Origin of the sequence: Aldersonia sp. NBC_00410, from assembly GCF_026342035.1 — a bacterium.
Taxonomy (GTDB): domain Bacteria; phylum Actinomycetota; class Actinomycetes; order Mycobacteriales; family Mycobacteriaceae; genus Aldersonia.
The window spans coordinates 227,272-274,193 of the sequence record NZ_JAPENM010000009.1 but is presented as its reverse complement, the minus strand read 5'-3'; the positions used below and the strand labels follow the sequence as shown (position 1 = coordinate 274,193).

46 protein-coding genes, 1 pseudogene and 1 riboswitch (1 of these 48 running past the window's edge) are annotated in these 46,922 nt (G+C 67.9%); of the genes and pseudogenes, 23 read left to right on the top strand and 24 right to left on the bottom strand.

Annotated features, from left to right (window positions below):
* The 3 genes from OG921_RS21370 to OG921_RS21360 form a co-directional block, all read right to left on the bottom strand.
* Positions 1-381: GntR family transcriptional regulator (locus tag OG921_RS21370; RefSeq protein WP_266114528.1), on the bottom strand; the 381-nt coding region annotated here is incomplete at its 3' end.
* A 132-nt stretch (positions 382-513) separates the two neighbouring features.
* Positions 514-1,752 carry an MFS transporter gene (locus OG921_RS21365; protein ID WP_266114527.1) on the bottom strand — a complete coding sequence of 413 codons (1,239 nt, stop codon included), beginning with the start codon at positions 1,750-1,752 and terminating at the stop codon, positions 514-516.
* Between the two features lie 127 nt (positions 1,753-1,879).
* Entirely contained in the window at positions 1,880-2,737 is an 858-nt protein-coding gene (locus OG921_RS21360; protein WP_266114526.1) for a phosphatase PAP2 family protein, read from the bottom strand.
* A gap of 82 nt (positions 2,738-2,819) precedes the next feature.
* Between OG921_RS21360 and OG921_RS21355 the strand changes: the two genes are divergently transcribed.
* Positions 2,820-3,494 (top strand): response regulator transcription factor, encoded by a 675-nt coding sequence (locus tag OG921_RS21355; protein ID WP_266114525.1) that lies wholly within the window; start codon positions 2,820-2,822, stop codon positions 3,492-3,494.
* A gap of 12 nt (positions 3,495-3,506) precedes the next feature.
* Here the strand turns inward: OG921_RS21355 and OG921_RS21350 are convergent, their stop codons facing one another.
* Together OG921_RS21350 and OG921_RS21345 are read right to left on the bottom strand one after the other, a co-directional pair.
* Positions 3,507-4,925 carry a cell wall metabolism sensor histidine kinase WalK gene (locus OG921_RS21350; protein ID WP_266114524.1) on the bottom strand — a complete coding sequence of 473 codons (1,419 nt, stop codon included), beginning with the start codon at positions 4,923-4,925 and terminating at the stop codon, positions 3,507-3,509.
* A gap of 17 nt (positions 4,926-4,942) precedes the next feature.
* The gene (locus tag OG921_RS21345; protein ID WP_266114523.1) at positions 4,943-5,161 is read right to left on the bottom strand and encodes a hypothetical protein; all 219 of its coding nucleotides are present in this window, start codon (positions 5,159-5,161) and stop codon (positions 4,943-4,945) included.
* Positions 5,162-5,284: 123 nt separating this feature from the next.
* On the opposite strand from OG921_RS21345, the gene OG921_RS21340 reads away from it, so the two are divergent.
* Positions 5,285-6,085, top strand: coding sequence for a hypothetical protein (locus tag OG921_RS21340; protein ID WP_266114522.1), 801 nt, complete (start codon positions 5,285-5,287; stop codon positions 6,083-6,085).
* Positions 6,086-6,196: 111 nt separating this feature from the next.
* Here OG921_RS21340 and OG921_RS21335 read toward each other — a convergent pair whose 3' ends face one another.
* From OG921_RS21335 to OG921_RS21325, 3 genes are all read right to left on the bottom strand, one after another.
* On the bottom strand, positions 6,197-6,862 hold the full coding sequence (locus OG921_RS21335; RefSeq protein WP_266114521.1) for a TetR/AcrR family transcriptional regulator: 666 nt from the start codon (positions 6,860-6,862) through the stop codon (positions 6,197-6,199).
* A gap of 72 nt (positions 6,863-6,934) precedes the next feature.
* Positions 6,935-9,721 carry a sacsin N-terminal ATP-binding-like domain-containing protein gene (locus OG921_RS21330; RefSeq protein WP_266114550.1) on the bottom strand — a complete coding sequence of 929 codons (2,787 nt, stop codon included), beginning with the start codon at positions 9,719-9,721 and terminating at the stop codon, positions 6,935-6,937.
* Positions 9,712-10,581 (bottom strand): DUF3027 domain-containing protein, encoded by an 870-nt coding sequence (locus tag OG921_RS21325; RefSeq protein ID WP_266114549.1) that lies wholly within the window; start codon positions 10,579-10,581, stop codon positions 9,712-9,714. Before OG921_RS21325 ends, OG921_RS21330 begins: the two co-directional genes overlap by 10 nt.
* A gap of 51 nt (positions 10,582-10,632) precedes the next feature.
* Here OG921_RS21325 and OG921_RS21320 point away from each other — a divergent pair, with 51 nt between their 5' ends.
* The 3 genes from OG921_RS21320 (at position 10,633) to OG921_RS21310 (ending at position 13,686) form a co-directional block, all read left to right on the top strand.
* Positions 10,633-11,436 carry a glutaminyl-peptide cyclotransferase gene (locus OG921_RS21320; protein WP_266114520.1) on the top strand — a complete coding sequence of 268 codons (804 nt, stop codon included), beginning with the start codon at positions 10,633-10,635 and terminating at the stop codon, positions 11,434-11,436.
* Between the two features lie 61 nt (positions 11,437-11,497).
* Positions 11,498-13,189, top strand: coding sequence for an MFS transporter (locus tag OG921_RS21315; protein ID WP_266114548.1), 1,692 nt, complete (start codon positions 11,498-11,500; stop codon positions 13,187-13,189).
* Positions 13,186-13,686, top strand: a complete 501-nt coding sequence (locus tag OG921_RS21310; RefSeq protein WP_266114519.1) for a DUF2771 domain-containing protein — start codon at positions 13,186-13,188, stop codon at positions 13,684-13,686. Before OG921_RS21315 ends, OG921_RS21310 begins: the two co-directional genes overlap by 4 nt.
* Positions 13,687-13,728: 42 nt before the next feature.
* On the opposite strand, the gene OG921_RS21305 is transcribed toward OG921_RS21310, so the two are convergent.
* Positions 13,729-14,142, bottom strand: coding sequence for a cold-shock protein (locus OG921_RS21305; RefSeq protein ID WP_266114547.1), 414 nt, complete (start codon positions 14,140-14,142; stop codon positions 13,729-13,731).
* Positions 14,143-14,264: 122 nt separating this feature from the next.
* Between OG921_RS21305 and OG921_RS21300 the strand changes: the two genes are divergently transcribed.
* Positions 14,265-14,483 (top strand): hypothetical protein, encoded by a 219-nt coding sequence (locus tag OG921_RS21300; protein WP_266114518.1) that lies wholly within the window; start codon positions 14,265-14,267, stop codon positions 14,481-14,483.
* 265 nt (positions 14,484-14,748) lie between these two features.
* Positions 14,749-14,933, top strand: a riboswitch (cyclic di-AMP (ydaO/yuaA leader).
* Between the two features lie 4 nt (positions 14,934-14,937).
* Complete coding sequence (locus OG921_RS21295) at positions 14,938-15,579, top strand: transglycosylase family protein (protein ID WP_266114517.1); 642 nt, start codon at positions 14,938-14,940, stop codon at positions 15,577-15,579.
* Positions 15,580-15,678: 99 nt separating this feature from the next.
* Here the strand turns inward: OG921_RS21295 and OG921_RS21290 are convergent, their stop codons facing one another.
* A complete protein-coding gene (locus tag OG921_RS21290) occupies positions 15,679-15,867 on the bottom strand; it encodes a hypothetical protein (protein WP_266114516.1) in 189 nt (62 codons plus the stop codon).
* 67 nt (positions 15,868-15,934) lie between these two features.
* Here OG921_RS21290 and OG921_RS21285 point away from each other — a divergent pair, with 67 nt between their 5' ends.
* Positions 15,935-18,226, top strand: a complete 2,292-nt coding sequence (locus OG921_RS21285) for a helicase-associated domain-containing protein (RefSeq protein WP_266114515.1) — start codon at positions 15,935-15,937, stop codon at positions 18,224-18,226.
* A 119-nt stretch (positions 18,227-18,345) separates the two neighbouring features.
* On the top strand, positions 18,346-20,016 hold the full coding sequence (locus OG921_RS21280; protein ID WP_266114546.1) for a DNA repair helicase XPB: 1,671 nt from the start codon (positions 18,346-18,348) through the stop codon (positions 20,014-20,016).
* Positions 20,017-20,030: 14 nt separating this feature from the next.
* On the opposite strand, the gene OG921_RS21275 is transcribed toward OG921_RS21280, so the two are convergent.
* The 3 genes from OG921_RS21275 to OG921_RS21265 are packed head-to-tail and all read right to left on the bottom strand — an operon-like array spanning position 20,031 to position 22,568.
* Positions 20,031-20,912 (bottom strand): hypothetical protein, encoded by an 882-nt coding sequence (locus OG921_RS21275; RefSeq protein ID WP_266114514.1) that lies wholly within the window; start codon positions 20,910-20,912, stop codon positions 20,031-20,033.
* 47 nt (positions 20,913-20,959) lie between these two features.
* Positions 20,960-21,553, bottom strand: coding sequence for a GNAT family N-acetyltransferase (locus OG921_RS21270; protein ID WP_266114513.1), 594 nt, complete (start codon positions 21,551-21,553; stop codon positions 20,960-20,962).
* A gap of 25 nt (positions 21,554-21,578) precedes the next feature.
* Complete coding sequence (locus OG921_RS21265; RefSeq protein WP_266114512.1) at positions 21,579-22,568, bottom strand: LLM class F420-dependent oxidoreductase; 990 nt, start codon at positions 22,566-22,568, stop codon at positions 21,579-21,581.
* 116 nt (positions 22,569-22,684) lie between these two features.
* Here OG921_RS21265 and serC point away from each other — a divergent pair, with 116 nt between their 5' ends.
* Together serC and sepH are read left to right on the top strand one after the other, a co-directional pair.
* Positions 22,685-23,806 (top strand): phosphoserine transaminase, encoded by a 1,122-nt coding sequence (serC, locus tag OG921_RS21260; RefSeq protein WP_266114511.1) that lies wholly within the window; start codon positions 22,685-22,687, stop codon positions 23,804-23,806.
* A gap of 145 nt (positions 23,807-23,951) precedes the next feature.
* Positions 23,952-24,842 (top strand): septation protein SepH, encoded by an 891-nt coding sequence (gene sepH, locus OG921_RS21255; protein ID WP_266114510.1) that lies wholly within the window; start codon positions 23,952-23,954, stop codon positions 24,840-24,842.
* Positions 24,843-24,869: 27 nt separating this feature from the next.
* On the opposite strand, the gene OG921_RS21250 is transcribed toward sepH, so the two are convergent.
* On the bottom strand, positions 24,870-25,175 hold the full coding sequence (locus OG921_RS21250; RefSeq protein WP_266114509.1) for a DUF2537 domain-containing protein: 306 nt from the start codon (positions 25,173-25,175) through the stop codon (positions 24,870-24,872).
* Positions 25,172-25,978 carry an RNA methyltransferase gene (locus tag OG921_RS21245; protein WP_266114508.1) on the bottom strand — a complete coding sequence of 269 codons (807 nt, stop codon included), beginning with the start codon at positions 25,976-25,978 and terminating at the stop codon, positions 25,172-25,174. Before OG921_RS21245 ends, OG921_RS21250 begins: the two co-directional genes overlap by 4 nt.
* Before the next feature lie 68 nt (positions 25,979-26,046).
* On the opposite strand from OG921_RS21245, the gene OG921_RS21240 reads away from it, so the two are divergent.
* Complete coding sequence (locus OG921_RS21240) at positions 26,047-26,478, top strand: YccF domain-containing protein (protein WP_266114545.1); 432 nt, start codon at positions 26,047-26,049, stop codon at positions 26,476-26,478.
* Here the strand turns inward: OG921_RS21240 and OG921_RS21235 are convergent.
* The 3 genes and pseudogenes from OG921_RS21235 to OG921_RS21225 all read right to left on the bottom strand — a co-directional run.
* A pseudogene (locus OG921_RS21235) lies at positions 26,476-27,663 on the bottom strand (MFS transporter); the annotation flags it as partial. The gene OG921_RS21240 and the pseudogene OG921_RS21235 overlap by 3 nt on opposite strands.
* Before the next feature lie 49 nt (positions 27,664-27,712).
* Positions 27,713-28,153 carry a MarR family winged helix-turn-helix transcriptional regulator gene (locus OG921_RS21230; RefSeq protein ID WP_266114507.1) on the bottom strand — a complete coding sequence of 147 codons (441 nt, stop codon included), beginning with the start codon at positions 28,151-28,153 and terminating at the stop codon, positions 27,713-27,715.
* 34 nt (positions 28,154-28,187) lie between these two features.
* Positions 28,188-29,642 carry an NCS2 family permease gene (locus tag OG921_RS21225; protein ID WP_266114506.1) on the bottom strand — a complete coding sequence of 485 codons (1,455 nt, stop codon included), beginning with the start codon at positions 29,640-29,642 and terminating at the stop codon, positions 28,188-28,190.
* Between the two features lie 128 nt (positions 29,643-29,770).
* Between OG921_RS21225 and OG921_RS21220 the strand changes: the two genes are divergently transcribed.
* Complete coding sequence (locus tag OG921_RS21220) at positions 29,771-30,019, top strand: DUF2530 domain-containing protein (RefSeq protein WP_266114505.1); 249 nt, start codon at positions 29,771-29,773, stop codon at positions 30,017-30,019.
* Between the two features lie 14 nt (positions 30,020-30,033).
* On the opposite strand, the gene OG921_RS21215 is transcribed toward OG921_RS21220, so the two are convergent.
* From OG921_RS21215 to OG921_RS21205, 3 genes are all read right to left on the bottom strand, one after another.
* Positions 30,034-30,666, bottom strand: coding sequence for an alpha-ketoglutarate-dependent dioxygenase AlkB (locus OG921_RS21215; protein ID WP_266114504.1), 633 nt, complete (start codon positions 30,664-30,666; stop codon positions 30,034-30,036).
* Positions 30,667-30,700: 34 nt separating this feature from the next.
* Positions 30,701-31,606, bottom strand: coding sequence for an ectoine hydroxylase (gene thpD, locus OG921_RS21210; protein ID WP_266114503.1), 906 nt, complete (start codon positions 31,604-31,606; stop codon positions 30,701-30,703).
* A gap of 123 nt (positions 31,607-31,729) precedes the next feature.
* Positions 31,730-32,911, bottom strand: a complete 1,182-nt coding sequence (locus OG921_RS21205) for a pyridoxal phosphate-dependent aminotransferase (protein ID WP_266114502.1) — start codon at positions 32,909-32,911, stop codon at positions 31,730-31,732.
* 97 nt (positions 32,912-33,008) lie between these two features.
* Between OG921_RS21205 and OG921_RS21200 the strand changes: the two genes are divergently transcribed.
* Positions 33,009-33,596, top strand: coding sequence for a carboxymuconolactone decarboxylase family protein (locus OG921_RS21200; protein WP_266114501.1), 588 nt, complete (start codon positions 33,009-33,011; stop codon positions 33,594-33,596).
* Positions 33,597-33,632: 36 nt separating this feature from the next.
* On the opposite strand, the gene OG921_RS21195 is transcribed toward OG921_RS21200, so the two are convergent.
* Entirely contained in the window at positions 33,633-34,559 is a 927-nt protein-coding gene (locus OG921_RS21195; protein ID WP_266114500.1) for a sigma-70 family RNA polymerase sigma factor, read from the bottom strand.
* A 234-nt stretch (positions 34,560-34,793) separates the two neighbouring features.
* On the opposite strand from OG921_RS21195, the gene OG921_RS21190 reads away from it, so the two are divergent.
* The 5 genes from OG921_RS21190 (at position 34,794) to OG921_RS21170 (ending at position 40,406) form a co-directional block, all read left to right on the top strand.
* Complete coding sequence (locus OG921_RS21190) at positions 34,794-35,885, top strand: ABC transporter substrate-binding protein (protein WP_266114499.1); 1,092 nt, start codon at positions 34,794-34,796, stop codon at positions 35,883-35,885.
* Positions 35,882-36,742, top strand: coding sequence for an ABC transporter ATP-binding protein (locus tag OG921_RS21185; RefSeq protein WP_266114498.1), 861 nt, complete (start codon positions 35,882-35,884; stop codon positions 36,740-36,742). The genes OG921_RS21190 and OG921_RS21185 overlap by 4 nt, the downstream gene beginning before the upstream one ends.
* The gene (locus OG921_RS21180; protein ID WP_266114497.1) at positions 36,735-37,604 is read left to right on the top strand and encodes an ABC transporter permease; all 870 of its coding nucleotides are present in this window, start codon (positions 36,735-36,737) and stop codon (positions 37,602-37,604) included. The genes OG921_RS21185 and OG921_RS21180 overlap by 8 nt, the downstream gene beginning before the upstream one ends.
* A gap of 17 nt (positions 37,605-37,621) precedes the next feature.
* Complete coding sequence (locus tag OG921_RS21175) at positions 37,622-38,971, top strand: LLM class flavin-dependent oxidoreductase (RefSeq protein WP_266114496.1); 1,350 nt, start codon at positions 37,622-37,624, stop codon at positions 38,969-38,971.
* Between the two features lie 94 nt (positions 38,972-39,065).
* Positions 39,066-40,406, top strand: a complete 1,341-nt coding sequence (locus OG921_RS21170) for an LLM class flavin-dependent oxidoreductase (protein WP_266114495.1) — start codon at positions 39,066-39,068, stop codon at positions 40,404-40,406.
* A gap of 68 nt (positions 40,407-40,474) precedes the next feature.
* On the opposite strand, the gene OG921_RS21165 is transcribed toward OG921_RS21170, so the two are convergent.
* The gene (locus tag OG921_RS21165; RefSeq protein ID WP_266114494.1) at positions 40,475-41,602 is read right to left on the bottom strand and encodes a citrate synthase 2; all 1,128 of its coding nucleotides are present in this window, start codon (positions 41,600-41,602) and stop codon (positions 40,475-40,477) included.
* A 192-nt stretch (positions 41,603-41,794) separates the two neighbouring features.
* On the opposite strand from OG921_RS21165, the gene pdxH reads away from it, so the two are divergent.
* Together pdxH and OG921_RS21155 are read left to right on the top strand one after the other, a co-directional pair.
* Positions 41,795-42,421: a pyridoxamine 5'-phosphate oxidase gene (gene pdxH / locus OG921_RS21160; protein ID WP_266114544.1), complete on the top strand. Its 627-nt coding sequence runs from the start codon at positions 41,795-41,797 to the stop codon at positions 42,419-42,421.
* Entirely contained in the window at positions 42,418-43,689 is a 1,272-nt protein-coding gene (locus OG921_RS21155; RefSeq protein WP_266114493.1) for an MFS transporter, read from the top strand. Before pdxH ends, OG921_RS21155 begins: the two co-directional genes overlap by 4 nt.
* A gap of 10 nt (positions 43,690-43,699) precedes the next feature.
* Here the strand turns inward: OG921_RS21155 and OG921_RS21150 are convergent, their stop codons facing one another.
* Positions 43,700-44,542: an SHOCT domain-containing protein gene (locus OG921_RS21150; RefSeq protein ID WP_266114492.1), complete on the bottom strand. Its 843-nt coding sequence runs from the start codon at positions 44,540-44,542 to the stop codon at positions 43,700-43,702.
* Between the two features lie 165 nt (positions 44,543-44,707).
* Here OG921_RS21150 and OG921_RS21145 point away from each other — a divergent pair, with 165 nt between their 5' ends.
* Together OG921_RS21145 and OG921_RS21140 are read left to right on the top strand one after the other, a co-directional pair.
* Positions 44,708-45,661 carry an aldose 1-epimerase family protein gene (locus tag OG921_RS21145; RefSeq protein WP_266114491.1) on the top strand — a complete coding sequence of 318 codons (954 nt, stop codon included), beginning with the start codon at positions 44,708-44,710 and terminating at the stop codon, positions 45,659-45,661.
* 152 nt (positions 45,662-45,813) lie between these two features.
* On the top strand, positions 45,814-46,922 hold the 5' portion of the coding sequence (locus OG921_RS21140) for a citrate synthase (RefSeq protein WP_266114490.1). It continues 187 nt past the right edge of the window; only the first 1,109 of its 1,296 coding nucleotides appear in the window; it begins with the start codon at positions 45,814-45,816; its stop codon lies beyond the right edge, outside the window.

The window sequence follows — 46,922 nt, the reverse complement described above, 5'->3', positions numbered from 1 at the left end:
TGCGGTATTGACGTCGATGATCTCTTGCCGGTCCGCATCGGTGGCGTTGCGAACCGCCGCAGTGAGTGAAGCCGTTTCGAGAGTCTCACGCACGAGGTACATTTCGGCGAGTTCGCTCGCGGTCAGTTGCGCGACCGCATAGCCACCGTTGTGCCGGTGGTCGACGAGGCCCTCACCGGCCAGCGTCTTGAGTGCCTCGCGCACCGGGATTCGGCTGACGCCGAACAGTTCCGCGACATCGCCGAGGGGAATCGGGGTGCCCGGTGGCACTTCGCCATCGAGCACCGCGCGCCGCAGTTCGTCGAGGATTTCCTGCTGGGTGGCGCCGAGCCGTCCCACGCGGAGCTTCGCAGGGAGCACGGAAGGTCGACGCGCGGCCATCCGGACCTCCTCCCGGTGCTGGCGAAGTTGAGGGAATGTCTACAACATCGACGTGACGAGGGCGTTACAGAGTGCTCCTACCGTCATGCCTGACCCGGCACTGCGCGCCGAGTCCCGCTGATGACATATCTCCTAACCGCCGAGATGTTTCACACGGGTGGTGGTGACGAGGAAGGTGACGGCGACGAACTGGGCGACGGTGACCGTCGTGATCAGTGCGGCGATTGAATTCTCGTACAAATAGCCGGTGAGGGCTCCACCGGCCGCGGTGGCGCAACCGAGCACGGCGGCGAAGAGTCCGTACGCGGTCGCGCGGCGATCGGGGGGCACCAGGTCGGCGACCACGGCACGTAGGGTCGATTCCTGAACACCGACCGCCGCGCCCCAGAGCAAAGCACCGATGACAACCCACCCGACGCTCGTGGTGAACGAAAGGACGGGGATGGCGATCGCAAGGACGGGTAGCACAATCAGCACCCGCGGCCCGGTCCGGTCGTAGGCCCAGCCGGTGGCCAGCGCGGCAGCGGCATCGGCGAGCATCACCACGGCGTAGATCACCGGTACCCACGCGGTCGGGATCAGCCCGCTCACGACCATGTGGAATGACAGCACGCCGAAGGTGGCGAATCCGAGCATGGTGGCACTGGTGAAGACGGCGTAGATCCAGAACTCCCGCGGCATCGCGGCCCAGCCGCGGTGGGTCGTCGCGCGCCGGCCGCCCTCGCCGGGGGCCGAACTGCTCGCCGGATCGGGTTCGGGGGTCGGTTCGTAGATCGAGGGCTCGGGGACCCGCATTCGCAACCACAGCAACAGCGCGAGCACCGCGACGCCGGGTGCGGCAAGAACCCCCAGCGCAGGGCCATACTGCCCACCGGTGAGTGCCAACATGCCGGCCACCACCAGCGGACCGATCAGGGCGCCGATCTGGTCGAGCGCTTCGTGGACGGCGAAGCCGCGGCCCCGCCCGGTTGACGCCGCGGCAAAGGAGAGCAGCGTGTCCTTGGCCGGGCTACGGACTGCCTTGCCGACCCGCTCGGCGATCACCAACGCGCACGCCACCCACAGCGTCGCGGTCAGCCCGAGCAGCGGAACGGTGACCACCGTCAGGGCGTATCCGGCGATCGTCCACGCCCAGAATTTCCGGGTGCGGTCGGCGAGTGGACCCGAGACGAGCCGGAGCAGCAGTGCGGCGGCCTCGCCGATTCCGGTCACCACGCCGACGACGAGGGCAGTTGCGCCCAACGTGGCAAGCAGGGGACCGGTGACCGAGCGGGCGCCCTCGTAGACGACGTCGGCGAGCAGGCTGACCGTGCCGAACGCGACGATGAAACGCCACGGATTCATCACCGCGACAGGGTCTTTCGTGTTCATTGCCGGTGCGACGAGTCGGCCGACCGGGTGTCGCGAATCCGTTCCGGTCCCTCGACCATTCGTCTCCATCCTGCGTCCGGTGCGCTGATCAGTGGGCGATCGGCAGGTCAAACTTCATGGCCAGTGTTCATGCCATTGTGACCGGCGCGTGGGGCTGAGTCGCTCCTTCGGCGTGACCCGGATCGTCGGTATTACGGGGCACGGGGGAACCGAAGAGCCGGAGCGCCGTGGTGGTCACCATGACGACAGCTATGGCGAGAACGGTTCCGGCGAGCACGTCGGTAAGCCAATGCACACCGAGGTACAAGCGACTCGTCGCGACCAGCAGCCACATCGCTATCGCCGCCGTCGCCGCGACGACCCCGACCCATCGGTGCGTGATCGGTGCGACGACAAGGACGACCCCGAGTAGGGCGACGGTGCCGGTGACGTGTCCGGATGGAAAGGAGAAGTCGGTTTCGGTGACCAGATGGAGTTCGGCCGGCGGCCGCGCTCGCGCGACGACGATCTTGGTGAGGCTACTCGCCGCGCCGGCGAGGGCCACGGTTGCGACGATTGTGACCGCGGGCAGGACGCTGCGATGCCGATACCCGATGATCACCGCCGCCGCGATTGCAATCGCGGCGATGACAACTGGGCTGCCGAGGTCGGTCACCGCCCGCGCGGCGCTGGTGAGAGTCGGCGAGCGATGAGCGACGAACCAGTTCGTGACGCCCATATCGGCGGAGGTGAGCCACCCGCCCAGATGTACCTGCACGGCCAACGCGATGAACAGGGTGAGCATCCCGCCGATTTGCAGCGCCGCGTTGCGGGCTTCGACGGTGCGGTCCGGCTGCTGCCGCGACCGGGCGCTGTGGGCGAGCACCGTGCCCACGACGATTGCGCAAGAGCCGACCGCGATCGCCCAGATCGCGACTTCTGCGGTGGCGATTTCGGTGGTGATCTCGGTGAGCAGGGTGTGCTCGGAGTGCATAAGGGCCGACATGGCATCAGTGTCGACGGCGGTCGCTGTGAGATCGCTGAGGACGGTGTCCGATCCCGCGTCCGCCGCGGTCTAATGGGAGGCGATGCGGATTCTGTTGGTCGAGGACGAGGTCCGGTTCGCCCGGACGTTGCATCGGGCGCTGAGCAGCGAGGGCTTCGTCGTCGACGTCGCCCACGATGGCGCGGACGGGCTCGAGCTGGCGACGACCGGTGACTTCGACGTCGTGATTCTCGACATCATGCTGCCGGGTATGCACGGCTACCGCGTTGTGGAGGAATTGCGGGCACGCTCGATCTGGACGCCTGTGTTGATGTTGTCGGCGAAGGACGGCGACTACGACCAGGCCGATGCGTTCGACCTTGGCGCGGATGACTACCTGACCAAGCCGTTTTCTTTCGTAGTCCTACTTGCCCGGTTACGAGCGCTGGTGCGCCGTGGAGCGCCCGAGCGGCCCGCGATCCTGTCGGCCGGCTCGCTGACCCTCGATCCGGCACGACGCCGCGTCGCCCGGGGCGAGACGGCGTTGACGCTGACCCCACGGGAATACGGCGTCTTGGAGTACCTGATCCGGCACAAGGACGACGTCGTGACCAAGGCCGAGATCCTGCGGGCGGTGTGGGACAGCAATTACGAGGGCGACGACAATGTGGTCGAGGTCTATATCGGGTACCTGCGGCGCAAGATTGACGCACCGTTCGATACCGATAGCATCGACACCATCCGCGGCGTCGGGTACCGGCTGCGCTGCGACGGTTAGGATCCCAGCCCGTCAGTACTGCTCGGATCGGGCGGAGTGATCCTCGTCGCTGGGCAACTCGACGGTGAACTCGGCACCGCCGCCCGCGCGGTCGCCGATGGCCACGGTCCCGTGGTGGGCTCGCACGATTTCCGCGACGATCGCAAGCCCCAGACCGGTTCCGCCGGAGGCTCGTGTACGGGTGGGATCGAGGCGCTCGAACCGTTCGAAGATCCGGTCGCGGTCGGCGACCGGAATGCCAGGACCGTCGTCCGAGATTGTGATCCGGACACCTGGCTTTTTCAACTTGGAGTCGAATCCAACTGTAGTGCAGCTAAATTCGACGACCGACTGGGAATGCTGCCCGGCATTATCGGCGAGGTTGCGGACCAGCCGCGACAGGGCCGAGGCGTCGCCGCGAACTCGGCACGCGGTGATCCGGGTCGCGACGCCGATTCCCGCCGCGCGTAGCCGCTTCGCCTCGGCGAGCAGCAGATCGTCGATATCGACGTCGCCGCGGTGGGTCGCGAGTGCGTTCTCGTCGGAGCGCGCCAATACCAGCAGATCCTCGACCAGCCGAGTCATCCGACGCGCTTCGGGCAGCAATGAGTCGTCGACCATTGCGGTATCGATCAGGTCGGGTCGCCCGTGTGCGAGTTCGAGCGCGGTGGTGATCGTGCTCAACGGACTGCGCAACTCGTGCGAGGCGTCGCTGACGAATCGACGCTGGGCCCGCTGGCCGGCCTGCAATCGGTCCAGCATCTCGTTCATCGTGCTGGCCAGCTGCGCGACCTCGTCGCCGGTCGCGGGCACCGCGACGCGTCGGTCCAAGTCGCTGCTGCTGATCGAGGACACGCGTCGCCGCAGCGACTCCACCGGCCGCAATGCGACGCCGACCAGCAGGTAGGTGCCGATCACAGTGAGCACGACCACCAGCGGTGCGCCCGCGAGCAGCAACGCACCGATCCTGCGCACCGTGGTCTCGATCGGCTCCCGGTCGGCCCCGACAATGATCGTCACCGGTTCGCCCGCGGCGACGGCGCCTCGTCCGATCAGCGAAAGGTCGAAGCTCTCGTCCTTGGCTTCCGCGCGCCCGAGGCCGACCTGCTGGCCCACCGGAACCACCTGACGCGACAGTGTCGCCGCGGGTGCCCCGTTCGAAGCGGCGACCACTCGGCCGTCGGAATCAATGAGTTGGATCGCGCCGATCTGAGCGTCCGTGGCCAATAGCGCCGGGTCCAGTTGCTCGACGCCGTCTCGGCCGGCCTCGTCGGCGATCTGTGCCGCGCGGGCCGCGGCGCCGGACTCGGCGGTTCGCGTCAGCGACCGGTTCAGCACGATCAACAACACTCCAACCGCGACCACCAGGCAAACCGAGACCACGACGGCGGCCGCAACCGCCGCCCTGGTCCGCACGCTCCATCGCCCGGGCGCCCATCGTTGCCAACGCACGAGGCCCAGTCTGGCCGCTACCCCCCGTCGATGTCGCCCGGACCGTCGGGCACGTCACCGGGTTCCGGCAGATCCACGCCCTGGTCGGGGGTATCCCCGGGCTCGGGTTGGTCGACGACCTGTCCGGGCGGCGACGCCTGCTCCGACCCGGGATGCGCCGCGGCGACCCCGCCGGCCGCACCCAACGCCACCGCGGCCGCTGCCGCGGCCAGTGCGATCTTCCGACGTCCGTCCATCACAAACACCTTCCCTTGCTTCTGCCATTCGGCTGTTCCGACTGTGCCACCGCGTCCCTGTGGAACCGCTGAGAGTCTGCGCTCTCAGCGTTTCCACAGCGCCGCGCTGCGAGAGTGTCCGGCATGACGATGACGACCCGGCAAATGGCCAGCAAGGTTCCCGAAGTCACGATCTTCTTCTGGATCATCAAAGTGCTGTCGACGACCGTGGGGGAATCGGCCGCGGACACACTCAATGCCGACTTCGGTCTCGGACTGACCGGCACCACCCTGGTGATGACCGCGGTGCTGGTCCTCGTCGCGATCCTGCAGTTCCGGGCCGACCGGTATGTCCCCTGGATCTACTGGCTGCTGGTCGTCCTGGTCAGCATTGTCGGCACCCTGATTACCGACATCCTCACAGACAATCTCGGGGTGCCGCTCGAGGTGACGACCGTGGTATTCGTGGTCGCATTGGGCGCCACCTTCGCGGTCTGGCGCGCCATGGAGGGGACGCTGTCGATCCGCAGCATCACCACTACCCGGCGTGAGGCGTTCTACTGGCTGGTCGTGCTGTTCACCTTCGCGCTCGGCACCGCCGCCGGCGACCTGGTCGCCGAGCAGTTCGGTCTCGGCTACCTGGCCACGGCCCTGATCGTGGGTGCGATCATCGCGGCCATCGCCGCGCTGCACTACGGCGTCGGACTCGACGGCGTCCTCACGTTCTGGCTGGTGTACATCCTCACCCGGCCGCTTGGCGCTTCACTTGGTGATCTGCTGTCGCAGGACCGCGACGCCGGCGGGCTGGGACTTGGCGCGACGGCGACCACCGCCCTGTTCACCGCCGTCATCGTCGCCCTGGTCGGCTACGTCACATACACCGGAGTGGATCGAATCGCATTGGTGGACAAAGTAGTTGGAGACGAGGCCGACGCGCTCGGCTAAACTCGACGGGGCCGTCATTGACGGTCCATACCCTTCTCAGGGCTGGCCGACGCGGTCGCCGAGTGTGAGCGCGGTGGTGCTGAACCGATGCGCGGTAACCCGTTCGGAGACTTAGCGCCACCCGTTGCCGTTGCCGGTCCCGCCGCCTCGGGCCGGTGCGGCGAGTCCGGCGACGATCGAGGCCATCCGGTCGAGCTGGTCGTGCGCGGCCTGGTTGTCCTCGTCGACCAGCCAGCGCAGCACGAGTCCGTCGAGCATCGCGAGGGACAGCCTGCTGAGCGAGGCGAGCGGCAACGTCCATTCGGTGTCGGTCGCCATCCGCAGCTTTTCCAGCAGGTCGGCCATGGTGTCGTCGTTGAACTCGTACTGTTCGCGCGCGATCCGGAGCTTGCCCGGAGTCTGTCCGCCCTCGCGCAGCGCGTAGGTCGTCGTCTCGTAGGTGAGCAGCTGCCGATCCCGCGAGGCTTCGACGTCGTGCCACAGCGCAGCGAGCGCGATCCGAAGCAGATCCTCGAGTGCGCCGACACCGGTGACCCCGGCGCGCAACTCGGTGGCCTGATCCGCCGAGTCGCGCAGTTCCATCGACAGCGCTTTGACCAGCTCGGTCATCATCGCGTCTTTGTTCTCGAAGCAGTAGTGCACGACGCCGAGCGACACCCCCGCCGCGCGTGCCACATCGCGCGTCGTCACGGCCGAGACGCCTTTGCTCTCGGCGAGTCCGATGGCGGCGCCGATCAACTGCGCCCGTCTCTGTTCGACACTGAGTCGCGTGGACACTATGTGAAGTCGCCCTTCCCCTGACCGGTGCGCCTGTTGTGCGCCCCGAACCGATACACACCGAATCCCAGGTTACGGCTGTTGCAGGTGCGTCGTGCCGTCTTCGGTCACCCACCACGGGACTCGTGCCGTGCCGGTGACCGCGCCGGTGAGCTTCACCGTGAGTTCGGCGTGCACCACCAGTGGCCCGGTATCGGGTCGCAGCGCCAGCGTCGCACGGACCAGCACACCGAGCGGATCATCCTCCCATGACGTCACGCGGCCGGTGCTGGTCACCGTTGCGTGCACCGCCTCGGAGGCCAGCCGGACATCGAGGAGGGCCGCGAGGTCCGCGGCACCGGCGAGGTCGCCGACGACGAGGCGATCGGCCGGAATCGCCGCGGCCAACCAGGGCCGATCGAGGACGAGCGCGTCGTCCGGGGCGATCAGGGCCCCGGACACCGCCCTTATCTGCTGCGGCAACGGGATCTCGCTCGGTTCGACGAGCCCATGCGCCAGCCCCTCGGCCAGGCGGCGGTGGGTGTCTGCGACGGTCGCCGGCGTCGGCCGGCGGTCCGGATCGGACAGCCGTTGCGCCAGCACCACGATCAGGTCGCCGTTCAGCGAATCGGGGTCGGCGAGCGATGCGGCGAATGCGTCCGCGTCGGGATGGTCGAGCGGGTCGAGCAGCCCGGCGAAGGCCGTTGCACCGGGGGCGAGCAGCATGCCGAGCAACTGCCCATGCACGCAGGCGTGCCGACGCAACCACCACGCCGTGTATCCGTTGCGGTCGCCGAGCAACCCTTGGATGCGCGGATCGTGGGCGAGCAATTCCAGCGCCGCAGGCCAGGCGTGCGCGGCGACGAGTTCGAGATCGCGCACGGCGACCAACTCCGCGGGATCCTCGGGAAGCCAATCCCACCAAGCGGATTCGTCATCCAGATCGTGATCCGGCCCGGTCGGATCGGACTCGCGCAGGACACCGAAGCTCCACACCGCGCCGATCGCGCGCAGCACGTCGACGCCGAAGCGCGCCACGACGGCCGGGTCGATCGTGCCGAACGGCGCATCGTCGTCGAGCAGGCCCGCCAGCGGCGCCCTCGGCAGCAGCAGTTCGTCCACCGGTCGCAGCTCGCCGTCCGCGTCGGGCAGCGGGAGCAGCCCGAGCCACGACGGAAGTTGCCCCGGATCGGCGACATCGGCGGCCAGCGCGAGCACCGCATCGGCGAGATCTCCATCGCTGCGCCCGTCGAGGTCGCCGTCGGTGTCGGGATCCGCTGTGGCTTCCAGTTCGGACCGTAGCGCCGGATCCCGCAGCAGGTCCAGCGCGGTGACCGACTGCGCGCCGAGCCGGCCGAGTAGCGGATGTGCAGCGACGGGATGGACCAGCCGCGCCCAATGCACCGGCAGTTCGGCGGCACCGGCGAGCTCACCCACCATCGTGGTGCGCGGCCCGGTCACCAATCGGCCGTCGGCCAGCGGCACCGGCAGGGCACCGAGTTCTTCGCCGGCGAGCCGGTCGACGAGCAGCGGTTCGAGCGCCGCGTACAACCGATGCCACCACGCCGGCGGGCGGTCCAGCCCGCTCAGTGCCTCGGTGACGTCGGCCAGACCGAGGGGACGGACCCCCAGATCGGACAGCACCGCGACCCGGCTCGAGTCGGACAGTTCGGGGATCACCAGCGCGGGAACCGCTTCGGCGAGCAATTCGGCCAGCTCGGGGGTGAGTCCGGGCAGCACGGCGGCGGTCGGCGGACGCACACCGCCGTGGTTGCCGACCACCGGCAGCCAGGTCCTGGCCCGCAGCTCCGCGCGCAGGGCGTCGCGCAGCAGCCGATCCGCCTCGCTGCGGGCAAATGTCGCGCGCGGCACGAGCAGCAGGCGCAGCGGCGGGGGCAGGGCGCGGGCGAACTTCGCATACCCCTTCGCCAGCGCTGCGATGTCCGCACCGGGCAGCAGTCGTCGGCGATCGGGCTGCATCTCGACGTCGGCGACCACCAGCGCAGGCAACGACAGTTCCTCGTCGGAACGGGTGGGGGCGCGCAGCACGTCGTTGCCCGCCGGGATCGGCCGGCCGTCCTCGACGGGCAGCAGCCAGCGGGCCCGGTCGGTGGCGAACTGCCACCAGCTGCGCACCCCGATGGACACCAGCGCGACACCGTGCGACATCCGCTTCACCGTTCGGCGCAGCTCGGTGTCGCCGACCTTGATGATTTCCAGTGCGGGCAGCTCGAGCAGCAGGTCGGTGGCCTCGTCGATGATCGACCCGAGCAGTTCCCGCGCGTCGACCCCGGCACGGAGGTGCAGCACGACCTCGGTGTCCGCGCCGGTGCGCGGACGCTTCTTGGCCGGCCACGGCAGCCGCAGTGTGGGCGGATCGACCGGTGCCGCGATGCCGCGTTCGGCTACCGCGGCGCGCGTGCGCTCGGCGGAGAACAGCACCGAACCCGAGGTGGAGCGGATTTCGATCTCGTCGCTGATCGCGCGGACCGAGGTGAACCCGACCCCGAACCGGCCGACGGTCGGCCCCGGCGTCGGCCGAGCCTCCTTGTCCGAGGCGCGCAGCGCGGCTAGGGCCTGCACCCCCGCGGTGTCGAGCGGAGCGCCGGTGTTCGCGATGTGCAGTTCGCGGTCGGTGGCCCACACCGTGATGCTGCACAACGGCAGGGAGCGCGCAGCGCGACCGGTCGCGGCGGCGGCTTTGGCCGCGGCGTCGGCGGCGTTTTGTGCGAGTTCGGTGAAGACACGGTCCCGGTACCCGGCGCGAACCAGGTCGGCTTCGGCCGCGGCGTCTTCGCGCAGGCGCGTAGGCGAGGACTCCCAAGCGACGAGGACGGACTCGCGCAGCGCCGCTGTGCCGAACGGGTCCGCTAGGGCGATGATGCCGGGTCCTGGTCGGCGGGCGGCGCGGTGGTCTCCGCGGACTGTGCTGCCTGTCCGGCATCCGTGCCCGACGCCGCGGCAGCTTCGCTGCGTGGCGGCGCGAGGGTGACCACCTCGACGGCGGCATCGTCGAAGGCGGCGTAGGCCGGCGAACCGGCGCCGGTCGGCAGTGCGGTGTCCGAATGTGCGCCGCAACCGAACTCGGTGTGCACCACCCGGCCGTCCATCGCGAATTCGTTTCCGCAGACGCCGAACGCGTTGTGCAGCGAGCCGGCGAGCGGCAGGTAGAAGCCGCACAGCCCGCATACCGATACGGCGGCCTTGGCCATCTCCGTGTCCGGGCCGTAGTCGCCGTCGTGCCAGCGCTGGGCGGCGTCGACGCGGCCGTCGAGACTCATCACCTGCTTGCGGCCGAGCCCGATCTCGACGGCGACCTCGTCGATCTCGGGGTCCCCGTTGGCGACAAATCCCGGCACCAACCGCTCATCGTGAGCCGTGGGCGCGAGCAGATCGCCAGGTCCGAGATCGCCGGGGCGGATGCGCTGATCCCATGGCACCCACTCGGGCGCGATCAGGGCATCGGGTCCGGGCAGCAGGACCGACTCGCTGACCGTGACCTCGTCGGCTGCCGGCGCAGCGGCCAGCACGACCGCCCACTGCCAGCCACGGTAGCCGGGCATCGTCGCGGCGAATCGATGAGTCGCGGCGGTCTCATCCTCGGTGGAAACACCGAGGTAGTCGCCTATCGACGTCTCGCCAAGGTCGAGCAGCGCCGACCGTGCGAGGTCGACCGCCTCGGCCAAGATCGGGCGGGGGGCGGGCAAGGTCTGCGTGGTACCGGCGCTCACGTTCTCCATTTTGCCGTATAGCCCGGACAGTGCAGCGGTGCGGCTGCCATGCTGGGCCGCATGCATGCCCGTCGCGCCTTTTTGGTGACCCTCGTCGGAGCGAGTTTGGCGTGGGGTTGCTCCGATCCTGCGGCCACTCCCGCACCGGCGCCGACCCCCGCACACGCACCGATGCAGGTCGAAGTGGTGGCCACGCGGCCGCATGATCCCAAGGCGTTCACCGAGGGCTTCGAGGTTGCCGGCGAGACGTTGCTGGAGGGCACCGGGATGGTCGGCACGTCGTGGGTGAGCGCGACCGACCTCGGCACCGGCGCCGAGCAGCGCCGCGCGGATCTGCCCGCGCCGATGTTCGGGGAGGGCATCACCTCGACCGGCGCCGGCATCTGGCAGGTGACCTGGAAGGACCATGTCGCGATCGAGCGGGATCCGGTCACGCTCGCCGAACGTCGACGCGTCGGCTACGACGGCGAGGGGTGGGGGTTGTGCACCCAGCGCACCGGGGACCAGCGGCTGATCGTGATGAGCAACGGGACTCGTCGCCTCACCTTCCGCGACCCGGCGACATTCGCTCCGGTGCGCACCGTCGACCTGGTCGGTTACGGCGACGTCCCGATCAACGAACTCGAGTGCGCAGAGGACGGCACCATCTACGCCAACCTCTGGCAGACCGACACGATTCTGCGGATCGACCCGGACACCGGCACCGCGCTGGCCGTGATCGATGCCGGTGCGCTGCGCCGCGCGCTGCCCTCGCAGGCCGGGATCGACGTGCTCAACGGCATTGCGCAGCTGCCCGGTACGGATCGTTTCCTGCTGACCGGTAAGTACTGGCCGACGACCTTCGAGGTTCGCTTCGTGCCGTGACGTGCCGCATGCGCAGGCATTGTGGTCCTTTGTCGGTGAAGTGGGACAGAATTGTTCCGTGATGGAGTCCCGCGAGCCGAATGCCCCGCACGACCGTGGGGCACGCGCGTCTCGGTCGTCGGGCGGCCCCGACCGGGACGGAAATCGTCAGGCGGCACAGCACCCGGGGTTCGACAATTACCCGCCGCCGCAGGGGTCGGCGCGCCGCCCGCCACTGCCACCGCTGCCGCCGTTGAATCCGCCGCGCCAGGAACCACAAGATCCGCAGGCATCGCCGGATCAGGACGCCGAGCCGCGCCCATCCGGTGTCCGTACGCCACGCAAGCTGACCGTCACCCGGGTGGCCGCAATGCGCAGTCGCGAGCTGACCGGACGCGGGATCGCGACCTTCCAGCGCGCGGCCAAGGCCGACGGCGCGGACAAGTCCGGACTGACCGCGCTCACCTACGCCACGATGGCCAATTTCGCCACCGATGCGGCGGTCGCCGTCGCGCTCGCGAACACGCTGTTCTTCTCCGCGGCCACCGCCGAGAGCAAGATGAACGTCGCGCTCTATCTGCTCATCACGATCGCCCCGTTCGCGTTGATCGCCCCGCTCATCGGGCCGATGCTGGACCGGTTGCAGCGCGGTCGGCGCGTCGCGCTCGCCGCGTCGTTCGCCGCCCGCGGTGTGCTCGCGGTGCTGCTGATCTTCAACTTCGACACCTGGGCCTTGTATCCGATCGCTCTTGTCATGCTGGTACTGAGCAAATCCTTCGCAGTGCTCAAGAGTGCGGTCACCCCACGCGTGCTGCCGCCCGAAATCGACCTCGTCCGCACCAATTCGCGGCTTACGGTGTTCGGCCTGCTCGGCGGGACGATCGGGGCGGGCGCGATCGCCGCCGGCGTGGCGTGGGCAGCGGGTTCGATCGGCGCGCTCTGGTTCACCGCGGTGCTCGCCGCGGGCGGCGCCTACCTGAGCCTGCGCATCCCGTCCTGGGTCGAGGTCACCGAGGGCGAGGTGCCGACGACGCTCAGCTATCACGGCGTGGACGCCGCGACGGAGGTGATCGGCCGAGACCGCGCGGCGGCGGTGAAACCGAGCAAGCGACGTCAGCCGCTTGGCCGGACCGTGGTGACCGGGCTGTGGGGTAACAGCACGATCCGCGTCCTGACCGGCTTCATCACCCTCTATATCGCGTTCGTGGCGAAGTCCCGCACCGAACATGATCCGCTGCAGCAGGCGTTGATGCTCGGTCTGGTCGGTGTTGCCGCGGCCCTGGGCAACTTCGCCGGCAATGCGACGGGCGCGCGGCTGCAACTTGGTAGACCCACGCTGATTGTGCTGCGCTGCGCGATCGCGGTGACGGTCGTGTCGATCGGGGCGGCGTTCGCGGACAGCTTGTGGATGGCGGCGCTGGCCACCCTGGTGGGCGCGTGTGCGAGTGCGCTGGCCAAGGTGTCGTTGGACGCGTCGATCCAACAGGACCTGCCGGAGGAGTCGGTCGCGTCCGCGTTCGGCAGGTCGGAGACCGTACTGCAGCTGAGTTGGGTGATCGGTGGTGCCTTCGGTGTGATGCTGCCGACCGAGTTCTGGATAGGGTTCACCGTGATCTCGCTCGTGCTCGTGCTCGGGCTGGCGCAGACCGTCATGAGTTACCGGGGTCGCTCGTTGCTGCCCGGGCTCGGCGGCAACCGCCCGGTGCACGCCGACCAGGAAGTGCCGGGCGGGAACCTGAGAATCCATCAGACGACAGGAAAATTCGCACCGTGAGCTTTGTTCGAACCCGTTCCGGCCGTGTCGTTCTCGGGCTCGCAGTGCTCGCGCTCGTCGTGGTGGTCGCCGCCGCTGTGTTCGTGGTGGTCGCGATCGGCAACACCGACGAGCGTCCCCCCGAGATCACCGCATACGCCTACGGCGAGACGACCACGGTGCCGCCGCGCGAGTACTGCTCGTTCGACCTGCAGGAGTGCACGCATGGCGAGATCGCGGAGCTCGACGTGCCCGCCGGCCAGCCGCTGCAGCTGTCGCTGCCCAAGGACATCGCGACCGCGCCGTGGCGAATGGTGATGGTCTACGAAACCCCGGACGGTGACCTGGAGCAGCAGGTACGCAACTACCAGTCCGGCGAGACCGATGCGGTCACCGTCGTGTCCGACCACAGCCCGGCTTGGCAGCTCAACGGTGTCGAGATTCAGCTGCCGTCGGCGGTCATCGACGAGAACGGCCTCCCGTTTGCGCGCGCCGTTTGGGCAATCAAGACGGCGTGAGCAGGCGGACGCGGCGGTAAACGCGGCGGGCGGACGGCGCCGTCAGGAATCGAGTTCGCGAGCGACCGCGCGCAGCACCTCGGAGATCCGGGCCGAGGTCTTGCGTTCGGGGTACTTGCCCTTCTGCAGCATCGGCTGCACCTGGTCCTCGAGCAGCGTGAACATGTCCTGGATCATGCCGTGTAGCTCGTCGGGCGTGTGCTTGCGCTGCGGCGCCTCCTTGCGCACGCCTGCGCTCTGCCGAACGGAGGGCAGCGGGTCGAGCACCTTCAGTGACAACGCCTGCGGACCGCGCCGGCCCGCCGCCATGCCGAACTCGACACGCTGGCCGGGCTTGAGCGCCTCGATGCCCTGCGGCAGCGCTGACGAGCGCACGTAGACGTCTTCGCCTTCGTCCTGCGAGAGGAAGCCGAAGCCCTTCTCCACGTCGTACCACTTCACCTTGCCGGTTGGCACAGCGCTCACCCGTCCATTCGTCGTTGCACACAAGCAACGCGCCCCGCTCTGATCGGGACGCGCACTGCCGGAATTCTACCCCGCCCCGCTCTCGCCCGGACTAGTGGTTCTACCGTGGAAACGTGTCCGCCGCCGTCGATAAGCCCAATAATGCGCTGCTCCACGTCGCGCTCGCGCTGTTCGTCGTCGGGCTCGTCGCCATCGCGGCGATCTTCGTCGTTCCGGCCGTGAGCGAGCGCGAGCCGGGTTTGCCGCTGTACCTCATCGCGCTCGCCGCGCCGGCCGGCTTCCTGCTCGCGCTTGTTTTCACGCTGCGCTCGGGGCGTCGCGCCCGCCGCTGACAGTGCACCGAACACCCGTCCAGCTTCTGTGAGCTTCCTCACATAACGACGGGGTTACGGCGGGGCCTCGGAACGCTCTCGGCACGGACACGCCGTCACTAGCTGGGAATTGTGGAAAATCACGAAATCGCCCGGCAATTCCGCTCATTCGACACGAAGTTACCGAATGGTGATTTTTGGCGCCGATCGTCGTACGTTCTGATCGGTCGAAAACTCGGCCGCCGCCCGGCCCGCCACACGCTCAACCTCGCTCCGCGGGCCGCCGACCCAGACCGACCCGAATTTGGAGCGGGGGCGGGGGACCCACAGTCCCTCGAAGGGGCACCGGAAGAGCTCAGCGCAGCGCTTCCTCGGGGTGAAGTCGAGACCGTGCCGTACATGGCGGAATCGACCGGACTGCCTCTCGGTCCGAACCCGACAGCTGACCTCGCAGGCGTATGGAGGGGAAGAACTAATGAGCGGACGTCATCGCAAACCCACCAGTACCGGGCGGACTGTTGCCAAAGTCGCCGTGACCGGCGCCATCGTCGGCACCGCAGGCGTGGCATTCGCGGGCAACGCCAGCGCCGCACCGGATTCCGACTGGGACCGCCTCGCGCAGTGCGAGTCGGGCGGAAACTGGGGAATCAACACCGGTAACGGCTACCAGGGCGGATTGCAGTTCTCCCCGAGCACCTGGCACGCCAACGGCGGCGGCCAGTACGCGGGTGCGGCCAACCAGGCCAGCCGCGAAGAACAGATCGCCGTCGCCGAGAATGTGCTCGCCAGCCAGGGCTGGGGAGCGTGGCCGTCCTGCTCGTCGCACCTGGGCCTGGCCAGCGGTCCGGATCAGCGCAGTGTCCCGGCCGCGCCCAAGGTCCCGGCCGCGCCCGAGATCGTCGTACCGCCCGCCCCACCGATCGCGCCCGTCCTCGTGGACGGCACCGCGCAGGTCATCGACGTCGCCGATCACGCGCTCACCCTGGTACAGAAGGCGGGCGCCGTCGTGCCGAAGGAGGCGTTCGACCTGCTCGACGTCGCCAAGCAGTCCGGTGTGCAGCTCGATCCGGCCATCGTCGACTTCGTCCAGACGAACAAGGCACTGCTGCCGCAGTAGCTCCGAACACCGGGGCCCTCGAACTTTCGGCAGCCCTCGCAGTTGGAAAGGACCCCGCGCCGGGCAGGCGCGGGGTCCTTTTTGCTGGACGTGGGTGGACTATCGATTGATCACCGTATGCGGGTGCATGTACGGCAGTTCCTCGACGGGACGCGGGAACTCGATTTCCTCGCCGAACGGCGACAGACCGCCCGAACGGGTCGAGGAAAGCTCCGTTACGGCAATTTCGCCGTCCGCGAGCTTCGGCCACCCTGGATCGACATACGGCTTCTTCGATTTATTGACCACACGACCATTTTTACATCGACTCGCCTCGCGGTACAGCGCGGACCGCCTGTCTCTACGCTGAGAGGCGATGACAGCGATCCGTGGCGCCGAGAATTCCGACACCCAGGCACTTGCCGAGTGGCTCGGCGCGTGCTCCGACGAGCAGCTCGTGGAGTTGCTGCGGCTGCGCCCCGATCTCACCGTGCCGATCCCGCAATCGATGCTCGTGCTCGCCGGACGCGCCGAACAACGGGCGTCGGTGCTACGCAGTGCGGACGAGCTGAGCACCGTCGTGTTCGCGGTGATCGAGGCGTTGGTGCTCGAGCAGGCCCAGGACCGCCCGGTGCCGCTGGAGCGAATTCGAGATACGGTCGGGTCCCGGGCGAGTGTCAAGGTCGTCGATGGTGCGCTTGCCCAATTGCGTGCCCGTGCGCTGGTCTGGGGCGAACCCGATGCGCTGCGGCTGGCACCGATGATCTCGGACGCGGTGCCGTGGCCGATCGGCCGCACCATGGAACCGGTGGAAGTACTGACCGAGCGTGAGGTGTCCGTCGCGCTCGCGCAGCTGGGCTCGACCGAACGCGCCCTGCTGGACCGGCTGGCGACCACGTCGCCGATCGGGCGCACGCGCGACGCCGCACCGGGGACACCGAGCGATCGGCCGGTGCAACGCCTGCTCGGCACGGGTCTGTTGCGCTGGGTCGACGAGCAGACCGTGGAGCTGCCGCACGAGGTCGGGCAGGTGCTGCGCGGCGAGCCGGTCACCGATCCGGGCTCGATCGAACCGCCGAAGGTGGCGACGGTCGGGCACAAGGCCGCCGAGGTGAACGGCGCCGCCGCCGGCGAGGTTCTCGAGTTGCTGCGGCACTGCGCGGCGGTGATCGACGCGCTCGGCGACACGCCGGCCCCCGCCCTGCGCGCCGGCGGCATGGGGGTACGCGAGCTGCGCCGGATTGCCCGCAGCACCGGAATCGACGAGGAGCGGATGTCGCTGGTGGTGGAGGTACTGGCCGCGGCCGGGCTGATCGCGAGCGGCATGCCCGATCCCGACCCGGTGGTCGACGGTGCCGACGAATTCTGGGCGCCGACCACCGCGGTCGATGCCTGGCGCGAATTCCCCACCGCGCGGCGTTGGGCGGTGCTCGCGCACGCCTGGCTGACGCTGCCGCGGCGGCCCTGGCTGATCGGCATGCGGGATAGCAACGACAAGCCCATCGGTGCCCTGTCCGTCGAGGTGCGCAGCGCGACGGCGGCGCGGGACCGCAGGCTGGTGCTCGGCGTGCTGGAGGACCAGCGGACCGGCGATGCGCTCGACCCGGCCGACGTCGGTCGGCTACTGGCCTGGCGCCGGCCGCGGTGGGCGGCGCGGTTCGCCAAGGCGATGGTCACCGGCACGCTGCGAGAGGCGGCAGCGCTCGGCATCATCGGTCGCGGCGCGCTGAGTTCGCCTGGGCGGGCGTTGCTGCACGGCGGGGACGAGGAGGCGCAGATGCGCGCCGCGTTGCCCGCTCCGGTCGACCACGTGCTGGTGCAGGCCGACCTCACGGTTGTCGCGCCGGGACCGTTGGTGCCGGAGCTGGCGCGCTCGATTTCGCTGGTCGCGGATCTGGAGTCCGCGGGCGGTGCCGCGGTGTATCGGGTCGGCGACAGCAGCGTGCGGCGCGCGCTCGACGCGGGCATGACGGCCGCCGAGCTGCACGCCCTGTTCGCGACGCATTCGCGTACCCCGGTGCCGCAGTCGCTGACCTATCTGATCGACGATGTGGCCCGCAGGCACGGGCAGTTGCGCGCCGGTGTCGCCGCGTCGTTCGTACGCTGCGACGATGCGGCGCTGCTCGCCGAGGTCCTCGCGTCGCCCGTCGCCGAGGAGTTGGCCCTGCGCGGGCTCGCGCCGACCGTGGCAATCTCGCAGGCGCCGCTCGCCGATGTGCTCGCCCGGCTACGTGCGGCGGGATTCGCGCCTGCGGGGGAGAACGCGTCCGGTGCGATCGTCGACCTGCGTCCGCGCGGTGCGCGGATCGCGATGCGGCGCCCCCGCGCCCAGCTGCGCACGCCGCAGCCGCCGTCGGACGAACAGCTCGCCGGGCTGGTCCGTGAACTGCGCGCCGGCGACCGCGCCGAGAAGGTGCCGCGCAGCGGTGGCGTTCGCACCGACGGGTCCAGGGCAGGCGGCGCGGCCACGGTCGCCCTCCTGCAGCTCGCGGTGCGCGCGCGGCGCAGCGTCAGCATCGAGTACATCGACGCGCAGGGCAGCGCCACGAGGCGGATCGTGGAGCCGGTGAAGGTGGGCGGCGGGACACTCGATGCGCTCGATCCGACCAGCGGCGCGATCCGGCACTTCACGCTGCACCGCATCGCATCGGTGGCCTTCATCGAGTGACCAGCGGCCCGCCGGCACGTGTTCGCCATCACCCGGAACGGCAGATCATGGCAGCAATGCCCTCCGGTCTGGACAATGGGAAGGTCAGCCTTTTGCAGGCGGGCGGGAAGGGTGGAACCGTGACCGACGGACCGTTGATCGTCCAATCCGACAAGACACTGCTGCTCGAGGTGGACCACGCGCAGTCGAACGAGGCGCGGCAAGCCATCGCTCCGTTCGCCGAACTCGAACGCGCCCCCGAGCACGTGCACACCTACCGGGTCACGCCGCTGGCGTTGTGGAATGCCCGTGCCGCCGGGCACGACGCCGAGCAGGTCGTGGACGCGCTGGTCCGATTCTCTCGGTACGCCGTCCCGCAGCCGTTGCTCGTCGACATCGTGGAGACGATGGCGCGCTACGGCCGGCTGCAGTTGGTGAAGAACCCCGCGCACGGTCTCACCCTGGTCAGCTTGGACCGCGCGGTGCTCGAAGAGATATTGCGGCACAAGAAGATCAGCCCGATGATCGGTGCCCGGATCGACGACGACACCGTGATCGTGCACCCGAGCGAACGCGGCCGGCTCAAGCAGATGTTGCTCAAGGTGGGCTGGCCCGCCGAGGATCTGGCCGGGTACGTGGACGGCGAAGCGCACGAGATCGAGCTCGACTTCGCAACCAAGGAATGGCATCTGCGCGACTACCAGGAGATGGCCGCCGACTCGTTCTGGGCGGGCGGCTCGGGGGTGGTGGTGCTGCCGTGCGGTGCCGGTAAGACGATGGTCGGTGCCGCCGCGATGGCCAAGGCGAAGGCGACCACGCTGATCCTGGTCACCAACACGGTCGCCGGTCGGCAGTGGAAGCGCGAACTGATCGCCCGCACCTCGCTGACCGAGGAGGAGATCGGCGAGTATTCCGGCGAGAAGAAGGAGATCCGCCCGGTCACCATCGCGACCTATCAGGTGGTCACCCGGCGCACGAAGGGCGAGTACAAGCATCTCGAGTTGTTCGACTCGCGCGACTGGGGCCTGGTTATCTACGACGAGGTGCATCTGCTGCCCGCGCCGGTGTTCCGGATGACAGCCGACCTGCAGTCGCGTCGCCGTCTCGGGCTCACCGCCACGCTGGTGCGCGAGGACGGCCGCGAGGGCGACGTCTTCTCGCTGATCGGCCCCAAGCGCTACGACGCGCCGTGGAAGGACATCGAGGCGCAGGGCTGGATCGCGCCGGCCGAGTGCATCGAGGTGCGGGTCACGCTTACCGACGCGGAACGGATGAGCTACGCGACCGCGGAACCGGAGGAGCGCTACAAGTTGTGCTCCACCGTGCACACGAAGATCGCGGTGGTGAAGTCGATCCTGGCCAAGCACGCCGACGCCCCGACGCTGGTGATCGGCGCCTACCTCGACCAGCTCGACGAGCTCGGCGAAGCGCTGAATGCGCCGGTCATCCAGGGCTCGACCAGGACCAAGGAACGGGAGACATTGTTCGACGCCTTCCGGCAGGGCGAGATCCCGGTGCTGGTGGTCAGCAAGGTGGCGAACTTCTCCATCGACCTGCCCGAGGCGTCGGTCGCGGTGCAGGTATCGGGCACGTTCGGCTCCCGCCAGGAGGAGGCGCAGCGACTCGGCCGGCTGCTTCGACCCAAGCACGACGGTGGGCAGGCGCACTTCTATTCGGTCGTCGCGCGGGACACGCTCGACGCCGAGTACGCCGCGCACCGGCAGCGCTTTCTCGCCGAGCAGGGATACGCCTACCGCATCACCGACGCCGACGACCTGCTCGGACCGAGCATCGGCGAGTCCGGCCAGTAGCGGCCGATCGCCGATCAGTCCGCGAGATCGTCGACGCCGTCCTGCGCCTTCTGCACCCGGCGCGAGGCACGCTCGAGTTCGCGTTCGGATTTGCGGGCCGCTTCGCTCGCCGCGCGTTCGGTAGTGCGCGCGAACTGCCGCTGCTGCTCGGCGCGATCGAGTTCGTCGCGCAGCTCATCGATGCGCCGGTCGATGTCGTCCACATCGTCGCGGGCCCGGTCCGCAGCGGTCCTGGCCGCGGCGAGATCGGCCTGGGCCTCCTGTAGTGCCTGCTTCGCCGCTGTCAGATCGCGTTCGGCCGCTTCGCGTTTCGCGGAACGGTCCGCTTTGGTGCGGCGCGGGGTGGTGCGTTTCGTGGTCGTCTCGACGGCGGTCTGCTCGTCGGTGTCCGACCGTGCTTCGGTCGGCACCGCACTCAGTCCGGCGGGTCCGAAACCGGAGTAGCTGACGGCTGATTCGAGGGTGCCCGCGCGCACCAGGTTGGCGACGGCCGGGTCGGCGAGCGCGGCGTGCAGGGTCTGGCCCACCTCGCGCAGCGCGCCTTCGCCGAGTTCGTGGTCGCGTTCGGCGGCGAGCTCGCCCGCTTTCCCGGCGATCGCACGCACCACCTGCTGGCGTTGGCCGGTCAGTTTGCGCAGGTCCGCACCGGAGAGGTGGCGCTGCGCGTCCCGCAGCGCATCACCGAGCTGCAGCAGCCCGGCCACCTCCTCGGGCAGCTCGCGGGCCAGCGTGTTCACCGCCCAGGCCACCACGGTGGGTTTGCGCAGCCTGCCGATCTCGGTGGCCAGCGTCTTCTCGCCGGCCGCCTTGGCCTCCTTCACCCGGGCGGTCCGCACCGCCACGAACTCGCTGGGATCCAGCGAGTACAGCTCGTCGGTCACATCGGCGAGGTCCACGTATCGAATCCTGACATCAACGGGTGACGCGCACGTCCCGGACTCGCTCAGATGCCGCTCGGCCAGTCGGCCACCGGCCCGGGCGGATCGCTGTGCAGCCGTCCGGCGATCCAGCAGTCGCGCAGGGTGCCGCGCTGCACCGCGCCCGAGCGAAGCGTGCCCTCGAATCGGAAGCCCGTCCGGCGCGCCACCGCCGCGGAGTCGTGGTTGCCGACGAATGCACGCCACTCCACCCGCTGCAGGCCCATCCCGGCCGGTGCGGCGACGCCGGGCCCGGCCGGGCGCAGTGCGAACGCGCACACCTGCTGCACCGCAGTGGACATCAGCCCGCGGCCGCGGTGGCTCGAGGCCAGCCAGAACCCGATCTCGGCGGAGAACTCCGCGCTCTCGATCAGCCCCACCATGCCGACCAACGGTGCCGCGGGCGCGGGACGGACCGCCCACGTCGGACTCTGCCCGGCCCAACCGGACACGACGAAGCCGTCGACGAACTCCTCGGCGTCGGCGCGCCGATACGGCACCGGCATGCTGGTCCACTCGCCGATCGAGGGGTCCCGGCACACCTCGGCAATAACATCGATATCGGCCGGAATGGGCGGATCGAGCCACACCGTCGCATCGGTCAGCGTCTGCGGCCGCATCGGGTCATGCTAACCAGGACGGGGCTCAGCGCAGCGCCGGAACGACCTCACGCTCGAACAATTCGATCCCGGAGCGGTCGTAGGCCGCTTCCGGGAAGTAGCAGATCGCGTAGCCGAGGCCCCGGTCGCGGAGCTTGGTGAGGTTCTCCACGACCTGCTCCGGGGTGCCCACCCCGGGCATGCCGCGGAACGCGCTCAGCGACGCCTCGGCCCGTTCCGCGCCGACGAAGCGGGTGAGCCGGGCTTTGAGCTGTTCGAGCCGGTCGGTGACCTCGGCCTCGGTGGCGCCGATCGCGATGTTGTAGTTCGCGGACCGGACGATCGCGTCGAAATCGGTGCCGACGTCGGAGCAGTGCTTGCGCAGCACCTCGGACTTGTGCGCGAAACCGTCCGGGGTGCCGTCGAAGTTGGTGTAGTCGGCGTAGCGTGCGGCGATCTTCAGCGTCACCTGCTCGCCACCGCCGGCGATCCACAGCGGAATACCGCCCTGCTGCAACGGTTTCGGCGCGACGATCGCGTCGTCCACCTGATAGTGCCGCCCGGCCAGCGTGGCCCGGCCGTGCGTCCACGCCTGCCGGAAGATCTGCACGCCCTCGTCGAGGCGGCGCAGTCGTTCACCGGCGGACGGGAATCCGTAGCCGTAGGCGCGCCATTCGTGCTCGTACCAGCCGCCGCCGATCCCCATTTCGATCCGGCCGCCGGAGATGATGTCCGCGGTCGCGGCGACCTTGGCCAGGTAGGCGGGGTTGCGGTAGCTCATCGCGGTGCACATCTGCCCGAGCCGGATGCGGTCGGTCACCGCGGCGAAGGCCGACATCAGCGACCACGCCTCGTGTGTCGCTTCGTCGGTGGGCGCGGGCACGGTGTGGAAGTGGTCGTAGACCCACACCGACTCCCAGGTCTGCCCCTCGTCGGCGCGCCGGGCGAGATCGCGCATCACCGCCCACTGTTGTGCCGGATCGATATCGACCAGATCCAGCCGCCAGCCTTGTGGAACGAACATCCCGAATCGCATGCTCGAAAGCGTAGTGAACGGCGGACGGGGAGCGGCAAAACCGCAGGAAGCGACCGAGGTCACAGATCGCGGGATACGGCGAAAAGCGCTCGAGGCCACGCAGTAGCCTGAAGGTCATGACTGCTCCGACGCCGACCATTCCTGCCGATCTCAAGCCAGCCGATGGGCGTTTCGGTTGCGGACCCTCCAAGGTTCGCCCTGCCCAGTTGCAGTCGCTGGTCGATGTCGGCGCCTCGGTCTTCGGCACCAGCCATCGGCAGAAGCCGGTCAAGGATGTCGTCGCGCGGGTTCGCGCCGGGCTGCGCGAGTTGTTCTCGCTGCCCGAGGGCTACGAGGTGGTGCTCGGCAACGGTGGCACGACGGCGTTCTGGGATGCCGCGGCGTTCGGGCTGGTGCGAGAGCGCTCGCAGCACTTCACCTATGGCGAGTTCAGCGCCAAGTTCGCCACGGTCACCAAGAAGAACCCGTTCATCGGCGATCCGATCGTGCTCTCCGCCGAGCCGGGCACCGCGCCCGAACTGACCGCCGATCCGGCGGCCGACCTGATCGGCTGGGCGCACAACGAGACCTCCACCGGTGTCGCGGTTCCGGTGCGCCGCCTCGCCGGCTCGGAGAACGCGCTGATAGCGATCGACGCCACCTCGGGTGCGGGCGGTCTGCCGGTCGATATCGCCGACGCCGACGTGTACTATTTCGCCCCGCAGAAATGTTTCGCCGCGGACGGCGGGCTGTGGATCGCGCTGCTGAGCCCGGCTGCGCTGGCTCGGGTGCAGGAGATCGCCGGCACCGGGCGCTTCGCTCCCGAGTCGCTGTCGCTGCCGATCGCGATCGACAACAGCGGCAAGGACCAGACTTACAACACCCCCGCGCTGGCCACGCTGCTGCTGTTCGCCGACCAGATCGAGTGGCTCAACGGCAATGGTGGCCTGGACTGGGCCGTCAAGCGCACCGCCGACTCGTCGTCGCGGCTCTACAGCTGGGCGGACTCGCGCGACTTCGCGACACCGTTCGTCACCGACCCGGCGAACCGTTCGCAGGTGGTCGGCACGATCGATTTCGCCGATGAGGTGGATGCCGCCGCGGTCGCGAAGATCCTGCGCGCCAATGGCATCGTCGATACCGAGCCGTACCGCAAGCTGGGCCGAAATCAGCTGCGTATCGGCATGTTTCCGGCGATCGAGCCGGACGATGTCAGCGCGCTGACGGCCTGCATCGACTGGGTCGTCGGCCGGCTGTAGGCACTGCGAAATCTCGCAGGATATCCACCGATCGCCCGGTATTGCCGGTATTCGGGTTGCGCGTGTCTCCCACAGGGGAGGTCACGGGTGCATTACTGTCGTGCCACGGGCGGTTGTCGCGAGCCGACGTGATGAGGAGGTCAAGGTGCGGGAACTTCGAGTGATCGGCCTGGCGAGCGACGGCAAGCACATCATTTGCGCGGACAACCAGTCCGGGCACAAGTATCGGCTGCCCATCGACGAGAAGCTGCGCGCTGCGTCGCGCGGAGACATTGCCCGCTTCGGCCAGATTGAGATCGAGATGGAAAGCACCTTGCGACCCAAGGACATTCAGGCACGGATCCGCTCCGGCGCATCGATCGAAGAGGTTGTTGCCGAATCCGGAATGCCGGCCACCCGAGTCGAGCGCTTCGCCTATCCGGTGCTGCTGGAACGCTCGCGCGCCGCGGAACTCGCCCAGAAGGGCCATCCGGTGCGTGCGAATGGCCCAGCGGTTGAACCGCTTTCGGAGATCGTCGCGGCCGTGTTCCGGGAGCGTGGACACGATTTCGAGCAGGCCGAGTGGGATGCCTGGAAGGACGAGGACGGGCACTGGGTGGCCCAATTGCGTTGGCAGGCCGGACGCAGCGTCATCACGGCGCACTGGCGTTTCCAGCTCGACGCGCACGGTGGCACGGTCACCGCCCTCGACGATCCGGCTCGTGACCTGATCGATCCCGATTTTGCGCGCCCGCTGCGCGGCCTGGCCGCGGTCACCCACGTCGCCGAGCAGGACGTGCTCGAACCGGTGATCGTCGAAGCCGAGATCGAGGTCCACGTCGAGGCACACGAGACCGTCACCGTCGAGGCAGAGCACGTGCCCGAACCTGAGCCGGAACCGATTCCAGAGCCGGAACCGGTCGAGCAGCCGGTGGCCGAGCGCCCGGGCAAGGCGGCGCCGAACCAGGCGCCCACCCGGAACAAGAAGGGCAAGCCGGCGATGCCGTCCTGGGAGGACGTGCTGCTCGGCGTGCGCAGTTCGGGTACCGGCCGCTAGATCGCTGCAGTTTCAGGGGTACCGGCGCTAGAACGCGCCGAAAAGTAGTGCCAGCCAGCCGAGTCCGACGCCGGTGGCGGATCCGTAGACGGCCCAGCGCCACACGATGACCTCGTGCCAGCGCCACACGGTCGGTGCGGCGCCGCCGACCGCGACCACGTTGATGACGACGGCGAGGAATGGATTGATCCGGCCCAGTTCCGACCCGAACGCGTAGACCGCCAGCGCGACGAGCGCGCCGACCAGTGCGGACACCAACAGTCCGGTCGCCCACGGCGTCGGTTCTCGGCGCAGCACCGCACGGCGGTCGGAAAATGCTCGCGGCGGCGTCACGGCGTCATCCTGGCGCGCTCGTAGAAGGCCATCGCCGCGGCGGTCGCCACGTTGAGCGAGTCGGTGCCCGGTGCCATCGGGATTCGGCCGCGCACATCGGTGGCACGCATCGCGTGCTCGGTGAGCCCCGGTCCCTCCGCACCGAGCAAAACCGCGACCCGCTCGCCGGTCATGGCCTTCGCGAGCGGTACCGCAGCCGGGTTGGGCGTGAGGGCGATGATCTGGAAACCCGCTCGGCGCAGCGTGTCCAGGCCGCGCGGCCAGTCCGGCACGCGGGCGAACGGGACCCGAAGTACGTGACCCATCGAGACGCGCACCGCCCGGCGGTACAGCGGGTCCGCGCAGCGATCACCGAACAGGACGGCGTCCGCGCCGAGTCCCGCGGCGTTTCGGAAGATCGAGCCGATGTTCTCGTGGTCGTTCACGCCTTCGAGGACGGCGATCGTGCGGGCATGCTCGATCACCTCGAGCGGATCGAGCAGCGGCGGACGGTGTGCTGCCGCGAGCACACCGCGATTCAGGTGGAAGCCCACCACCTCGGCCATCGCCTCGGCGCTGGTCCGGTAGAACGGCGCGTCGACGCCGACGAGGTCATCGGCAAGTTCGGCGCGGCGGCGCTCCACGCCGAGGAACGCGATCGGCTCGAACCGGGAATCGATCAGCCGCTGCGCGACCAGCACACCTTCGGCGATCACGAGGCCCTTGCCCTCGGGCAGGTCCGGACGACGATCCGAGGAGTTCAGGTCGCGAAAGTTGTCGAGCCGCGGATCCGCGGGGTCGTCGATGTCGATCACTTCGGCCACCCGACCATCTTGCCGCACAGACTCGCGCGCACAGCAGCGCAGTGTGTCAGGCTTTACGCATGGGTGTCGTGCGATTCGTGTTGAATGTGCTCTGGTTGGTTCTGAGCGGTTTCTGGCTGGCGCTCGGCTATCTTGCCGCCGCCCTCATCTGCTTCTTGCTGTTCTTCTTGGTCATCACGATCCCGTTCGGGATCGCGTCGCTACGTATCGCGTTCTACGTGCTGTGGCCGTTCGGCCGCACGGTCGTGCAACGCGAGGACGCCGGCGCGGCGTCGCTGATCGGCAACATCCTCTGGTTCATCCTGGCCGGCTGGTGGCTCGCGCTCGGCCACCTCATCACCAGCATCGCGTTGGCGATCACCATCATCGGCATCCCGTTCGCGTGGGCGAACCTCAAGTTGATCCCGGTCAGCATCATGCCGCTCGGGCGCAAGATCGTCTCCAGCGACGAGTCCTTCGCCTACGGCCGCAGCACCCAGCCCGCGCCGGCGCAGTACTAATCCGCCTGCGGCCCCGGCCACCAAGGACACTGCTCCACCGACGATCAGTGGCGCGCGGGCGGAGGTGGCGTCGGCGAGCCAGCCGAGCAGTGGTGCGCCCAGCGGCGTCCCGCCCAGGAAGCACAGCATGTAGATGCCCATCACGCGGCCGCGCAGCTGAGCCGATACCGACAGCTGCAGGATGTTCATCGCGGCGGTCGAGAACGTCAGGTTCAGCAGCCCGGTCGGGATCAGCGCGATGGCCACGAGAGTGAAGCTCGGCATCAGCCCGGCCAGCACCTCGCAGACGCCGAACCCGATCGCGGCCCCGAGGAACAGGCCGATCCCAACGGGTTCGCGTCGTCGGGCCGCGAGCACGGCACCGGCCAGGGTGCCCACCGCGAGCATCGTGGTGAGCAGACCGTAGGAGTCCGCGCCGTGGCCGAAGGTGTTGCGGGCCAACACCGCCAGGCTGATCGGGAAGTTGATGCCGAAGGTCGAGACCAGAAAGACGGTCACCAGCAGGACCTGCAGGTCCGCGCGCGCCCACACGTAGCGGAAACCGGCTCGGATCTGCCCGCGCTCGCGTGCCGCCGCGGCGGCCGGCCGCAGCTTGCCGACATCCATGGCGAGCAACGCGCCGATCACGCAGGCGAACGACACGACATTGATCGCGAATACCCAGCCGGTGCCGACGACGGTGATGAGCACGCCGGAGATCGCCGGACCGATGATCCGGGCCAGGTTGAACGTCATGGAATTCAGCCCGATGGCGTTGGAAAGCAGGTCGGGTCCGACCATCTCGATGGTGAACGACTGACGGACCGGCGCGTCGATCGCCGAGGCGCAGCCCATGACCAGTGCGATCAGGTAGACGTGCCATAGCGCGACGACGCCGCCGAGGTCGAGCACCGCGATCGCGAGTGCACATGCCGCCATGGCGATCTGGGTGCCGATCAGGATGCGCCGCTTGTCGTACCGGTCGGCGAGCACGCCACCCCAGACCGACAACAGCAATGTCGGGCCGAACTGGAGTGCCATCACGATGCCGACCGCGAGCGCATTCCCGTCGGACAGCGTGAGGACGAGCCAGTCCTGCGCGACCCGCTGCATCCAGGTCCCGATCAGGGAGACAATCTGTCCCGACGCCCACAGCCGGTAGTTGCGTGCGCGCAGCGCACGGAACATCGACGTGTCGGGGGACATCACTCCATGATGCCTTAAGCCAAGCTAACGAATTTCCGGTGACAGCCGATCACGGCTCGGGTTCGTCGACGATCTGGCCGAGGATCTCGACCGCTTTGCGCAGCACCTCGCGCTGTTCGGCGTCGAGGGTGGCCACCCGGTCGGTCATCCAGGCGCGGCGGGCAGTGGCCTCGGTGGCGATCAGATCCTTGCCAGACTCGGCGAGCGAGACGATGACCTGACGGCCGTCGGTGGGATGCGGCGCCCGGTCGACGAGTCCGAGCTCGGCCAGCGAAGCGATCACACGCGTCATCGACGGCGGCTGCACACGCTCTTTCGCCGCGAGCGCTCCCGGGGTGATCGGGCCTTCGCGGGCCAATGTCGCCAGCGCGGACAGCTGAGTCAGCGACACCGACGAGTTGACCCGGCGGCCACGGAGGTGCCTGGTCAGCCGGACAATCGCCAACGACAGGTCAGCCGCCAGCGTTTGAATATCCGTTGCCGATGTCACAGACGCTCACAATACGGTAAGCAAGAGCAAGCTTTCAGGTAATAACCTCGGTGATCGGATCGATCGCGAAGTACACGGCGAACAGCGCTGCCACGACCCACATCAGCGGATGTGTCGCGCGGGCCCGTCCGGTAAATGCCGCGATCAGCACCCAGGTGACGAACCCCACGCCGATGCCGTTGGCGATCGAGTACGTGAATGGCATGACCACCATGGTCAGGAACGCAGGCAGCGCAATCCGGAAATCGGCGAAATCGATGTCGCGCACCTGCCCGATCATCAACGCGCCCACCACAACGAGCGCAGGAGCGGCGGCCTCGATCGGCACGATCGAATACAGCGGGGTGAGAAACATTGCGGCCAGGAACAGCACACCGGTGACGACGTTGGCGAGCCCGGTCCGAGCCCCTTCGGCGATGCCCGCGGCGGACTCGACGAACACCGTGTTCGACGACGACGACATCGCGCCGCCCACAATCGCACCGGTGCCCTCCGCGACCAGGGCGCGGCCGACGTTCGGCACGTTGCCGTCCTTGTCGGTCAGGCCCGCCTCGCGGCCGAGCCCGGTCATCGTGCCCATGGCATCGAAGAAGTTGGCCAGCACGAGGGTGAACACCAGCAGGCTCGCCGCCAGCACCCCTATGCGTTCGAACGCGCCGAACAGGCTCACGTTGCCGACGAGTGCGAGATCGGGCGTCTGCACGAACTTGTCCGGCGTCGAGGGCACATTGAGGTTCCAGCCGGTTGGGCCGACCTCGTTGGCCGGGCCGACGTCGGCCACGGCCTCGACGATGATCGCGAGCACGGTTGTCACGGCGATTCCGATCAGCAAGCCGCCGCGCACTTTTCGGGCGACCAGAATGCTCATCAGCACGACGCCGAAGACGAACACCGCCGTCGGCCACGACGCGATCGAGCCGTTGATGCCGAGCCCCACCGGGACGGTGGTGTTCGCCGAGTCGGGGACCCGATGCACGAAACCGGCATCGACCATGCCGATGAACGCGATGAACATTCCGATACCGGCGACGATCGCGGCCTTGAGTTCGCGTGGCACGGCGTTGAATACCGCGGTGCGCAGCCCGGTGACCGCGAGTATCACGATCACGATGCCGTCGAGCACTACCAGGCCCATCGCCTCGGGCCAGGTGACCTGCGGTGCGATCGTCACCGCGAGCAACGTGTTGATGCCGAGTCCGGTGGCAATCGCGAACGGGTATCGGGCGAACAGGCCGAACACGATGCTCATCACGCCCGCGGCGAGCGCGGTCACCGCCGCGACCTCCGGCACCGGCAGGATGTCGCCGAGCACATCGGGTTTGGCGGCCGCGTCGTCGGGCGCGAAGCTGCCGAGGACGAGGGGGTTGAGCACCACGATGTAGGCCATCGCGACGAACGTGACCAGGCCGCCGCGCACCTCGGTGCCGTAAGTGGAACCACGCGCGCTGACCGAGAAATACCGGTCGATCCGGCCCGGGCCCGATGTCATCCGAAAGTCCTGTCGCCGAAAGAAGTGCCAGCCTGCAGTCGTCACCCAGCGTCGCGCAACCTGACTCAGATTAGGGCAAGCACTGTGGCGGGGGGCGCGTTCGCGGGTTGGCTCGGTACCGTTGTGGCGTGTCCGAAACCCCGCACGTTCCACAGATCCCCGCGCGGCTCACCGATCCGCGCCCGGTGCTCGCCATCGGCACCGTGCTCTGGCTCGTCGCCACCGTCGTGGTCTGGGCGAGCGGGGATCGCTGGGAGTCCGCCCGGCCGGCCTGCCTCGCGGGGCTCGCGGTGGGCGCGCTCGCCTACGGCGTGTTCTGGATTCAGCGCCGCGCGGCCCGGCGCGGGAGTAAAGGCGCTCAGGTCGGGATCGAGTAGGCCGGGTCGCGGGCTCAGCGCACGCCCTGCGGCCGGAACTGAATGCTGATCCGCGGACCCGTCGGCCGCGTGGTCTTCGGTACGCAGTGCTCCCAGGTGCGCTGACACGAGCCGCCCATGACGAGCAGGTCGCCGTGGCCGAGGCTGTACCGCCGGGATGCGCCGCCTGCTCGCGGGCGCAGCAGTAGCGGCCGCGACTGGCCGAGGGACACGATGGCGACCATCGTGTCCTCCGTACTGCCGCGGCCGATGGTGTCGCCGTGCCAGGCGACGCTGTCCGCGCCGTCGCGGTAGCAGCACATGCCGACGGTGCCGAACCGCTCGCCGAGTTCGCTGCGGTAGTGCGCGTCGAGGGCTGCACGAAGGTCGACGAGCAGCGGGTCGGGCAGCGGATCGTCCGCCCCGTAGAACCGCAGCAGGCGGGGCACGTCGACCACCCGGTCGTACATCGGCCGTCGCTCGCGCTGCCAGTCCACGGTGTGCAACAGACGGGTGAATACGTCGTCGGAGCCGCTCACCCAGCCTGCGCAGTGATCCACCCAGGCGCCGGCGCTCAGGTTGGTACGCCGGACCGCGGCGCCGAGCTCGCCGATCCGGGCACCGCCGGTCGCGGTGTCGAACAGCGAGATCTGGTCGGACTCGAACACGTATTCGATAGTACCGGTCGGTCCGACCGTGGGGTTAGTCCGACGGCTGCAGGGGCGTGAAGTCGCGCTTGCCGAGGAAGTCCGGGCGCCGGTTGCGTGCGGCGTACGGCTCCTCGAGCGTGTTCGCCACGCTGTTGTAGACCAGGAAGACGTTCGACCGCGGGTACGGCGTGATGTTGCCGTTCGAGCCGTGCATGCAGTTCGAGTCGAAGACCGTCGCCGAACCCGCCGGGCCCGTCATCTGCTCGATGCCGTAGGTATCGGCCATCCGGGTCAGCGTTTCCGGATCCGGCGAGCCGGTCAGCGGCAAATGCGTCACCAGCGACTGCTTGAAGTAATCGTCGGGGGTCTCGCCCGCGCAGGAAATGAACTCGCGGTGCGATCCGGGCATAATCATCAAGCTGCCGTTGACATCGAAATTCGGTGTCAGGGCCAGCGAGATGCTTACCGCGCGTGGGACCGGCATTCCGTCCTCGGCGTGCCAGGTCTCGAAATCGGAATGCCAGTAGAACGGGCCGCCGCTGAAACCGGGTTTGAAATTGAGCCGACTCTGGTGCAGGTAAACCTCGGAGCCCAGGATCTGCCGCACGAGGTCGAGCAGATCGCGGCGCCGCGCCACCGCGGAAACGATGTCGGAGAGCAGATGCACGTCGAAGATCGAGCGCACCTGTCCGGCGCCGGACTCCCGGATCACACGCGGATCATCTTGCAGTTCAGGGCGATTCGCGAGCCGACTGATCTCGTCGTAGCAGGCGCGGACCTCGTCGTCGGTAAGTGCCGTGGCAATATTGTGGAAGCCCTTGGTCTCGAACCGGAGCAGGTCGGCGTCGGTGAGCGGGCCCTCGGCCCCCTTGCCCCATACGACCGGGTCCTGCCGGACGATGGATGTGGTCTCCGCTCCGTTACGGGTCAGATAACGATCGGTTACGGTCGCGGTCATTACTGAAAATCACCCTTTCCATAATGTTTCGCTCCATTTCGAACGTACACAAATGGCGACGACCTCCGCAATTTGCGCATTGGCCAATATTGCAGACCGGTCGGTCGGATCCCGCCGTGCGCCTCAGCGGAGGCGCTGCAGCCGTTCGACCCCGCGCGCGAGGGTTTCCGTGCGCTTGCAGAACGTGAAGCGCACCAGGCGATCCCAGTCCTGCGGGTGATCGGTGAACGCGCCGACCGGTACGGCCGCGACGCCGATCCGTTCGGGTAGTGCCCGGCAGAATGCCTGCGCATCGGTCTCCCCGAGTGGGGAGATATCGGCGCAGACGAAGTAGCTGCCCTCACTGCGTCGGACGTCGAAGCCCACGTCGGCAAGCGCTGCCGACAGTTCATCTCGCTTGCGCTGCAAACTCGTTCGCAGCTCGGCCACCCAGCCGAGTTCGTGGTCGAGACCGTAAGCCACGGCCGGCTGGAACGGGCCGCCCGCGACGAAGGTGAGGAATTGCTTGGCCGCCAGCACGCCGTCGAGCAGGTGGGTGGGTGCGCACACCCAGCCCGTCTTCCAACCGGTCACGCTGAACGTCTTCGCAGCACTCGACACCACGATCGTCCGGTCATACATTCCCGGCAACGTCGCCAGCGAAACATGACGGTGCTCGTCGAAGACCAGGTGCTCGTACACCTCGTCGGTGAGGACGAGCAGGTCGTGCTCGCAGGCGAGTTCGGCGATCGCGTCCAGGTCCGCCTTCGGCAGCACCGTGCCGGTCGGGTTGTGCGGGGAATTGACGATGATCATCCGAGTGCGCGAGGTGATCGCGGCGCGCAGCGAATCGACGTCGAGGGCGAAGCCGGCACCGTCGTCGACCAGCCGGGCGGTCCGGCGCACGGCACCGGCGAGCGCGATCGCCGCCGCGTAGGAGTCGTAGTAGGGCTCGATGAGCACCACCTCTTCGCCCGGCTCGACCAGGCCGAGCACTGCGGCGCTGATTCCCTCGGTCGCGCCCACGGTGACCAGCACCTGCGAATCGGGGTCGTAGGCGGTGCCATAGCGGGTCGCACGGTCGCGGGCGACGGCTCGGCGCAGTTCCGGCACGCCGCGCCCCGGTGGGTACTGGTTGTGGCCTTCCGCGATCGCGCGGCGCGCGACCTCGAGCATCTGCGGGGGTCCGTCCGAATCGGGGAAGCCCTGGCCGAGATTGACCGCGTCGTGGCGGACCGCGAGCTCGGTCATCTCCGCGAAGATGGTCGAGGCGAACGGCCGCAACCGGCTCACCGTTGCGCTCGTGCGCGGTGTGGCAGAGCTCATGGCCCCACACCCTATCGCCGCGTTACGTTTGCACTAGCTGCGACGTCTTAGCAGTAGGACGCCGACGCGGCGACCAACTCTCGATGGAGGTTCGACGATGAGCCGTATTCCAGCAGTAGCCCCGGACCAGGCCGGCCCGTTGATCAAGCTCGCCTATCGCGTCATGGGCCGTCGCTTCGACGAAGTGCCCGAACCATTCGCCGTGGTGGCGAATCATCCGAAGCTGTTCACCGCGAGCGCGGTGCACGAGTTCGCCGCGGAGCGGGCGTCCAAGGTGTTGCCCGCCAACATCCGCGAACTCGCCGTGTACCGGACTGCCTGGACGGTCGGTTGTTCGTGGTGTGTCGATTTCGGGACGATGTTGCAGCGCCTCGACGGCCTGGATATCGAGCGATTGCGCGACATCGCCGACTATGCCGATTCGCCGCGCTACAGCGACGACGAGAAGGCCGCGATCGCGTATGCCGACGCCGTCACCGCAACCCCGCCGACCGTGACCGACGAGCAGGTCACCGATCTCGAGCAGCGGTTCGGCCGGGCGGGGGTGGTCGAGTTGAGCTATCAGATCGGGCTGGAGAACATGCGCGCCCGGATGTACAGCGCGCTCGGCATCACCGAGCAGGGCTTCGGCTCCGGCGAGACGTGCCGAGTGCCGTGGGCCGACGAGCCCACCGCGACTGCATAGTTGTTCCGGCCCGCGAAGTCGCTGCGGCCGGAAGAACTATGCACTCGGCGTGCGTTCACCGGGGACGCGGACGCCGGCGAACTTGGCCGGGTTGGCGAAGTCGTAGATGCCGATCACGCGGCCATCTGCGACGGCGAAACCGTTGATGTGCACGGGTACGGCCTGATGCTTTTCGGTCCGCGGTAGCCCGGGCAGGTACAGGCCGAGCGCTCCGTTGACCCAGACCGGCCGGGCCGCGCGCAGGTTGTCGTTGCCCAACTTGCGACCGAGGCCGAGGAAGAAGCGCGCAATCTTGTCCGGCCCGAGGATCGGCCGCATCGCCGTGCTCGTGGTCCCGCCGGCATCGCCGACCGCGATCGCTTCCGGATGCAAGGCCGCCACGACCGCGTCGACGTCACCGGTGGCGAGCGCGGCCAGCACGCGTTCGACCGCCGCATCGTGTTCGGCCGCCGCGACCGGTTTCGGTGCGCGTGCCACCGCCTTGCGACCACGGGAGGCGTATTGACGAGCCGCCGCCGTCGAGACGCCGAGCATGGTCGCGATCTCGTCGAAGGGGACCGCGAAACCGTCGTGCAGCACGAACGCGATGCGCTGCGGCGGCGACAACGTGTCCAGTACGACCATCGCCGCGAGCCGCGCGTCCTCGTCGCCGACCAACGCATCGAGCGGATCCGGTGCGCCGCGGTGTGGTTCGGTCACCACCGGCTCGGGCAGCCATTGGCCGACGTAGCTTTCCCGTCGAACCGCGGCGGAACGCAGTCGATCCAGACAGATGCGGCCGACCACCGTGGTCAGCCAGCCACGCAGGTCGCGCACCGAATCCGGTCCGGTGCTGCTGAGCCGGATCCAGCTCTCCTGCACCGCGTCCTCGGCGTCCGCAACGCTGCCGGTCAGGCGGTAGCCCACGGCCAAAAGATGGGGGCGATGTTCCTCGAACCGCTGCGCGAGCGCAGTCGAAGTCATGTCGAAAAGCGTACGCCGCGACTTCGAATCACCCATGTACCAAACCGTTGTCGCTGCACAGCACCCACGGCACGCTGAGGAACGAAGCCGCTGGAAGGAGTTCACGCATGTCGTCGTGTTGTCTTTGCGTCTGACCGCACGTCGCGCCCGACGCGTCGGCGCGCCCCGTCGTGTCGACACTCGGCTCCCGACCACCTGCCACGAACCCCCCTCCATCGACAAGGACCCACAGCAATGCGGTTCAGCAGAACCTCCACCCCCGCACGCCGTCGTACGTCGCGCCTGATCGGCGCCGTTGTCGCGCTGCTCACCCTTTCCTCGCTCGCCACCGCGTGTGGATCGTCCGAGACCACCACCACCGCAGACGGCAAGACCGTGCTGCGTTACCAGGGGCAGACCGGCCAGGTCATCTATCCCGAACTCGCCGAGAATCTCGGCTATTTCGACAAGGTCACGCTGCAGTGGGTCGGCGACACGACGAGCGGCCCGCAGGATATCCAGTCCGCCGCGACCGGCCAGACCGAGTTCGGTGGTGCGTTCAACGGTGCCGTGGTCAAGCTCGCGGCGGCCGGCGCTCCGATCACGTCGGTGATCGCCTACTACGGCGCGGACAAGGAGACCTTCACCGGATACTTCACGGTTGACGGCAGCCCGATCACGTCGGCGCGCGATCTGATCGGCAAGAAGGTCGGGATGAACACCCTCGGCGCCCATCACGAGTTCGTCGTGCGGGAATGGCTTGCGCAGCAGGGACTGACGCCCGACGAGATCAAGCAGGTCGAGCTGATCGTGGTGCCGCCGGTGAACACCGAGGACGCGCTGCGCAATGGGCAGATCGACGTGGGCGCACTGAGTGGTGTGTTCCGTGAGACGGCGGTGCAGCGCGGCGGTATCCACCCGCTGTTCACCGACGAGTCGTTGTTCGGTGCCTTCAGCTACGGCTCCATCGTGCTGCGTGACGATTTCATCGCCAAGAACAAGGATGCGGTAGCCGATTTCGTGCAAGGTACCGCGCGCGCCATTCGCTGGGCACAGACCACGCCGCGCGAGCAGGTGATCGAGAAGTTCAAGTCGATCATCAACGCGCGCGGGCGCAACGAGAACACCAAGCTCGCGGAGTTCTACAAGAGCACCAGCATCGCCGGCCCCGGCGGCGTCATCGCCGACAAGGAGATCCAGCTCTGGATCGACTGGCTCGTGCGCAACGGTGAACTCGACAAGGACAAGCTGAAGGCCGCCGACATCTACACCAACGAATACAACCCGTATTCGAACGGCACGTATCCCGACGGTGCGGGCCCCGACGGACAAGCGCTGGGCCGATGAGCGCGGAAACGATTGCGGCGCCGAAACTACAGATCGACCATGTCTACAAGCGCTTTCCCATTCGCGGTGAGGAATCGGAACTGACGGCGCTGCATGACATTAACCTCGATGTGGCGGCGGGGGAGTTTCTCGTGCTGGTCGGGCCGTCCGGCTGCGGCAAGTCGACGCTGCTCGACCTGCTCGGCGGGCTGTCGAGGCCGAGCAGTGGGCGCATCCTGCTCGACGGTGCGGAGATCACCGGACCGGGTCTGGACCGCGGCATCGTCTTCCAGCAATACGCGCTGCTGCCGTGGCGCACCGCTCGGCGCAATATCGAATTCGGCCTGGAAGCCAAGGGCCTGTCGCGCCGGGAACGGCGCGAGCGCGCCGAGCACTACCTGGAGTTGGTCGGGCTCGGCGGCTTCGGTAACCGCTATCCACACGAGCTGTCCGGTGGCATGAAGCAGCGCGTCGCGATCGCGCGCAGCCTCGCCTTCGATCCCGAGATCCTGCTCATGGACGAGCCGTTCGCCGCTCTGGACGCGCAAACCAGGGAATCCCTGCAGGACGAGCTGTTACGCATCTGGCGGGCCACCGGTAAGACGATCCTGTTCATCACCCACGGCATCGACGAAGCTGTCTACCTCGGTCAGCGAGTCGCAGTGCTCTCGCCGCGGCCCGGCCGGATCACCGACTTCGTCGACATCGAGATCGACCGCAACCACGCCGATATCCGGTCCAGCGAGGAATTCCGCAACTACCGCCACCACATTTGGACGCTGCTGCACCGGGACGAGTTGAGTGGCAACAAGGACGCAATCGCCGTCGCAGGCGAAAATGTAGCGACCGTCGTCGCACGGGAGGCAACTCATGTCTAGCGCACTCGCCGCGCCGGAGCGCGCAGCCGCAGCCACGTCGGCCCCAGATCTCCCCGCGCCGTCGGCGCAGCAGCGCTCCGGACGCTCCACCGCCGGCACGGTGCTGGCCGGTGTCCGCCGGGTCCTCATTCCGAGCATCGCCATCGTCGTCTTCCTGGCCATCTGGGAGATCGCACCGCGGGTCGGTCTGGTCGACGAGGTATTCCTGCCGCCGTTCAGCACCGTCGTCGGGGCGTTCACCGATCTGGTCGCCTCCGGTGAGATGTGGAAGCATGTGTCCGCGAGCCTGTCTCGTGCGTTGACCGGGTTTGCGATCGCGGTCGTGGTCGCGGTCCCACTCGGTGTGGGGATCGGTTGGTATCGGCCGGTGGCGAACTTCCTGAACCCGGTGCTCGAACTGTTCCGCAACACCGCCGCGCTCGCCCTGTTGCCCGTGTTCGTGCTCATCCTCGGCATCGGCGAGGAGTCGAAGATCGCGCTTGTCGTCTACGCCTGCGTGTTCCCGATCCTGCTCAACACAATCACCGGCGTGCGCACCGTCGACCCATTGCTGGTGAAGTCGGCTGCCTCGATGGGGTTGTCGTCGCTGCGGCTGTTCCAGAAGGTGGTCCTCCCTGCCTCGGTGCCATCCATCTTCACCGGAATCCGGATGGCGGCGGCGGCGTCGATCCTCGTGCTGATTGCGGCCGAGATGGTCGGCGCGAAGGCGGGCCTCGGCTATCTCATCACCGCGTCGCAGTTGAACTTCCAAATCCCCAATATGTATGCGGGGATCATCGCGATTGCGCTCGTCGGTCTCGTGTTCAACGCGGTCATCGTCCTCATCGAGCGCCGGCTCTCCCGCTGGCGCCAGGAAACGTAGGAAAGAGTCCTAGCTCAATGTCACAGTCCAACAAGCAGTTTCATCTCAACGCCTTCCTCATGGGTGTTGGTCATCATGAGGCGGCGTGGCGGCACCCGCGCACCACGCCGAGTAACGCGCTCGACGTCGTGCATTACCAGAACCTGGGCCGGATAGCGGAGCGCGGCAAACTCGATTCGGTCTTCTTCGCCGATGGTCTCGCCGTCGGTCCTCGGGTCAAGAACAATGTGCAGGCCATCTTCGAGCCGGTGACGCTGCTCTCCGCGATTGCCACCGTTACCGAACGGGTCGGGTTGATCGCGACCTCGTCGACCACCTACTCCGATCCGTACACCACGGCGCGCAAGTTCACCTCGCTCGACCACATCAGTGCCGGCCGGGCGGGGTGGAACATCGTCACCTCGGCCGGTGCCGACGAGGCTGTCAACTTCGGACTCGACGGCACCCCGCTGCACGCCGGAAGATACGACCGGGCAACCGAGTTCGTCGACGTCACCCTCGAGCTGTGGGACAGCTGGGAGGACGACGCGGTGCGCCTCGACGTCGAGTCGGGCATCTTCGCGAATCCGGACAAGGTACACACCATCGATCACAATGGTGAGCACTTCCGGATCCGCGGTCCGCTGAACTCGCCGCGATCGGTGCAGGGGCGTCCGCTGCTCGTGCAGGCCGGGTCGTCGGAGAGCGGTAAGGACTTCGCGGCCCGCTACGCGGAGGCGGTGTTCACCGCGCAACGCACGCTCGAACAGGGCCAGGCGTTCTATCGCGACCTCAAGGCGCGTGTGGTGAAGGCAGGCCGCAGCGCCGACGATCTGAAGGTGCTCCCGGGCATCGTGCCGTTCATCGCGGACACGGCCGAGGAGGCACGGGCGCTGGAGCAGTCCTTCACCGATCTCATCTCGCCGGAATATTCGCTGCGCCAGCTGTCCAACATCCTCGGCGTAGACCTCACCGAACACTCGCTGGACGCGCCGCTCCCGCCCTTGCCGCCGATCGAGCAGATCGAGGGCCACAAGAGCCGCTACCAGCTCGTGAAGGATCTCGCCGGCGACGGCAAGCTCACCGTGCGCGAGCTGATCGGACTGCTCGGTGGCGGACGCGGACACCGGACGTTCGCGGGCACCCCCGAGCAGGTTGCCGACGAATTGGAGCAGTGGTTCACCGAGGGCGCGGCGGATGGCTTCAACATCATGCCGCCGTACCTGCCGGGTGGGCTCGAGGACTTCGTCGACCGCGTGGTGCCGATCCTGCAGCAGCGCGGCTTGTTCCGCGACGACTACACGTCGACGACGCTGCGGGGCCACTACGGGCTGGGTGAGCTGGACAACCAGTTCGCCGCGGCGCGTGCGGAGGCGACAACGGCCTGACTCCTGCTCTGAGTCGGGAGGTGGAATACGCACGGGAGGGCGAATCTTCGTCCTCCCGTGTGCATTTGGTATACGCGTAGAAAGAGTTTCCAATATGTCTCGGTCGAATAGACAACTTCATCTCAATGCCTTCCTCTGGGGCGTCGGGCAGCACGAGGCCGCATGGCGTCACCCGCTGACCACGGCGAGTGACGTGCTCAACGTCGCGCACTACCAGAATCTCGGCCGGATCGCGGAGCGCGGGAAGTTGGATTCGCTGTTCTTCGCCGACGCCTTACAGGTCGATTCCCGGATCAAGCACAACTCGCTATTTCTTCTCGATCCGGTCACGCTGCTCTCGGCGATCGCGGTGGCCACCGAGCGGATCGGCTTGATCGGGACCGCGTCGACCACGTACTCCGATCCGTACACGACGGCGCGTAGGTTCGCGACGCTCGACCACATCAGCGGCGGGCGGGCGGGCTGGAACATCGTTACCGGTCACCAGCCCGAAGAGGCTGCGAACTTTGGGCTCGACGCGCTACCAACGCACAGCGAAAGATATGAGCGTGGAGCCGAATTCATCGATGTCGCGCTCGAACTGTGGGACAGCTGGGAGGACGACGCGTTGCGGTTGGACGTCGAGTCCGGCGTCTTTGCCGACCCGGACAAACTGCACCCCATCGACCATGACGGTGCACACTTCCGCGTTCGGGGTCCGCTCAGCTCACCGAGGTCCTTACAGGGGCGTCCACTGCTCGTGCAGGCCGGATCCTCGGAGACCGGAAAGGATTTCGCGGCTCGCTACGCGGAGGCTGTGTTCACCGCGCAGTACACCCTCGAACAGGGGCAGGAGTTTTACCGCGATCTGAAGGCGCGTGTGGTGAAGGCCGGCCGTAGCGCCGACGAGCTGAAAATCCTTCCCGGCTTCTATCCGTTCATCGCGGACACGGAGGAGGAGGCACGGGCGCTGGAACAGTCCTTCAATGATCTGAAATCGACGGAATTCGCGCTCGAGCAGCTTTCCCGCATTGTCGGCGTCGAACTCGACGAGGATTCGCTCGACTTCCCACTGCCCGCGTTGCCATCGGTCGAGGATTTCGACGGCCAGAAGAGCCGCCTCCAGCTGGTGCAGGACCTCGCCGGGGACGGCAAGCACACCGTGCGCGAGCTGATCGGTCTGCTCGCCGGCGGACGCGGGCATCGCACGATCGTTGGCACGCCGGAGCAGGTGGCCGACGAGATCGAGCTGTGGTTCACCGAACGCGCGGCGGATGGCTTCAACGTCATGCCGCCGTACCTGCCGGGCGGACTGGAGGACTTCGTCGACCGCGTGGTTCCGATCCTGCAGCAGCGCGGCCTGTTCCGCACCGAGTACACCGCCACCACGCTGCGCGGGCACTTCGGTCTCGCGGATGCAGGCAGCCGGTTCGCCACCGCGCAGGCGACGGCGTAGGCGCAACAGAAACGTCTCCCCTCCGCCGGTGTGGCGGAGGGGAGACCATCGGTGCGCGAGCGGGTGATTCAGCCGCGGTTGACCAGCTCCCAGCCCTCGACGGTGTCCGGGGTGCGCGGTCCCGGACCGATGTAAAGGGCCGCCGGGCGAACGAGCTTGCCGAGCCGCTTCTGCTCGAGGATGTGCGCGCACCAGCCTGCGGTGCGGCCACACGTGAACATCGCGGGCATCATGTGCGCCGGGACCTCGGCGAAGTCGAGAATGACTGCCGCCCAGAACTCGACGTTCGTCTCGATCGCCCGGTCGGGACGACGGTCGCGAAGCTCGGTGAGCGCGGCCTGCTCGAGTGCGGAAGCGGCCTCGTAGCGCGGCGCGTCGAGCCGCTTCGCGGTCGCGCGCAGCACCCTGGCACGCGGGTCCTCGGCGCGGTACACCCGGTGCCCGAAGCCCATCAGCTTTTCCTTGCGGTCCAGGATGCCCTTCACCAGACTGCTTGCGTCACCGGTCTTTTCGACTTCCTCGATCATCGGCAGCACGCGGGCCGGGGCGCCGCCGTGCAGCGGTCCCGACATCGCGCCGATCGCGCCGGACAGCGAGGCGGCGACGTCTGCGCCGGTGGAGGCGATGACGCGGGCGGTGAAGGTGGAGGCATTCATGCCGTGCTCGGCAGCGGACACCCAGTAAGCGTCGATCGCCTCGGTGTGCCGCGGATCCGGATCGCCCTTCCAGCGGGTCATGAACCGGGATGTCACGGTGTTGCACTCGTCGATGACCTTCTGCGGTACCGCGGGCTGGTAGATCCCGCGCGCCGACTGCGCGACATAGGACAGCGCCATCACCGAGGCGCGGGCGAGCTGCTCGCGGGCGGTGTCGTCGTCGATGTCGAGCAGCGGCTGGTAGCCCCAGATCGGGGCGAGCATCGCGAGGCCGGCCTGCACGTCGACCCGGACGTCGCCGGTGTGGATCGGCAGCGGGAACGGCTCGGCGGGCGGGAGGCCCGTGCCGAACTTGCCGTCGACCAACAGCGCCCAGACATCGCCGAACTCGACGCGCTCGGCGACGAGATCCTCGATGTTCACGCCGCGATAGCGCAGCGCGCCGCCGTCCCGGTCGGGTTCGGCAATCTCGGTGGTGAACGCGAGCACGCCCGCGAGGCCTGGTACGAAGTCCTTGGGAATGGTGGCGTTGTCGGCCATGTGGCGAACCTTCTCCTTCTGCCGTTCCACGCGCGTCGGGGAACATGGCGCCATACCGGCGCCACAGCTGATCACCTGCACCTTATCGCCACGATACCCGGGAGTAGCGTCTGGGCTGTGCGGATGGAAGACGGGGCGCTGGGCGACGCCGCGGCGACCGGTGAGTTCACCGGTGCACCCGACCTCGCCGGAATGCGCAAGGACTACCGCGGCGTCCACGATCTCGACGAATCGTGGCTCGTCGACGGCTGGGAATCGCTGCTGCGCCGCTGGATGCACGACGCCGTGGCGGCATCGGTGGTGGAACCGAATGCGATGGTGCTCGGCACAGTCGACGAGCGGGGATGGCCTGCCACCCGAACGGTGTTGTGCAAGGGCGTGACCGAGGAAGGCATCACTTTCTACACTAACTACGACTCGGACAAGGCACGCCAGCTCGCTGCGACTCCGCACGCTTCGGCAACGTTCACCTGGCCGCTGATCGGGCGTCAGGTGACACTGCGCGGCGTCGTGCGCAAGGTGTCCGTCGAGCAGACCGCCGAGTACTGGGGCACTCGTCCGCGCGGATCGCAACTCGGTGCCTGGGCATCGCAGCAATCGCGGCCCGCGGGTGGGCGAGACGACCTGGAACGCGCGCTCGCCCAGGTGAGCGCACGGTTCGGTGACGGGCCGGTGCCGGTTCCCCCGAACTGGGGTGGCTATCTGCTGCGACCGGGCAGTGTCGAGTTCTGGCAGGGCCGCGCGAACCGGATGCACAACCGGATCCGCACCACGATGGACGCGACCGGCCGGTGGTCCGCCGTCCGGCTGCAACCGTGAGCCTGCTCGCCGACACCACACCGCTACGCAATCCGGATTTTCGCCGGTTGTGGCTGTCGTCGGTCGTCACGGTCATCGGTGCGCAGCTGTCCATCGTCGCGGTGCCGCAACAGATTTTCGAGATCACCCGCAGTTCCGGGTTCGTCGGCCTGGCCGGGGCATTCGCGCTGGTGCCGCTGATCGTGTTCGGTCTCTGGGGCGGCGCGCTGGCGGACGTGATGGACCGCCGCGTCCTGATGCTGATCACCAGTTTCGGGCTCGGACTGACCTCACTGGCCTTCTGGATACAGGCGGCGCTCGGCGTCGACAACGTGTGGCTGGTGCTGGTGTTGCTCGCCGCGCAGCAAGCGTGCTTCGCGGTCAATCAGCCGACGCGCAGTGCGATCCTGCCGCGGATTTTGCCCGGTCACGAACTGCCCGCCGCGAACTCGCTGAACATGACGCTCGTGCAGTTCGGCGCCATCGTCGGGCCGGTGCTCGCCGGCGTGCTCATCCCGGTGATCGGCCTGTCGACGCTGTATTTGATCGACACGATTGCGCTGCTCGCTACGCTGTGGGTTGCCTACCGGCTGCCCGCAGTGCCGCCCACGGGGGCCTCGCGCCGGGCAGGATGGAAGGAAGTGGCCGAGGGTTTCGCCTACCTCGCGACCCAGCGCGTGCTGCTCGCCTCGTTCGTGGTCGACATCATCGCGATGGTGTTCGGAATGCCGCGAGCGCTGTTCCCGCAGATCGCGCACGAGACGTTCGGCGACCCCGTCGAGGGCGGACTGGCGCTAGGTCTGCTGTACGCCGCGATGTCGGCCGGCGCGGTCTTCGGCGGGGTGTTCTCCGGGTGGCTGCCGCGGATCCGGCGCCAGGGCCTCGCGGTGATCGTGTGCATCGTGGCGTGGGGTGTCGCGATGACCGGTTTCGGTGTGGCAGTCGGGCTGTCGAGTCCGGACGGGTCGAACACGGGGCTGTGGATCGCGCTGGCGTTCCTGGCGTTCGGCGGCGCAGCGGACATGGTTTCCGCGGCGTTCCGCTCGACGATGCTGCAGGAGGTCGCCACCGACGAGCATCGCGGCCGGTTGCAGGGAGTGTTCATCGTGGTCGTCGCGGGCGGGCCGCGGATCGGCGATGTCCTGCACGGTGTTGCTGCGGCGAGCCTCGGCACAGCCGTCGCCGCGGCGGGCGGTGGTGTGCTCACGGTGATCGGCGTGCTGATCGCCGCCGCGGCCATCCCCGCGTTCGTGCGCTACCGCGTCGCACGGCCGCGGTCGCGAGGATGACCGCGTCACATCAGATTCGGCCCAGCAACTCGGCCTTCTTGGTGGCGAATTCCTCGTCGGAGAGGATGCCGCGCTGGTGCAGCCCGGCAAGCGACTCGATCGCCGCGAAGATCGCGTCGCTGTCCCCGGAGGGCCCAGAGCCGGACGGAGCCGAAGCGTACGGAGAGTAGTTCTGCTCGGCGGGCGCATAGTTCTGCTCGGCGGGCGCGTAGTTCTGCTCGGCGGGAGCGAAGTTCGACTGGGGAGCGTAGTCGGGCTCGGGTGCCGCGACGGGGGTGTCGGAGACCTGTTGCGAGGTCAGCTCGGTCAGGCTCGAAATATCGAAAGTGCCGAACTGGCTGCTGAACGACAGTGTGCCGTACGCGCCGCCCTGCTGTTGCTGCACACCGCCGATCTGATGGTTACCCGTGTCGAAAACCCTTGTTACGCCGTTGGTCTGAATGGCGAGACGGCGGGTTCCGGGGAACACGGCGTAGCGCGAATCGTTCTGGCCGCCGGTCGAACTCGGTACGCCGAGGTCGGCGGGCCACCAGTTCCCTGCGGTGAAGCCACCGAAATTGCCGGAGGACGCCGGCGGGAACACCGTTGTGGTGGCAAGCAACCCGGACAGTTCGGCGCACAACGAGTCGACTCGCGCTTTGAGCGCGTTGTCGAACATGTTGCCGACCATTGTCATCCCGCCCTGCATCCACTGGCCGGAGCCGCCAAGTTCGGGAATGGAGAACTGCGCCATTGTGCCGCCACCCGAATTGACGGCGTAGAGCATGGCGAGCACCGCTTCCTGGGAGATACCGTGGCGCTGCGCAATGTCGGAGATGGCCCGTTCGGCCTCGGGAGTGACCGTGGCGGTCATATAAGTGTCCTTCGTAGTTGGAGTCGCTATCAGACTACGCAGCGAGACCGTCGCGGTCATCTGGGATAACCGCTGCTGACGGCTCCGGCGATGCGCGCCGTCCGCGGTTGCTGTTTCGCCCGCGATTACCCGGCGCGGACCGGCGGGTCGGGGCAGACTGTGCTCATGACTGAGCAGGTCGACACTGCGTCGGGCGTGCGGACTTACCGGATCGAGGGCGGTCCCTACCGCGCGGAGGTGGTCTCCACCGGGGCGGCGCTGCGAATGCTCGAATGCATGATGGACGACGGCGACCCGGCCGCGCTGACCGAATCGTGGACCGCAGGCGAGAAACCGCCGCTGTCCGCGGGGCTCGTCCTCGCGCCGTGGCCGAACCGCATCCGCGACGGCAGCTTTGTCTTCGAAGGCGAAGCCCACCACCTCGAAATCACCGAACCGGCGCGGCACAACGCGATTCACGGGCTGGTGCGCAGGCGGGAATGGCAGCTCGAAAGCCACACCGACAATGCGGTCACCCAGTCCATCGAGGTTGGCCGGACCGCCGGCTGGACCTACCCGATTCACCTCACAGTCACCCACGAACTCACCGACAACGGGCTGTCCGTCACGCACACCGCAACCAACATCGGCGATACGCACGCACCGTTCGGGCTGGGCGTGCACGCTTTCCTGCGGGCCGGCGACGCAGCACTGGACGAATGCACATTCCTCGTTCCGGCCACCGTGCGACTACCGCTGGATTCGCAGCGGAGCCTCCCCGCGGGGATTTCGGAGCCCGTGCGCGGAACCGACCTCGATTTCCGCGAGGCCCGTGCGCTTGCCGGGATCGGCCTCGACGTCCCGTTGGGTGGACTGGTGCCGGACGCGGACGGTCTGGCGCGCAGCGTGCTGAGCGCGCCGGACGGCACAGTGGCCGCGCTGTGGACGGATTCCGCATTCCGCTGGGTGCAGGTATTCATCGCCGATCCGGCCAACGACCAGGCCTATCCGGGTCGGGGACGGGCGCTTGCGGTGGAGCCGATGACCTGTCCGCCGGACGCGTTCAACACCGGTATCGACCTGATCGTGCTCGACCCCGGGCAGACCTGGACCGGTCGCTGGGGGATCCAGGCGCTGTAGCCGCGTTTCCGACCTCGTGGTCGGGATCACAGCGAGGTTCGCAAGCGACCCCTCCCCGGGCGTCGCAGAGATAAAACGACTAGCGTTTGAAAGGACTGCACTTGCGCCGATCGCGTACGTGACCACAGTTCGAGCCTGAGAGGGATTAACCCGTGCCCGCTGAGAACACCAATCCAACACTCGCCTATCAGGGCGGCGAGTACGAGCTGTCGGTTGCCAAGGCCACCGAGGGTAACGACGGTCTCAACCTCGGCAAGCTGCTGGCGGATACCGGCTACACCACTTACGATCCCGGTTTCGTCAACACCGCGGCCACCAAGTCGGCGATCACGTTCATCGACGGCGAAAAGGGCATCCTGCGTTACCGCGGTTACCCGATCGAGCAGCTCGCGGAGAATTCGAGCTTCCTCGAGGTCAGCTACCTGCTCATCTACGGTGAGCTGCCCTCGGCGACCGAACTGGAGACGTTCACCAACAAGATCCGCAGGCATACCCTGCTGCACGAGGATCTGAAGCGCTTCTTCGACGGTTTCCCGCGAAACGCGCACCCGATGCCCGTGCTGTCGAGCGCGGTCAACGCCCTCTCTGCGTATTACCAGGATTCGCTCGATCCCAAGGACGACGACCAGGTCGAACTGTCCACCATCCGCCTGCTCGCGAAGCTGCCCACGATCGCGGCCTACGCGTACAAGAAGTCCGTCGGCCAGCCATTCCTCTACCCGGACAATTCGCTCAGCCTGGTCGAGAACTTCCTGCGGATGACGTTCGGTTTCCCGGCCGAGCCGTACGAGGTCGATCCGGAAATCGCCAACGCGCTCGACATGCTGCTGATCCTGCACGCCGACCACGAGCAGAACTGCTCGACATCGACGGTGCGGCTGGTCGGCTCGTCCGAGGCGAACCTGTTCACCTCCGTCTCCGGCGGCATCAACGCACTCTGGGGCCCGCTGCACGGTGGCGCGAACCAGGCCGTGCTCGAGATGCTCGACAAGATCAAGGACGGCAACGGCGACGCCAAGGACTTCATCCGCGGGGTGAAGAACAAGGAAGCCGGCGTCAAGCTGATGGGCTTCGGGCACCGCGTCTACCGCAACTACGACCCGCGCGCGGCGATCGTGAAGAAGACCGCGGACACGATCCTGTCCAAGCTCGGCGGCGACGACGAGCTGCTCGACATCGCGAAGACGCTCGAGGAAGCAGCGCTCACCGACGATTACTTCATCGAGCGCAAGCTGTACCCGAACGTGGACTTCTATACCGG

What these genes read in the sequence shown, in the direction of transcription:
- OG921_RS21365 (WP_266114527.1), bottom strand. Translation starts at nt 1,752, where the DNA reads ATGAACACGAAAGACCCTGTCGCGGTGATGAATCCGTGGCGTTTCATC.
- OG921_RS21360 (WP_266114526.1), bottom strand. Translation starts at nt 2,737, where the DNA reads ATGTCGGCCCTTATGCACTCCGAGCACACCCTGCTCACCGAGATCACC.
- OG921_RS21355 (WP_266114525.1), top strand. Translation starts at nt 2,820, where the DNA reads ATGCGGATTCTGTTGGTCGAGGACGAGGTCCGGTTCGCCCGGACGTTG.
- OG921_RS21345 (WP_266114523.1), bottom strand. Translation starts at nt 5,161, where the DNA reads ATGGACGGACGTCGGAAGATCGCACTGGCCGCGGCAGCGGCCGCGGTG.
- OG921_RS21340 (WP_266114522.1), top strand. Translation starts at nt 5,285, where the DNA reads ATGACGATGACGACCCGGCAAATGGCCAGCAAGGTTCCCGAAGTCACG.
- OG921_RS21325 (WP_266114549.1), bottom strand. Translation starts at nt 10,581, where the DNA reads ATGGAGAACGTGAGCGCCGGTACCACGCAGACCTTGCCCGCCCCCCGC.
- OG921_RS21320 (WP_266114520.1), top strand. Translation starts at nt 10,633, where the DNA reads ATGCATGCCCGTCGCGCCTTTTTGGTGACCCTCGTCGGAGCGAGTTTG.
- OG921_RS21315 (WP_266114548.1), top strand. Translation starts at nt 11,498, where the DNA reads ATGGAGTCCCGCGAGCCGAATGCCCCGCACGACCGTGGGGCACGCGCG.
- OG921_RS21295 (WP_266114517.1), top strand. Translation starts at nt 14,938, where the DNA reads ATGAGCGGACGTCATCGCAAACCCACCAGTACCGGGCGGACTGTTGCC.
- OG921_RS21285 (WP_266114515.1), top strand. Translation starts at nt 15,935, where the DNA reads ATGACAGCGATCCGTGGCGCCGAGAATTCCGACACCCAGGCACTTGCC.
- OG921_RS21270 (WP_266114513.1), bottom strand. Translation starts at nt 21,553, where the DNA reads ATGCGGCCGCAGACGCTGACCGATGCGACGGTGTGGCTCGATCCGCCC.
- OG921_RS21265 (WP_266114512.1), bottom strand. Translation starts at nt 22,568, where the DNA reads ATGCGATTCGGGATGTTCGTTCCACAAGGCTGGCGGCTGGATCTGGTC.
- serC (WP_266114511.1), top strand. Translation starts at nt 22,685, where the DNA reads ATGACTGCTCCGACGCCGACCATTCCTGCCGATCTCAAGCCAGCCGAT.
- OG921_RS21225 (WP_266114506.1), bottom strand. Translation starts at nt 29,642, where the DNA reads ATGACATCGGGCCCGGGCCGGATCGACCGGTATTTCTCGGTCAGCGCG.
- thpD (WP_266114503.1), bottom strand. Translation starts at nt 31,606, where the DNA reads ATGACCGCGACCGTAACCGATCGTTATCTGACCCGTAACGGAGCGGAG.
- OG921_RS21205 (WP_266114502.1), bottom strand. Translation starts at nt 32,911, where the DNA reads ATGAGCTCTGCCACACCGCGCACGAGCGCAACGGTGAGCCGGTTGCGG.
- OG921_RS21200 (WP_266114501.1), top strand. Translation starts at nt 33,009, where the DNA reads ATGAGCCGTATTCCAGCAGTAGCCCCGGACCAGGCCGGCCCGTTGATC.
- OG921_RS21195 (WP_266114500.1), bottom strand. Translation starts at nt 34,559, where the DNA reads ATGACTTCGACTGCGCTCGCGCAGCGGTTCGAGGAACATCGCCCCCAT.
- OG921_RS21190 (WP_266114499.1), top strand. Translation starts at nt 34,794, where the DNA reads ATGCGGTTCAGCAGAACCTCCACCCCCGCACGCCGTCGTACGTCGCGC.
- OG921_RS21185 (WP_266114498.1), top strand. Translation starts at nt 35,882, where the DNA reads ATGAGCGCGGAAACGATTGCGGCGCCGAAACTACAGATCGACCATGTC.
- OG921_RS21180 (WP_266114497.1), top strand. Translation starts at nt 36,735, where the DNA reads ATGTCTAGCGCACTCGCCGCGCCGGAGCGCGCAGCCGCAGCCACGTCG.
- OG921_RS21175 (WP_266114496.1), top strand. Translation starts at nt 37,622, where the DNA reads ATGTCACAGTCCAACAAGCAGTTTCATCTCAACGCCTTCCTCATGGGT.
- OG921_RS21170 (WP_266114495.1), top strand. Translation starts at nt 39,066, where the DNA reads ATGTCTCGGTCGAATAGACAACTTCATCTCAATGCCTTCCTCTGGGGC.
- OG921_RS21165 (WP_266114494.1), bottom strand. Translation starts at nt 41,602, where the DNA reads ATGGCCGACAACGCCACCATTCCCAAGGACTTCGTACCAGGCCTCGCG.
- pdxH (WP_266114544.1), top strand. Translation starts at nt 41,795, where the DNA reads ATGCGCAAGGACTACCGCGGCGTCCACGATCTCGACGAATCGTGGCTC.
- OG921_RS21150 (WP_266114492.1), bottom strand. Translation starts at nt 44,542, where the DNA reads ATGACCGCCACGGTCACTCCCGAGGCCGAACGGGCCATCTCCGACATT.
- OG921_RS21145 (WP_266114491.1), top strand. Translation starts at nt 44,708, where the DNA reads ATGACTGAGCAGGTCGACACTGCGTCGGGCGTGCGGACTTACCGGATC.